Genomic DNA, 57,671 nt, shown 5'->3' on the forward strand with positions numbered 1-57,671 from the left:
TTTTGCTTAAATAGGGTCTAGCGTTAGCAACCTAACACTAGACTTTTTACTTGTAAAGAGAGGACTTCTTCTCTTCATTTTTTGAACTAGAAAAGGATTATTATGGGATTAAAATCTCTTGAAGACGTAACCTACTTCCGTCTTAATAATGAAATCAACCGTCCAGTTAACGGTCAAATCATGCTTCATAAAGATAAAGAAGCCTTGGATGCTTTCTTCAAAGAAAATGTTGGACCAAATACCATGGCCTTTGATTCAATAACGGATAAAATCAACTACCTTATTGAACACAACTATATCGAAACAGCCTTCATTCAGAAGTACCGTCCTGAATTTTTGGAAGAATTGGCCCAATTTATCAAAGATCAAAATTTCCAATTCAAGTCCTTCATGGCTGCCTATAAATTCTATAACCAATATGCTCTGAAAACAAATGATGGAGAATACTATCTCGAAAGCATGGAAGACCGCGTCTTCTTCAATGCTCTCTATTTTGCGGATGGAAATGAAGACATTGCCAAAGACATCGCAAATGAAATCATCCACCAACGCTACCAACCAGCTACTCCTTCTTTCTTGAATGCTGGACGTGCCCGCCGTGGGGAATTGGTCTCCTGTTTCTTGATCCAAGTAACCGATGACATGAATGCGATCGGACGCTCTATCAACTCTGCCCTTCAACTTTCACGTATCGGTGGTGGGGTTGGGATCTCCCTCAGCAACCTTCGTGAAGCTGGAGCACCGATCAAGGGCTATGAAGGAGCTGCCTCTGGGGTCGTTCCTGTTATGAAACTCTTTGAAGATAGCTTCTCTTACTCAAACCAATTGGGTCAACGCCAAGGAGCTGGGGTGGTTTACCTCAACGTCTTCCACCCAGACATCATCGCCTTCCTTTCTACTAAGAAAGAAAATGCCGATGAAAAAGTCCGGGTCAAAACCCTCTCACTTGGTGTCGTCGTACCTGACAAGTTCTATGAGTTGGCTCGTAAGAATGAAGAAATGTATCTCTTCAGCCCATACTCTGTAGAACGTGAATACGGAGTGCCATTTAACTACATCGACATCACTGAAAAATACGATGAGTTGGTCGCTAATCCAAACATCCGCAAGACAAAAATCAAGGCGCGTGATTTGGAAACTGAAATTTCTAAATTGCAACAGGAATCTGGTTACCCTTATGTAGTCAACATCGATACTGCTAACCGCGCAAACCCTGTCGATGGAAAGATCATCATGAGTAACTTGTGTTCAGAGATCCTCCAGGTTCAAGAGCCAAGCTTGATCAACGATGCCCAAGAATTCATTAAAATGGGGACTGACGTCTCCTGTAACCTTGGTTCAACCAACGTGGTTAATATGATGACTTCCCCTGACTTTGGTCGTTCGATTCGTGCTATGGTTCGTGCCTTGACCTTCGTCACAGATAGTTCTCATATCGTCGCTGTTCCTACTATCGACCACGGAAATAGCCAAGCGCATACCTTTGGTCTTGGTGCTATGGGACTTCACAGCTATCTTGCCCAACAATTGATTGAATACGGATCACCTGAGTCTGTTGAGTTTACGAGCATCTACTTCATGCTCATGAACTACTGGACTCTCGTGGAATCAAACAACATCGCGCGTGAACGGGGAGTTACCTTCCACAACTTCGAAAAATCAGACTACGCCAACGGTTGCTACTTCGATAAGTACACAAGTGGAGAATTTGTACCAAAATCTGATCGTGTGAAAGAACTCTTTAAAGATATCTTCATCCCAAGTGCAGAGGATTGGGCGGAACTGCGTGCTAAAGTTCAAGCAGATGGTCTTTACCACCAAAACCGCTTGGCTGTCGCACCAAATGGATCTATCAGCTACATCAATGATGTCTCTGCTTCTATCCACCCAATCACACAACGGATTGAAGAGCGCCAAGAGAAGAAAATCGGGAAGATCTACTACCCTGCTGCCGGTTTGTCAACAGAAACCATTCCTTACTACACTTCTGCCTACGACATGGATATGCGCAAAGTCATCGATGTCTATGCTGCGGCAACTGAGCACGTAGACCAAGGACTTTCACTCACTCTCTTCATGCGCAGTGACATTCCAAAAGGACTTTACGAATGGAAAACTGAAAACAAACAAACCACTCGTGACTTGTCTATCCTTCGCAACTACGCCTTTAACAAGGGAATCAAGTCTATCTACTACGTCCGTACCTTTACAGATGATGGTGGGGAAGTCGGTGCTAACCAATGTGAAAGCTGTGTCATCTAAGACAGCCCCAAGGTTCGCCCTTAAAAGTCGGTTCGCCGACTTTTTGTGCGTATTCTATCCATTTATGGTAGAATAGTAACGATTGAATGAATAGAAAAAGAAAGTGATGCAAATGGAAACATACTACAAAGCCATTAACTGGAATGCTATCGAAGATGTCATCGATAAATCGACCTGGGAAAAACTGACTGAGCAATTCTGGTTGGATACGCGTATCCCTTTGTCAAACGACCTAGATGACTGGAGAAAGTTGTCTAATAAAGAAAAAGACCTCGTTGGTAAAGTCTTTGGTGGATTGACCCTGTTAGATACCATGCAGTCTGAAACGGGTGTGCAAGCTCTTCGTGCGGATATCCGGACTCCCCACGAAGAAGCTGTCTTTAACAACATCCAATTTATGGAATCTGTCCATGCTAAATCCTACTCTTCCATCTTTTCTACCTTGAATACCAAGTCAGAAATCGAAGAGATTTTCGAATGGACCAATACCAATCCTTATCTTCAAAAGAAGGCAGAGATCATCAATGAAATCTACCTCAATGGAACCCCTCTTGAAAAGAAAGTCGCCAGCGTCTTCCTTGAAACCTTCCTCTTCTACTCTGGTTTCTTCACACCACTCTACTATCTTGGAAACAACAAGTTGGCTAATGTGGCTGAAATCATTAAGTTGATCATTCGGGACGAATCTGTTCACGGAACCTATATCGGCTACAAGTTCCAACTTGGATTTAACGAATTACCAGAAGACGAGCAGGAAAAACTCAAAGAATGGATGTATGACCTGCTCTACACCCTCTATGAAAACGAAGAAGGCTACACAGAGAGCCTCTATGATGGTGTGGGCTGGACAGATGAAGTTAAAACCTTCCTTCGTTACAACGCCAATAAAGCCCTCATGAACTTGGGACAAGATCCACTCTTCCCAGACTCAGCGGATGACGTCAACCCAATCGTTATGAACGGAATCTCAACCGGTACATCCAACCACGACTTCTTCTCTCAAGTCGGAAATGGTTATCTTCTCGGTGAAGTAGAAGCCATGCAAGATGACGATTATAACTATGGTCTATAAGACAAAAACCTTTCCAGACGGAAAGGTTTTTTTGTTGCAATCTTTTTCTGATTGGAGCTACTTCTTTTTTGAAAAAAGAGGTCGGACAACCATCCAACCTCTTCTCTTTATTACAATTTACCTGATACGGCTTCCAACAATTCTTGGATTTTCGCTTGGTTGCTTCCTCCTGCCATGGCCATGTCTGGTTTACCACCACCACGTCCATCGACGATTGGAGCCAATTCTTTAATGACATTACCTGCATGGACCTCTTTTGTCTTGCTGGCTACAAGGACATTGACCTTGTCACCGATTGCTGCGACAAGAACAAGCACATCAGAGTAGTCTTTTTGTTTCCAGTTATCTGCGAAGGTACGAAGGGCACCTGCATCTGATACAGAAACTTGGCTTGCGATAAAGCTGTGACCATTTGCTTCTTGAACATGTTTGAAGACATCACCTGCTGCTGCAGCCGCTGCTTTTTCCTTCAATTCTGCATTTTCTTTTTGCAATTGACGAAGTTGCTCTTGAAGGCCTTCCACCTTGTGAGGGACTTCTTTGAGTTGAGGAGCTTTCAAGGTTGCTGCGACTGCTTTTAGGGCATCTTCTTGTTCACGGTAAGCTTCGAAGGCTTCTTTACCAGTCACTGCCAAGATACGACGAGTTCCTGATCCAATTCCTTCTTCTTTAACAATCTTAAAGAGACCGATTTCAGAAGTATTGCCAACGTGGGTACCACCACAAAGCTCGACTGAGTAATCACCGATGGTCACAACACGGACTTCTTTACCGTATTTCTCACCAAAGAGGGCCATTGCTCCCATTTCTTTAGCTGTGTCAATATCTGTCTCAACTGTTTCCACAGCGATGGCTTCCCAGATCTTCTCATTGACTTCTTGCTCAATAGCACGCAATTCTTCAGGAGTTACCGCTTGGAAATGAGTGAAGTCAAAACGAAGAAATTCTACTTCATTAAGTGAACCTGCTTGAGTTGCATGGTGACCAAGGATATTGTGAAGAGCCGCATGAAGCAAGTGAGTGGCTGTGTGGTTCTTCATGACACGATGACGACGATTGCTATCGATGGCCAAAGTGTATTCTTGGTTCAAAGCAAGTGGCGCAAGAACTTCAACAGTATGAAGTGGTTGTCCGTTTGGTGCTTTCTGTACATCTGTTACTGTCGCTACGACGTTTCCTGCAGCATCCAAGATTTGACCGTGGTCAGCAACCTGTCCACCCATTTCAGCGTAGAAAGGTGTTTCTGCAAAGATCAGAGAGGCAGTCCCTTCAGATACGCCTTCTACTTCTGCATTGTCAGCTACGATAGCCACCAACTTAGAAGGCAATTGGCTAGCGTTGTAGTTGAAGACACTTTCTACAGTGATGTTTTGAAGGGTTTCATTTTGCATCCCCATGGATCCGCCTTTGACAGCTGACGCACGCGCACGTTCTTGTTGTTCCTTCATAGCTGCTTCAAAACCGTCACGGTCGACTGTCATACCTGCTTCTTCAGCGATTTCTTCCGTCAACTCTACTGGGAATCCATAAGTATCGTAGAGTTTGAAGACATCTTGACCAGCGATAACCGTTTGACCCTTTTCTTTCAAGTCTGCTACGATACCTTGAGCAAAGTGTTGACCTGAGTGAAGGGTACGAGCGAATGATTCTTCCTCGCTCTTGACGATTTTTTCGATAAAGTCACGTTTTTCAAGCACTTCTGGGTAGTAGCTTTCCATGATTTTACCAACAGTTGGAACCAGTTTGTAAAGGAAAGGCTCATTGATACCCAATTTTTGACCATGCATAGAGGCACGACGGAGGAGACGACGAAGGACATAACCACGACCTTCATTTCCAGGTAGCGCACCATCACCGATGGCAAATGAAAGCGAACGGATATGGTCTGCAATCACCTTGAAGCTCATGTTGTCGCCATCTTGGTCGTAGACCTTACCAGACAATTTCTCAACTTCACGAATGATTGGCATGAAGAGGTCTGTTTCAAAGTTTGTCTTCGCCCCTTGGATCACCGCCACCAAACGCTCTAAACCAGCACCCGTATCAATATTCTTGTGAGGCAATTCCTTGTACTCGCTTCGAGGTACCGCAGGGTCCGCGTTAAATTGTGACAAGACAATGTTCCAGATTTCGATGTAACGGTCGTTTTCGATATCTTCTGCAAGCAGACGAAGACCGATATTTTCTGGGTCAAAGGCTTCCCCGCGGTCGAAGAAGATTTCTGTATCAGGTCCAGAAGGTCCCGCACCGATTTCCCAGAAGTTGTCTTCAATTGGGATCAAATGACTTGGATCTACTCCCACTTCAATCCAGCGATTGTATGAATCTGTGTCATCTGGATAGTAAGTCATGTAAAGTTTGTCTTTCGGGAAGTCAAACCATTCAGGACTTGTCAAGAGTTCATAAGCCCAAGTAATGGCTTCATCACGGAAGTAATCCCCGATGGAGAAGTTCCCCAACATTTCAAACATGGTGTGGTGACGAGCCGTCTTCCCTACGTTTTCGATATCGTTGGTACGGATAGCCTTTTGCGCATTGGTAATCCGTGGGTTTTCAGGGATGATGGTTCCGTCAAAATATTTCTTAAGGGTTGCAACCCCTGAGTTAATCCACAATAGGGTTGGATCGTTTACTGGAACCAAACTTACTGATGGTTCTACTGAGTGACCTTTGGTCGCCCAGAAATCAAGCCACATTTGGCGGACTTGTGCACTAGATAATTGTTTCATATTTTTCTCCTAATTCTTATTTAATTAATTGGCGCCAGTTTCCAACATTTCGACGTAATCGATGGCGACACAAAGCGAGATAACTAAATCCGCATACTCGTCCTCATAGACCGATACTTGATAGGTCGAGGTGAGATGAAAGAGTTCTTTGCTAATCTCAGCGACGATTTGATCCCGATCATCGAATAGTTTAAAATCTAGATCCCAGATATTTCCTTGTACCCGAAGGTCCAAATCTTCAATATCATATTTGTCTCTAAAAACCGTCAACCTTTTATGGATAAAAAAGCGATCCCCTTTTTTCAACTCAACCACAAACTTTGGAAGAAGACTGACTGGTTTTTTAGTGATCTGACTGACTACTTCTCCATTCTTATCATAGATGGTAAAAGTCTTAGGAATCTTAAGAAAAGATCCCTCAACCTGGTACTCAACATTTCCCAACTCATCTTTGATATCGAACCGCTCGCCACCCAATCGAAATTTTTGTTTCACTTGATAGGTTCGCATCTTTTGATCTCCTTTAAAAAGCTCCAGACAACTGCCCATATACAAAAGACAAGCCACTAAACGAAGGGCGAAAAACCGCGGTACCACCTTCATTCAATGAACTTGTCATTCTTCATTTTGTATGCAATTGTCTCAGCCGAGTAGCAAAATCATTTCTCTTCCATGGCTCGCACCCCCGCCACTTCTCTGACTCCGATATACAATGATTTATTCTCAACTATTTCATTATACAAGTTCCATAGGGAACCGTCAACTATTTTTTAGATGATGAGCTACTACCACTTGTTTCAACACCAATATTTTGTAAATATTGGTTAAAGGTTGATTTAAATGCATCATCTTTAACCTTGATATTGGCATTGGTCATCGCTTTGGCAATGATACTTCGGATGTAGTTGGTATCTTGCTTACGACCTTCGACAATGATCTCTTTCAGACGTTTTTCGTAGGTCTTCCAATCAGAAGCTTTTTCTGTCTTCTTATTTAATTTGACAATATAGTAGCTAGCAGAATAGTTTTGACCTGCTGAAACTGTAATCACGTCTGAAATCCCATTTTCATCCAACTTAAAGGTAGCTTCTTTGACTTGAGATGGGATATCTGTTGTTCCGGAATCGAACGTCACTTCGCCACCCTTGTCTTTTGTAGCGGTATCTGTTGAATTTTCTTTTGCGATTTGAGCAAAGTCTGCACCTTCCGCTTTAGCTGCTTCCAATACTTCTTTTGCTTTATCTTCAGAATCCAACTTGATAATTTGTGCAGTTACTTCCGGAGTGTAAGATTCAAAAGCTGTCTTATAGTCTGACTCTTTGATATCTTTCTTAGCAGCTTGGTTGACTGCATATTCTAACAACATATTGCTGCGGATTTGCTTCTTAGCTGTTTCTTCCGTCAATCCTTGTTGTGCCAAGTAAGCATCGAATTGGTTACCCAATTGTTTCTTTTGTTTATCCAATTCTTTTTCAACATCTTTATCAGAAACTTTTGAGCCATATTCTTTTTCAAAGACCTTATTGATGGTCATTTGGAAAAGAACTTGTTGAGCTCCTTGGTTGCTCTTGATTTCATCATAAAAATCAGAAACTGTGATCGTGTCCCCTTTCATGGTCACGACATCTTTGTTTGTGCCATTGGCACATGCTGCTAGTGTTACGACTGATAGCAAGGTCACAGCACCTGCTACAAGTTTTTTCTTCATGAAATTTCTCCGTTCCTTTTTAAACTTCTTCTATTTTACCACAAATTAGAGAGAATACCTTAAAATTGCCTAAAATGAGCTAGGATCTGGCAAGGTTACCGTCTCTGCATTTTTACGAATCATCAAAATACCATCTCCAAGTGGCACCAAACTAGCGGTCAAATCTGGATGATTGAGAGTCGCATTAAAGAGATTTTGAAGCCCCCGGTAAATGGTTCGTTGCCCACGACGCACTTCCATGATGTCTTTGGCAACATCTCCCCCTTGGAAAATATCATCCAGTACCACAATTCCTCCAACTTCTAAGAGTTCGAGGATCCGTGGCAAAAAGACAATGTATTTAGACTTGGCTGAGTCCATAAAGACAAAGTCATAGGTCTCTGTTAAATCCTGTAAGACATCTACAGCATCTCCTTCAAGCAAGGTGATTTGCTTTCTCTGATCGTATTTAGCCAGATTTTCCTTAGCAAAACCAATCATTTCTTCATTTCGATCAATAGTGGTAATTTGTGCATTGGGAGCATGTTCAGCCATTAAGAGAGCTGAAAAACCAATTGCTGTCCCAATTTCAAGGATTTTCTTTGGTTGTAAAGCTTGCAAGAGTAGTCTAAAGTATGCTACCGTTTCATGCGGGATGATGGGAATATTTTCCTTGCGGGCGAATGCTTCTAATTCCTTCAGGGCACCAGCTACCGGCTTTTGACGGGTCCGCATAAAGTCAACGATCTCGTCTTTAACGACTGGCCGACGCATATTGTGGTTGGCATTTTTACTATAAGACTCTACCATTTTATGCGAGTCCTAATTTTTCTACTAGGGCTTCAAATTCATTCAAACGACGTTCAAAGACTGCAAAGGCTGCGTCCAAATAGTCTTCTTTTTCCATATCCACACCTGCTTTGCGGATGACATTTAGTGGATAATCAGAGTTTCCAGCCTTCAAGTAGTCGATATATTTGTCACGATCTTCTTGGGTTCCATGAACGATTTTTTCAGCTAGAGCTGAAGCTGCTGCAAAACCTGTTGAATATTGGAAAACGTAGTAGTTATAGTAGAAGTGAGGAATACGAGCCCATTCATATTGGATTTCAGGGTTGTCTTCTTTTGAAAGACCGTAGTATTTCTCATTGAGTTCTGCATAGAGGTTGTTCAAGAATTCACTAGTCAAAACGGTACCTTCTTGGTCTGCTTTATGGATAGCATGCTCAAATTCGGCAAACTGAGTTTGACGGAAGACGGTTCCACGGAAGCCATCCAAGAAGTGATTCAAAATAGCAAAACGAGTTGCATCGTCTTCTACTTCTTCTAGGAGACGTTCTGTCAAGATATTTTCATTGGTTGTAGAGGCAATTTCAGCAAGGAAAATAGAGTAGTCTCCATAGACATACGGCTGGGTTTCACGGGTGTAGCTAGAATGCATACTGTGACCAGTTTCATGTACCAAGGTGAAGAGGTTATCCAATGTATCTTGCCAGTTCAACAACATAAAGGCATTGGTATCATAAGAACCACCTGAATAGGCACCTGAGCGTTTTCCTTGGTTGACATGCACGTCGATCCACCGTTCGCTAAAGGCACGTTTCACACGAGAAAGATAATCCTCACCCAAAACAGCCAAGACTTCTTCTGCTTTGGCCAATGATTCTTCATAAGTAAACTTGTAGTCTGTATCGGATAATGGCGTATACATATCGTACATCTTCAAGTCTGAGATTCCTAGAATTTTTGAGCGCAATTGCACATAACGTTGCAAGAGTGGCAAGTGTTTGTTCACAGCTGCTACCAAGCTATCATAAACACTTTCTGGTACAAAGTTATCAGAAAGGGCTGCTTCACGGGCAGATGAGAATTTGCGAACTTTGGCATTGAAGTTGTGAACTTTTACATTGGTCTGCAAGGTTTTTGCATAGGTATGTTGGTACTGTTCATAGACCTTGTAGAGACCTTCATAAGCTTCTTTACGAACGGCACGATCTTTTGACTCTACCAAAGAAATATAGTTCCCATGTGTTAATTGAACTTCTTCACCCTTGTCATCATGCACAGTTGGAAAGACAATATCTGCATTGTCCAAAATTTCAAATGTTTCCCCACCAGCAGCAAAGATCTCACCAGCTCCTGCAAGTAATTCTTCCTCTTTTTGGGACAAGACATGTTCTTTTTTCTCTAGCAAACGATCAAAATAATGACCATATTGTTCCAAGGCTGGAACCTCACTCACAAAAGCCTTGTACTGCTCATCTGTAATGGCCATGAATTCAGGCTCATAGAAGGCAAAGGTTTCACCCAACAAGCTATAAAGCGACATCCCTTTTGATTGGTACTCTTGGTATTTAGCCACTCGTGTGTCTTGGTCATTTTTCATATGAGCATAGACGTAGACCTTTTCTAAACGACGGCTCAATTCCAAATATGCATTGGTTGTCTCCAAAAGCGTTTGCGCTGAATCCAACAAATGGCCAGCATAGTGGCTAGCTGCTTTAATATCTGCAGCTAAGCTAGCTGCTTCTTCTTCCCAAGCTTGATCTGTCGCAAAAATTGTCGACAAATCCCATTGGTATTTTTCATCAATTTCATTACGTTGTTTTACCATTTCGATTAATCCTCCAATGGTACTATTTTAGCATATTTCAAAAACTGTTTCCATTATTGCGCCATACGTTCTCAAACGTTTAAAAAACGCGTATTTTAGAAAATTATCGTTTTCGTCATTTTTCAATAATTGAAAAAAGTCGTATTCAAAATCGTATTCATTGCCCGCACAATCTAGAGAACGAGCCCGAGGGCTTTTTTTATTTTGTCCGTTATAATAGACAATCTAAAAAAATTGCCGTTATAACAGACAAAATGGAAAATTTATTTTATTTCTAATTCTTCCGCAAAATCATATAATTTTTCAGCTGTAAGCAAGGCCATTTTATCCATACTAGTTTTTCCTTTTCTAAGGTCAGATACTGTAGACCAAGGGACGTCTGCACCTTTAGCAATTGCGGTTGTACTTATTTCGCTATTTAATAACTTTTCTATTTGTTCTCTCATTTAACCACTCTCTTTACTTCCGTCTGCCTTTTAAAATCATAAGAAATACAAAAAATACGATTATGAAAATTGGTAAATATTTCATTCTTTTGCTCGATATGATATAATCATGGTAGGTCTAAGGGGCTTTCGCCCCAGCCTACCAGAGCCTTACTTGAACCGCTTTGCTTTGCGTGGCTTGCGTTCTTTTGGCTCTTTTTTTATTGCTATGATAACACTTGCGATCCCTGTTAATAAGGTTCCAGTTGCTACCATTAGTTCAGCAATCTCTGATAAAAATGAACATTTCGGGAGGATTTCTATCTTAGAAAGTTAGCTTTTCTGCTGAGCATAAAAACGTGGGGGATAAAGGATCTGAACAGGTTGGATCCCTTGCGACTGATAATAGGTCATAAACTGCTGGTAGTAATCTTCTACATCCTCTTCAATTTGAAGCAAGTTCTGTGAAAGGATAGGACGACAAAGAGGATAAAAGAAATCCAGCCCCAATTCCATTAGATGGTGTCCCTGCAAATAGAGTTCTTCTTGAAGTCTCATCCACTTTGGGTGACGGTAAAAGAGCTGCTGCTGCACATAGGTTAAAAATGTGCGATCCAGCACGACCGCCATTTGCTGCATGGGTTGCGAAAGATAAGGGGTACGCAAAACTTCAAGTAAGGACTTTTGACCAAAAGGGAAAATTTCTGTTTGATAATGCAATCGCCCTCGTAAATCCTCATGGATGAGGTATTGCAAACGTAGCTCTTTCTTTGAAAGATCCAATTCCCAAAGATGAAACCCACGATTCTGACTAAAATATAGAAAACCAGCCTGTAGTTTGGTCAGTCTTTCCTTGAGCCATAACTTTTTACCAAGTAACCAATAGACCTGATAACCATGGGATCGATAAGCATCACTTCTCTCCTTCAAACGCTCCAAAGATAAAGAGCTACACTGTACTTCCAAAGCTAACTTCTTATCTACTACTAAGAGATCTGCAATTTGTTGAAAATCTGCTAAATAACTTTCGACTTCTGTTCTAGATTCCTTAGAGGCCCAGTTATAAAGACTAGCTTTTAATTCCAGGTGTTCCAAACTCTCCGCTTCGTGATGGTAGGGACAATGCTGTAACTCTACATGGGCAAAATGAGCCCGTAGCACCGTGCCATTTTTAAGACGCACTGGACTGTTACAAGCTAAGCAATAGAAGGGTCCTTTACTGACGTCTGGGATCTCCTCCAGACAATTCCACCGCTTTTGATTCTTATCCATGGCAATAAACATAGCCCCACCTCCTCATCTATATCATTCGAAAAAAAAATAAGAAAAAGGCTGGAAATTTCCAACCTTTTCTTGCTATTATTCGTCAGAATCTGAATCATCACTGTCATCATCTGCAACAGGAGATTTACTCAATTCTTTCTGCATATCTTTCATTTCTTTACGAGTACTTTCCAACTCTTCTCGAGCATCTTTCAAGCTTTCGATCAAAGCTTCACGATCTTCTTTAGGAACAACAGTGCTATCTGAACCGATGCTTTCCAATCCTTCATTAAAGATATCTTTTTGGTTTTCCAATCCTTGCTTCAAGGCACTAATCGTTGCATCGTATTGCTCTTTTGCAGAACCCGTCACAGAAGCACCTGCTTCTTCAGTAATAGATACAGATTGATCCATTAATTTTGCAAACAACTTTTTGAAGTCTCCAACTGTTTTTGCTTTACTGATTTCAGCATCTGTTAAGAGACTAGAAGATGAAGTATCTTCTGAATCTGTTGAAGTATCCTTACTTTTTGAAGTGTTGGCAGATTTGCTCGTCACTTTAGTAGTTGATTGACTATTTGAAGTTTCCTTCTTTGTTTCTTGCTTATTTGAACAAGCAGCTAGGGAAACAATCGTCAAAAGAGCAGCTGTCGATAAGATCATTTTTTTCATAAAATGGTCTCCTTTATTTTTATTTTACCTCATTCTATCATCGAATACTTTGATTGTCAAATTAATTACTAGTTCTTGATAATATCAAAAAAATTGGACAGAACACGATGAAATCAGTATTTCTGTCCAATTCCTCTGTAGCTAGTCGTACAATTCTAGCAAATAAATTATTCTACATTGCCACCAAAAAGGCTGTGAGATCTTCCTTGGGGCATTTTTAAAGCAAAGGTCATTACAAAAACGATTCCTACTACTCCTGCTAAAAAGAGGCTCATAAGTTGATAGCCGCCGTATTCAATAAAGTGTGCAGCCAGTGGTTGTAATAGAATCGTACCTAGGTAGCGTGCCCCCTGTACAATAGCCATAGCAAGAACCAAGTCTTTCCCCTTCACCTGTTGGGCAATAAACCGTAAGGAAACCATAACCAAAACCATGCCTGTCGTATGCTTGGCTAAGAGTGTCAGGAGCACTTTTAAGAAGACAGAACTTGGAAGAGCATAGACGGCATATTGAGCGAAAATAATCCCGATTGGAAGAGCGATCAAAACCCGTAAAGGCCAGTGGTCCATGAATCGATCGGAGAAAAAGATCAAAGGAGCTTCTACTACAACTGAGATAGCCACAACCGTTGAGGCAATATGAACCGGTAGACCACTATCCATCAGCAACTCAGGAATATAGGTGTGACCGATATTACCAACCCCTGAAGCCAAGCCAATCAGAATAATAAAGAAGAGATAAGGACCGTTGTGAAGAAGAGGCCAAATAGAAACGGTCTCTTTTTCCTTCTCTATAACTGTCTCTTTTTCCTTCATTCGAACGGCACTCAGACAGAAAATACTTAGGACAATCGTGATTAAGACCGTATAATAGACTGCTTGGGGACTAAACTGATGATAGACCCAGCCGGCTATTTGTACTCCAACTGAGTAGCCAATCGTTCCCCAAACGCGAATCTTCCCAAAAGCGTAAGGACTTTGCGTTGCAAAAACTTCCATCATGGGAGCTGTTCCATTCAAACAGACTAGAACGATTCCATAAAAAACTGTCAGCCAAAAGAGATTGGGAGCCCAAAGAAAACCTAAGACTCCACCTATGATAATGCTCAGACTGAGGGTTGTCATTTTTACGATTCCAAATCGTTCATTGATATACCCAAAGAAGGGTTGGGCTACCATGGATAAGAAAAAGGCAACAGATACCAGGGTCGATACTTGGGTGGCACTATAGTGTTTCCCCATCAAATAGACAGAAATTAAGGTCGTAAAGAGGGAGGTAGACATAAAATAAAAACTATAGAGTAGCATATAAGCTGCATAAGAATTACGGAATTTTTTCATTTACATCCTTTCTAAAAGTATCCTAATGGAACAATGACAAAACCCAACCGACAATCAGTTAGGTTTTATTCTTAATCTTTATAATAGCGCTTTTGGGCGTCTCTTTTGCGTCGATCTCGACTTTGTTTTTCAATCGAGAGAATGATGACAAGAATGAGAATCGGAATCAAAATCAGGAAGTGATCTAGCGAAAGCCATTTACTTTGCTTGGCAGTCGTCTTTTTTCCACTTTCTGTTTCTTTGACAAGCTCTGGCTTGGCCCCTTCTTCCACCTTCATATCATCTCGGATTCCTTCAGACAGAGTATAGAGACCATTATCCACTGTCAAATCCCCATCTTTTACTGCAAGTGTGGGCTCTTTAGCTCCCTTTTTCACCGTTGCATAGAATGGTTTTTCGAGTGTATAGGTCTTGCCATCAATCTGCTGGACACCAGAATCCAATAATTTCTTATAGCCAAAATCTTTATAGGCTTTTTCGATCAAGGCATTCCCAAATGGGTGACGGTAGTATTCCCCATCTTGGTCTGCCCAATCTCCAACCCCCATGATCACAGCAATTAAGCGCTGATTGCCCCGTTTGATGGTCGCGATATAGTTGAAAGCTCCACGAGGACTTGATCCAGTTTTTAAACCATCCACACCTTTCAAAGCATACTTGGCTCCTGGCAATGAATAATTGTAGGTATCAAAGGTTTCCTCATACGGAGTTCCTTTTTTGACCGTGACTTGAGCTTGATTGGTATAGTTTAAAATATCTGGGTATTGATTGATAAAATGATAGACCAAAATCCCTAAATCACGCGCAGTTGTCTGGTTGGCCGCATCATTTGGATAATTGTTTACCTGATAATAGCCTTGCAAGGTGGAGATGGCCGCCCCACTCGGGTTATTCCAGACCGTATTGGTCATCCCCAATTCCTTAGCCTTGGCATTCATGCGCTCAATAAAAGCATCTGGATCATTGTTGGACATGAGATTGGCCAACATAAGGGTCGATACATTTGAGGATGGAACCACTGTCATGGTAATCAACTCAGGAATGGTATAGTCTACTCCAGCAACAATATTATTATTTGAGATCTCATAGATCTTACCGATCGCTTGATCTGAAGCGGTCGCCTTGATCACTGTATCTTTACTGATCTTGCCATTTGCCATATCTTCAAACAAGAGATAGAGCGTCATGAGCTTACTCATGCTGGCCGGATCTCTGACTTCATCGATATTGTCTTTCCAAAGAACATTTCCCGTATTGCCGTCAATAATGAGCGAAGAATGTGGACGGTTAATGGCTTGGACATTGTCATTTGGATACATCTTTTGCGCCATATCCACCAACTCATCCGCACTAGCTAGAATTGGCTGGCATAAGAGACTCAGAAGGAGGCAAATAGACATCAAATATTTTTTTATCATAAACTTTTCCTTTATAACAGACTAATCAGCTGGAGGTTGAAACAAGCTTCTAGCCCTCATGCTCTTTTCTCTTGTCTCCCAGTAGATGAAAAGAGCTAATCCCAGCAGATAATTACTTGTATTGTACCATACTTTGAAGCAGAAAAAAACCTATCTGGCCCGAATAAATCGGCGATAGGTCCTGTTTTTTATCGACTTAACAAGCTCAAAGCTTCCTTATCCGCAATAATGGTCACATTTGGATGGCCTTGAAGGGCACTAGCTGGCACTTTTTCTGTCCTTTCACCCTCTACCGTACCTTTGATCGCTTGGGCTTTCGATTCCCCATAGGCAAACAAGACAATTGATTTCGCAGCTAAGATATTGGCAATCCCCATCGAAATGGCTTGAGTTGGTACATCTTCGATCTTATCAAAGAAACGAGAATTGGCCTCAATGGTAGAGTCATCCAACTGAACTAAGTGGGTCTGACTATCAAAGGATGTTCCTGGCTCATTAAAACCGATATGCCCATTTCGTCCGATTCCCAATATTTGAAGGTCTACTGGATGGTCTTCGAGTATTTTGTTATAACGGATCACTTCTTGATCGGCAGATTCTTCTACACCAGATGGGAGATAGCTTTCTTTGAATGGTTTGGCATCAAAGAGATGTTTCTCCATGAAATACCGATAAGATTGAGGATCATCTCCTGTCAAGCCTACGTATTCATCTAAGTTCACACTGATTAGATTAGAAAGATCCAAATTACTTTCACGAATTTGTTTATAAAACTCAAGGGGACTGCTTCCAGTCGCAAGACCTAAGGTTTGCGCACCTTCCTGTAAAGTTTCTTTCAATATATCAAAGGCAACTTTTCCACCCTCAATTTGGTCCTTTACTTCAATAATTTTCATTGGATAGACCTCCTATTTCTCTATGCTTTTATTATATGGTATAGACCAATTTTTGTCAAGTGACACCGCTATCTTTTTCTGGCATTTTTTTCATTTTCAAGTCGATTCGTGATATAATGAAAGGTATGATTGTATCAATATTATTCATCATTTTTTTGATCGGACTCCTTGTCTTTCTCTTATCTTTCTTGATTCACCAAAGAAAGATTCTCAAGGTCCTGATCTTTTTGATGGGAACTGTCCTGATGCTTTTAGCTATCGGGACAACCATCTATCTACTCACAAATTTATTATAAAAGGAGCGCAAATGAATACCAACGACTTTGACTTTGATTTGCCTGAAGAACTGATTGCCCAAACCCCTCTTGAAAAACGAGATGCCTCTAAACTCTTGATCCTGGATCGAAAAACAGGGCAATTCCAAGATCGTCATTTTGATGCAATTTTGGATGAATTGGAGCCAGGAGATGCTCTTGTCATGAACAATACGCGCGTACTGCCTGCCCGTCTTCACGGCGTCAAGCCAGAAACAGGTGGTCACGTCGAATTCCTTCTCCTCAAAAATACCCAAGATGACTGTTGGGAAGTCTTAGCAAAGCCTGCTAAACGATTAAAAGTAGGGGCTTCAGTGAGCTTCGGAGATGGTCGATTGACTGCCACTGTCGAGGAAGAATTGGAACACGGAGGCCGTATCGTTCGCTTCCACTATCAAGGCATCTTTTTAGAAGTCTTGGAAAGTCTTGGCGAAATGCCACTCCCTCCCTATATTCACGAAAAGCTTGCTGACCGCGAACGCTACCAAACCGTTTATGCTAAAGAAAACGGTTCTGCTGCAGCCCCAACAGCAGGCCTACATTTCACCCAAGAATTGCTCCAAAAGATTGAAGCAAAGGGTGTTCATCTTGTTTACTTGACCCTTCATGTAGGGCTTGGTACCTTCCGTCCAGTATCAGTGGACAATCTCGAAGACCATGAGATGCACTCTGAATTTTACCAACTTTCAGAAGAGGCTGCTGCGACCCTTCGTCAAGTAAAAGCTGCAGGGAAACGCATCGTAGCTGTTGGAACAACTTCTATCCGGACGCTTGAAACGATCGGAAATAAATTTGCAGGTGATATCCAAGCCGATTCTGGCTGGACCAATATTTTCATTAAACCGGGTTATGAATGGAAAATAGTCGATGCCTTTTCGACCAACTTCCACCTTCCAAAATCAACTTTAGTCATGTTGGTTTCTGCCTTTGCTGGCCGTGAATTAACCTTAGAAGCATACCACCATGCTATTCAGGAACGGTACCGCTTCTTCAGCTTTGGGGATGCTATGTTCATCAAGTAAAGGAGTCTCTCATGAATAAAATTGAAAGCCGCCACCGCTTGATCCGCTCTATTATTTCTGAGCGTAGGATTCATACCCAACAAGAACTCCAAGAAGCCCTTGAAGCCAATGGGGTTCTCGTGACCCAATCCACCCTTTCACGGGATGTTAAATCCTTGAATCTAGTGAAAATTAACGAGGGGGATAGTTCCTACTATGCCATGAACACCATCGCTCCTTCCCGTTGGGAAAAGCGCCTGCGGATGTATATGGAAGATGCCTTAGTCATGTTGCGGCCCGTTCAAAACCAGGTCGTTGTAAAAACTCTTCCAGGGCTTGCCCAATCCTTTGGAGCTATCTTAGATGCACTGGAACTGGATCAAATTGTAGCTACTATCTGTGGGGACGATGTCTGCTTGGTCATCTGTGAAGACAACCAAGGAGCTTTGGATTGCTTTGAAAAATTAAAAGAATTCACCCCACCCTTCTTCTTTAGCAAATAAAAAGTTTGGAAACTTAGTTTCCAAACTTTTTATTTTGTCGCTAGGCGCTGAATGGCTTCTCGATAGATTTCCATCGCAGCGTAGAGATCGTCAATTTTTGCTCGTTCATTGGCCTGGTGCTCGGTCTGTTCTGCACCTGGGAAAAGAGCGCCGAAAGCTACACAGTTTTCCATAGTCCGCGCAAATGTCGCACCACCTGAAGACATGGCTGGTGTCCTATCCTCAGTTTCTTCCTGGTAAACGGCCATCAAAGAGCTGACTAAAGGACTATCTAGCGGTACATATAAAGGAGCCAAATAGTCAAATTCTTCATACTCTAACTGATAGCTAGCCGCAATTTCTTGCAGACGAGCCACTAAATTCTCCTTATCTGCTAGGACTGGAATTCGAATATCAATTCCGATTTCCGATTGCTCTTGATCGATCACAAGGGTCGCAAGATTGAAGGAAAGATCCCCACTTGGTTCATCTGTAATTTTTCCAAATAGGGCTTCTCCAGTTGCATCCTCACCAACAGCATCTGCAATAAAGAGCAAGGCTGGGTGGGGTTGGATGAGGGACAGACTTTCCGCTAAACCGACAATGGCATTCACTCCTTCGGCTGCATCTTTAGAGTGCTTGGAAACACCCATAACCGTTACCGAATCTTCTGTTTGGCTATACTGAACCCCACTTTGATCCAAAACAGGAAGTAATTCTTCTAAACGATGACCTGCATAGGTCGCTTTATCTGGAACAACATTGAGGGCCTGACCAGCCTGTAAAGGAAGATCATCCCAACCTGGGCCATGCAATTTCACTTGTAACAAGCCTTTTTCAGCATAGGTTAATGGGAAAGAAGAATCTGGCGCAAACCCAAGATCTGCTTGTTCTTCAATTTGATTGTAGCGGTTCATACAGCGCCACAAGGTTTCTTCATCCGTCCCAAAGATAAAGCGGATTCGTTTGGTAAACTGAATGCCATCATCCAGCAAACTCTTAACTGCATAGAGGGCAGCGAGTGACGGCCCCTTATCATCCTGCACACCACGACCTACTAAATAATCCCCGACAATGGTCGCTTCAAAGGGTGGCGTTTGCCAATCTTTTAGATCACCGGCTGGAACAACATCCAAGTGACAAAGAACGGCCAGGAGTTCTTCCCCCTGACCGATCTCTGCATATCCATAGTATCCTTCAGGATCTATATAGGTTTGAAAACCTAATTCTTGAGCAAGCTCTAAGGTTTTTTCTAGGACATCTTGGATAGCTTGTCCAAACGGTGTTCCATTTTCCCCTTCATTTAATACAGAAGGGTAAGAAATGATGGTTTGAAGAGAGTTTAAAAACTGCTCTTTTACATCGTCTTTTATTCTATTTTTCATGAAACACCTACTTTATTCTATTGCAAGAATGGAACCACAGTTCCTAGTAGAAGAAGGGCAATAGTAATCACAACAATCGCTACGACCAATTTACCCATGAATTTCCACCATGCACTCAAGTCAACACGTCCAAGAGCAAGAGCTCCCATTACGATACCTGAAGTTGGTGCGATCAAGTTCAAGACACCAGATGCAGATTGGTAAGCTGTGACAATCAAGCTACCTGGTACATTGACGAATTTACCAAGAGGTGCCATGATACCCATTGTTGCGCTGGCAAGACCAGATGATGATGGGATCAAGAATGACATTGGCAAGTAGAAAATGTAAGTCAAGACAATGAACAATTGAGATGAAAGACCTTTCAGTCCTTCTTCACCCCAGTGAAGAATTGTTGCAGTAATCATACCGTCGTTCATGATGACTTGGATACCACGTGCTACTGCTACGATAAGAGCAACACTCAAGAGGTCAGCTGCACCATTCATAAAGGATGAAATAATTTTATCTTCTTTCAAGCCATAAATGATACCAACAAGGATTCCCATGAAGGCAAAGAGCATAGCTGTTTGAGGGAAGTACCAAGTACCAAGAGCATCTGTATTACCGATCAATTGACCAAGGTAAGGAACTTTATGGAGAGATTCGTTAAAGCTGTCAAAGAATGTAATACCCAAATCTTTGAATGGGATAAATCCTGCAACCATGATGACGAACGTTGAAATGAAGACGAGCAAGACACGTTTTTGTTTCTTGTTCATTTGTGAAGGAATTTCTTCGCCACTTTCTACGTTGAAGTGTTTCAAATCTTCTTCACGAGTTGCATATGTAAGGGATGCTGTAGGATCTTTTTGAACCTTGTCTGCATAACGGTATACGTAATATGTGCTAAGTCCTGTCAAAACGATCCAGAAGATCACACGAAGTAAGAGACCAGAGGCACTTGAGATACCTGCAGTATCAGAAGCGATAACTGTCGCAAATGGGTTCAAGGTTGAGGCCAAACATCCGATTTGTGATCCTAAGAGGATAATGGCTACCCCTGTCAAGCTGTCAAAACCAACGGACATCATAACTGGTACAAGAAGTGGATAGAAGGCCATGGTTTCTTCACCCATACCATAAGTTGTCCCACCAAGGGCAAACAATGGCATCAAGATCAAGATCAACATTTTTTCGCGGCCTTTGTATTTGCGAACAATTGAAGCAATCCCTACATCAAGGGTACCTGTTTCGTTCACAACACCAAGGAAACCACCGACCATCAAGATAAAGAAGGCAACGTCAATCGCTGCACTGGTTGGTGCTTTACCAAGCATGGCATTGATTGGGGCCATCAAGACGTCCCAAATCCCTTGAGGATTTTGTTTCACAGCTTCATAACTACCTGCGATGATGGCACCACCATCGTCAACCTTGTATTGACCAGCTGGAATAATCCAAGTTAACACTGCCATAATGGCAATGATGATTAACAACACGGAAAAAGATGAAGGCATCTTAAATCCTTTTTTCTTTTTTTCACTCATTTGTCTTCCTCCTAACGCAACAAAGTGTGAGTGATATCTTACAAGGTTTCCCTTGTAAAACGCTTACCTATAGGTTTATTCTATCACAATAAGCTTTAAAATACTAGTTTTTTCCTAATCTTTCATTAGTCTTTTTGGATGATTGTTCCGCTTTCAGACTCAATCAAAGCACCAAGGTTTTCAAGTGAAGTGATGACTGCTTTTCCTTCTGGACGACCGTTTACAAAAGCGATGGCAGCTTCTACTTTAGGAAGCATGCTTCCTGGTGCAAATTGATCTTGTTTGATGTACTCTTCCAATTGAGCGACATTCACATGTTCCAATTTTTCTTGGTCTGGTTTGTTGTAGTTCACAAAGACATAGTCTACACCAGTCAAAACGATGAAGAGGTCTGCTTCTACTAATTCAGCCAAACGTTGAGATGCAAAGTCTTTATCGATAACGGCTTCAACACCAGTCAAGCTACCATTTGCTTCTTTCACAACTGGGATACCGCCACCTCCAGCAGCGACAACGACTTGACCGTCGTTCAACAAGGTACGGATAGTATTAATTTCTTTGATATCCACTGGTTTTGGTGAAGCCACAACTTTACGCCAGCCACGACCAGCATCTTCTTTGAAGGTTGCTCCAGATTTTTCAGCTTCTGCTTTCGCTTCTTCTTCTGAGTAGAATGGACCGATTGGTTTGCTGAGGTTAACGAAGGCTGGGTCGTTCTTATCCACTACGACTTGTGTTACAACTGAAGCCACGTCTTTTTCAATTCCTTCTTCAAGAAGAGCATTTTGAAGAGCATTTTGAAGCCAGTAGCCAATGCTTCCTTCGGTCATAGCAACTAATGAATCCAATGGGAAAGCTGGGTTCTTTTCAGAGTTTGCTGCCAAGTGTTGGAGCAAGAGGTTTCCTACTTGAGGACCATTTCCGTGAGTGATGATCAAGTCATCCCCATTTTTGATTAATTTTACTAAGTGTTTTGCTGTTTCTACAAGTGCTTCTTGTTGAGCTTTTGCAGAAGGATCAGATGAGAGAATGGCATTTCCTCCCAAAGCAACGACGATTTTTCTAGACATGTGTTTTCCCTTTCTATAAAAAATAGGGGCAGGACTAAAGCTAGCAGTCCAGCCCCTATAGCTGTTGGTATACGGTTATAAAGTCTTAAACTTTTGGAATGTACAAGTTACCAAGAGTTGCTGCCATCACCGCTTTGATAGTGTGCATACGGTTTTCAGCTTGGTCAAAGTGACGAGCATATTTGCTGCGGAACACTTCGTCAGTAACTTCCATTTCTTCTACGCCGAATTTTTCAGCAACATCTTTACCATAAACAGTGTTTGTGTCGTGGAAAGCTGGCAAGCAGTGCAAGAAGATCAAGTCTTCGTTATCAGCTTTCTTAACCAATTCCATGTTTACTTGGTAAGGTTTCAAAAGGGCAACGCGTTCTGCAAATTTGTCTTCTTCACCCATAGATACCCAAACGTCAGTGTAAAGTACATCTGCACCTTTCACAGCTTCGTCAGCATCTTCAGTGATCAAGATATGAGCACCACTTTCTTTTGCGAATCCTTCTGCCAATTCAACAATTTCTTGTTCTGGGAAGAGTTCTTTTGGTGAGAAGATGTGTACGTTCACACCAAGGATAGCACCTGTTACAAGAAGGCTGTTTGCAACGTTGTTACGTCCGTCACCACAGTACACAAGTGTCAAACCTTCAAGGCGTCCAAAGTTTTCTTGAACAGTCAAGTAGTCTGCAAGCATTTGTGTTGGGTGCCATTCATCAGTCAAACCATTCCATACTGGAACACCTGAGAATTCAGCCAATTCTTCAACCATACGTTGGCTGAAACCACGGAATTCAATACCGTCAAACATACGTCCAAGAACTTTAGCAGTATCTTCTGTAGATTCTTTTTTACCAAGTTGGATGTCGTTTGCACCAAGGTATTCTGGGTGAGCACCAAGGTCGATGGCTGCAGTAGTGAAGGCAGCACGAGTACGAGTTGAAGTTTTTTCAAACAAAAGCGCAATGTTTTTACCAGCTAGATAGTGGTGTTGGATGTTGCGTTTTTTAAGGTCTTTCAAGTGAGCTGAAAGTCCGATAAGGTATTCTAACTCTGCACGTGTAAAGTCTTTTTCTGCCAAGAAGCTACGTCCTTGGAACACTGAATTTGTCATTCTAATTGTCTCCTATTTTCTTTCTAGTATTGATGAGTAAGAAGGCAGAGCTGATACACTAAGACCAGCTCGCGATCTCCTACATTAGATTTCTTCACGTTCAAACGGCATTGACATACAACGAGGTCCACCACGACCGCGAACCAATTCACTTCCGCGGATCTTGATCAAACGAAGGCCGTATTCTTCTAATTTCTTGTTGGTAACAGTGTTACGGTCGTATACGACTACCACACCAGGTGCGATTGTAAGAGTATTTGATCCGTCATTCCATTGTTCACGCGCAGCAGCAACGATGTTGCCATCTCCACATGGAATCAATGTAACTTTTTCAACACCAAGGTTTTCAGCAAGCAATTCAGCCAAATCACCTTTTTCTTCAACGATCTTCAATTGTTCGTTTTCGTAAGTTACAGAGAAGACGCGAAGGTTACCTTGGATTTCTGGGTGGATTGTGAATTTATCGTAGTCCACCATTGTGAATACTGTATCCAAGTGCATGAATTTACGGTTGTTAGCAAATTCGAAGGCCAATACTTTTTTGAAGCCAACGTTCTTCTTGAAGATGTTTACCAACAATTTTTCGATTGATGCAGCATCTGTACGTTGTGAGATACCAACTGCCAATACATCTTTAGAAAGTACCAACTCATCTCCACCTTCGATACGAGTATCTTCTTCACGGTTGTAGACAAGTTCAACTTTTCCACCGTAAACTGGGTGGTATTTGAAGATGTATTTACCATACAAAGTTTCACGGTTACGTGTATCTGCGTACATGTGGTTCAATGATACTGCATTACCAATTGTCGCAAATGGGTCACGTGTGAAGTACAAGTTTGGCATTGGGTCGATAGCGAATGGATAGTCAGATTCAACAAGGTCTGTCAATCCTTTTGCTTCTTCAGGAATTTCTGGAAGTTCAGCTTTTTGTACCCCTGCCATTGTTTTTTCAACCAATTCTTGGTTGTCTTCAATGCTGTGAAGCAATTCACGGATCGCAACTTTTGTTTGGCGTCCACGAATGTTCGCTTCTTCAAGGTATTCTTCGATGAATTGATCGCGAATTTCTGGAGAAGTCAATGACTCAGCAGCTAGCTGTTCAAGATAAAGTACTTCGATACCTTCGTTACGAAGTGCTTCAGCAAATGCGTCGTGTTCTTTTTGAGCATCTTCCAAGAATGGAATATCATCAAAAAGAAGACGTTCAAGATAGTCAGGCATCAAGTTTTCCAACTCTTTACCTGGACGGTGCAAACAAACTTTTTTCAGTTTTCCAATTTCTGAGAAAACATGAATTGGGTGTGTAGACATCTATAGTCCTCCTTTTTCTTGCGGTTTAGTGTTACCTAATCCCGTTTACAGGTTTTATTTTATCACCAGTTGGTACCGTTTTCACAAAGGATTCTACTTTCCAAAAGCAAAAAATTTGGCATTTTTTTGAATGATTCTTATATTTTAGTTAATATGAAGCGTTTTCTTTGCATATTTTATCCTTAATATTATTTTTATGAATATATATTTTTTTGTAAAATTAAAAAAAGATCAACTATTAGTCGATCTCTTCAAAACTCTTTAAAAAGTAGCTGCTGTCTATAAATCTTAATTGCTTTCTCTCATACTGTATCTTTTGAGAATCCATTAATTTCTTTAAAACTTGATTAACCGTTTCTCGTGTTGTTGCAGCCAACTTGGCCATTTCCTTCATGCTGATTGGAAATGGGAGCTGATTCCCAAGGGCTTCATAATCCTTGCAAAGAATCGCTAACGATTGAATGACACGCTCACTGGCACTGGCTGTTACAACATTGCGCAGCCGTAACTCCTGAAATTTTAAAATAGAGGAGAGCTTTCTCGTAATAAAGAGCAACTGCTCCTTGCTCTCTTGGGCATACAATTCATAGAGATTAACAGGTATGACGAAACAACGCAAATCTGTTACTGCACTGGCTGTATAGTGATAGCGCTCATCCTGGAACATCCCACCATAAGGGAACATGGCCCCCTTCTTTATATAATCCATATAGGAGAATTGATCCGCTGAATCGAATTGCTCAATGCGAGCAAAGCCTTTTTCAAGAAGAAAAATACGATCTCGCTTATCTCCTGCAAAAAATAGAATTTGTCCTTTTGGGATATCCCTGGCATGAATTTCAACAGCTAATTTATCAAATAGCTCCACTGGTATCGCAGAAAAAGCTGGATGCGAGCGAAGCAACTGGTAATCATCCTTTGTAATCATGTCTATACTCCCTCTTATTTCTAATATTAGTATAACATACTTTTTGATAGATAGGTAGAAGAAGCCCACTGTTATCAGAAAACTAGTAAGAAATACCAAGTTAATTTACTCTTTTTTATATAAACTAAAAGAGGCTGGGACAAAAGTCCTAGCCTCTCAATTGTCTTTGGATTGTCGAGCAAGACGCAGTGGTTGAGTGGGCTCTATTACACTGATTTCATCAGCTTTTACAGCCCTACTCAACTGTGCGGAGGTGGGACGACGAAATCGAATTCTAACGAATGACCGATTTCTGTCCCACTCTCTCTCAATGATGTTATTCATTCATATTGACACGATGCCATTCATTGATGACATAGGCCAATTGACCTAGTTGATAGAGACCGTAACCACTGATCTCAGAACTTTCCGGAGTTGTTCCTCCGAGACCTGCAGTATAGATGGCAATCAAATAAGGAGTCGACTCATGGACAATAGCATCCACATTTAAAGCTTCAGCGACATAACCTGGTTTTTGCTGAATAACCAAATCCGGTAAGAACTTCTTATAGTACTCATCTGGGAAAGACTCCCCAATCAATTCTAGCAAATCTGCATATCTTTCTTGATGGTTCCATAGATATTCCAATACATGAATATAGTAGTCCGTTGTTGTTTTGTTATTTTCACTAAAAGTCTTCACTTCCGGTGAACGGGATTGACCATAGCGACTGAATAACTTACGTACTTGCTCCATACCACCCAAACGATCAGCTAAAGCATAAGCTGGGGTATTTTCTGAATAAACCAATGAATACCGCTGCATATCAGGGATAGACATGGCACCATCAAAGGCAGCTACATAATTGTCATGTTCCCCTACATATTCATAGTAGGTATTGGTGATGTCAAACCGATCCGTTAAATTAAGCTTGCCTTTTGCAACCTCATCTACCACTAGCATATTTAATGGTAACTTATAGGTACTCCCTGCCGTCATCGGTTGGAGATCATTCATGGCAAACTGCTCTCCTGTAATGGCATTGCGATAGGTGAAGGCGATTTGTGACGGGTCAATTCCGCTTTCTGCTAGGAAATCTTGAACAACCTCTACCAAACCTTTATTGGCATAATCATAAACCAGTCCAAATGCAGTCATCGTTTCCATATCTGCATCCACTACCGCTTGCTTAGCTTCTGGAGATTTGACACGCGGTTTCTTGGTCTGAGGAGTTGACTTTTCTATATCTGGTTTTTTTGTTTTCTTTGCTTTTTTTTCAATAGCTGATGCTGTTGGTTGCGTAAGATGCAAGTAGCCTAGTGCACTGGTTCCCCCTATACACAGAAGGATACCGATCGCAATCATGATCGAGCGTAGATTAAAATATTTTTTCATACGAGATTAATTATAAAAGATTCTATTGAAAATAACAAGAATTATCAGAAGGAGAAAACGGTTTCTTACTAAAAAATTTTTTCTTCTGCTAATAGGGTTTATTTCCTTTTAAAGGAGCCCATAATCAGCTTAGCGATCTCACGCGCAATAGTCCGGAATAAAGAACTAAGGAAGGAATCCTTTGCTTTTTCAAGACTCGATTTTCGAGGACGACCTGGGCTACCTTTTTGAGCTGCCTTTTCCGCTGCAGCCTGTTCTTTTGCGGCTTCTTTTCTTTCTTCTTCTTGGGCTTCCTTGTTTGCTTTCTCTGCTAATTTTTCATAAGCGGATTCTCGATCAATCGGCGTTGCATATTTCTGATGGAAAGGCGACGTTGTAATCAAGGCCAACTGCTCACTTTCATTTAAGAGATCAAAACTCGATTGAGGAGAGAGAATATAGGAACGTTCCACAACACTCGGTTGCCCCTTTTCATTTAAGAAAGAGACTAAAGCTTCCCCTGTCCCTAATTCTGTAATCACCGTTTCTGTATCAAAGTTTGGATTGGGACGAAAACTTTGGGCAGCTACCTTAATGGCCTTCATTTCTTTCGGAGTATAGGCCCGAAGAGCATGCTGAACCCGATTTCCAAGTTGTGCCAAAACAGACTCTGGCAGGTCTTGAGGATTTTGAGTAATAAAGTAAATCCCTACCCCCTTAGAACGAATCAAACGCACGACTTGCTCGACCTTCTCAAGAAAAAGCTTGCTAGCATCCTTAAAGAGGAGATGCGCCTCGTCAAAGAAGAAAACCAATTTAGGTTTTTCTGGATCACCGACCTCAGGAAGGGTTTCAAAGAGGCGTGATAACATCCAAATTAAAAAGGTCGAGTACAATTTTGGTGAATGAAAGAGCTTAGTAGCTGAAAGAATATTGATATAGCCACGACCAGAAGTATCTAGTTGCATGAAGTCACTTAAATCTAGAGCCGGCTCACCGAAAAACTGATCTGCTCCTTCTTCTTCCAGTACCAACAAACTTCTTTGAATGGCTCCAACAGACTGTTTGGTAATATTGCCGTACTGGGCAGAGTATTCCGAGCTGTGTTCATAGACTTCCTTTAACAGGCTCTGTAGATCTTTCAAATCAATCAAGGGCCAATTTTTCTCTTGAGCCAATTTAAAGACAATGGCTAGAATTCCTGTCTGGGTTTCATTCAAATCAAGTAGGCGAGAAAGCAACAAGGAACCCATCCCCTCAACTGTCGCACGAACTGGGTGACCTGCTTGACCAAAGACATCCCACAATCGAACAGGGAAAGCTTGTGGCTCAAAAGGATCTGTAATTCCTAAAAGTTTGTAGCGTTCTTCCAGCTTGGGAGTCCATTGACCTGCTTTTGCTAAGCCAGATAAATCTCCCTTGATATCTGCAAGAAAGACCGGAATGCCTTCCTTGCTTAATTTTTCCGTTAAGACTTTAAGGGTAACTGTTTTCCCTGTCCCTGTTGCTCCTGCAATCAAGCCATGACGATTCAACATCCGTAAATAGATAGGCGTTTCAACGGCTCCTTTGGTAATGGTAATACTAGTCATTTCGTTTCTCCCTGAATGTTTCAGTTTTCATTTTAACGGTCATCTTTTCCTTGCCTAGGCCCTTCAAACTGGGCTTCTGATAAGTAAGACACACTCCTATTAGTGTATCATTTTCCTGTCTAAACGCAAGAAATTATACTCCGATTTTCCGGATACAAACAAAAAAATCTATAAGAGCCAATTGTCGCTCTTATAGATTCCTTTATTTTATTATTTTGCTGCTGCAAACAAGTCATTAACTTTATTCCAGTTGATCACTGAGAAGAAAGCTTTAATGTAGTCAGGACGTACGTTACGGTATTTCACGTAGTAAGCATGTTCCCAAACATCCAAACCAAGGATTGGTGTTTTTCCTTCAGAGATTGGTGTATCTTGGTTTGCTGTTGAAGTGACTTCAAGTTTACCTTCTTTGTTGACAACCAACCATGCCCAGCCAGAACCAAAACGTGTCGTTGCTGCTGCTGTGAAGGCTGCTTTGAAGTCTTCAAATGAACCAAATGTGGCATCAATAGCTGCAGCAAGTTCTGCTGAAGGAGCTGTTTGTTCTGGAGTCATCAATTCCCAGAAAAGAGCGTGGTTCAAATGACCACCACCATTGTTGATCACAGCTTGGCGAATGTCAGCTGGAATGGATTCAACATTAGCTAACAAGCTTTCAAGGTCTTCTCCAATTTCAGGATGTTTTTCAAGAGCTGCATTCACATTGTTTACATATGTTTGATGGTGTTTATCATGGTGCAAATGCATGGTTTCTTCATCGATATAAGGTTCCAATGCATCATAAGCATATGGTAATTCTGGTAAAATGATAGCCATTTTATGGTCCTCTTTTCTTTATTACTGATTTGATGATAACGCAAACAGCTAAATTATTCAACTAATCTGCTTGCAATTTCATTCATGTTTAGACGCTATTTGCCACTTTCAACAGGGCCAAATCAAATAAGTAGTCTTTATCATACGTTCCACTTTTAATTGCATAATCCGTCTCGATGAAGGTCATCATGGCCTGCTTCAAAAAGGACAGGGAAAGCTTACGGCTATCCCGTAAGGCAAACTTCACCTGATATGGATTGACCTTGCGTCCTGACAACTCCGACAAGCTCGCTACGATTTGGTTTTCGGATTGGCCTTCTTCTGAAAATATTTTTACTTGAGAAAACATTCGGAATTGCCCCAACAGAATAGCGATCAATTTTATCTCATCTTCTCCTTGTAAGCGGAGATCCTTAACCAAATTCCGGGCTTGATCGATTTGGCGTTTGAGAATCATCTGTGTCAGATCAAAAATATTATCTTGCAAGGACTTTGGAACAACCTCCTCGATATCTTGGAGGGTAATCTGACCATCTTCTTTGTAAGCCTGCAATAGAGCGAGATTCTTCTGTAACTCTCCAAAATCATAGCCAGATTTTAAGAGCAGCTGGTCCAAGGAATCGCCCACAAAGTGTAAGCCCAATTCTTGCGCCTGACCAGAAAAATAACGCTTTAAATCTTGCTCTTTAGGAGTGGTCGCTTCAATGATTTGGGCATCCCGTTTTAGGAGTTTGACCAAGCGGCGCTTACTATCTAATTTTCCTTCTGCAAATATCACCAAACGGGTCGATTCAGAAGGATTTTCCAGATAATTTTCAAATTGCTTCAGATCTTCATCGGTTAAATTGCGTTTTTTGGCAGTGGTCAAATCCAATAAGTGATCCAAAATCACGATTTTTTCATCTGCAAAAAAGGGAAGACTGACCAAATCCAGCTCGACCTCAGCATAGGAGGCTTCCTTCATATCAAAATAAGAATAATTCAAATCTGAGGGATCATAGCCTATTTTTTTTAAAATGTCTTTTTTTAACCATTCAAATTGACCTACATCCTCACCCGTCAAAACAAGAATAGGAGGCAGAGTTTGAACCGTCAGATGTTTAGTGTCAATAATTGCTTGCATGAAACTCTCTTATCTTTATCAGTTTAGTGGATTTCGTGTTCAGCAGCCATTTTTTGTTCCAATGGTGGTTTTTCATCAGACAAATCAGGTGCTGCTACAAAATTAGGAATTTGCTCAAACGAGTTGCCGCCAAAGCTCCCCCCTGTCGCTGTGACCTGTGGTTCAGAAGCCACTCCCATAGGAGTTTCTACTGGTTGTGGGAAGGTGTTTTTCCCTGGAAGCATCATGAGAATCAAGAGAGAAATAACTGTAATTACCCAAAGAAATAGGAAAATATCTAGACCCGTCAACAAATAGAGCAGAACCGGACCAAGGTTCAAAAAGATCCAAGACCAATGGATTCCCGCATCCCGCAAGCGACGCACACAAATGGCTTGACTGGGTACCAAAATGAGGAAGTAAAAGAATGCTAAGAAAGCGAGCGCCCATAAACCTGTCTTAGAATGAACAGTTGAAAAATTGAGCGTTTCTTGAGCATTTTGATGGGATAAAGAGGCCACGATGTAAAAGACCCAAAGAGGCAACGAAATCAGGGAATTCCAGAAAAAAGCTAGCCAAAAATGGGACCGACTGGTCTTACTTGAAAAATCTGCATACTGTATCCAAAATTGCTTAAATGCGTTCATACGATTCTACCTTTACATTGATTTCACTTTCTATAATAGCAATTTTCAGCATAGAAAGCAAACCTCTCCTCGTCTCTAGCGGACCGTTTCTACCCTCCAATGGTCCCACCCAATCAAGCGAATTGCTCCCCTTTCATCGGTACGAAGATAAGAAATAGAGCGTTCCTCTAGACGATCGAGCAATTCTTTATGGGGATGTTGGTAGCGATTTTTCTTTCCAACAGAGATCAAGGCCAACTGAGGATGTAACTGATCTAAAAACACATCACTAGAGGAACCTTTAGATCCGTGGTGGCCTACTTTCAAGATATCCACTTGTAATTGTGGATCGTTTTTCAATAGTTTTTTCTCTCCGGCTTCTTCTAGATCACCTGTGAACAAAAATCGTTTCTGATAGAACTGTCCATAGAGGACAATCGAATCATCGTTTTTACCATCCCCCACTTCATCAGGGGATAAGACTTCTAAATGATCATCAAAAATAGGAAGTTGATCCCCTCTCTGGACTACTTTAATCGGACTATGAAGCAGTTTCAATTTCTCTCGAAATTGAGAATTGGTGAGACTGCCTGGACTGACATACACTTTTTTAACCGGGATTTGTTTGGCAACCTCCACCATATCGCCCATATGATCCTGGTCTGTATGAGTCAAGACCAGCGCATCGAGTTTTCCAACACCTCGACTCTTGAGATAAGGAATCAGGGTTTGATCCGCATTAGCAGACTGACTGCGCTCTTGCCACTTTTCTCCACTTTTAAAAGTGACGCGTCCTCCGACATCAATCAATATGGTTCTTCCTTTCCAATCGCGTAAAAAGATACTATCTCCTTGACCGATATCCACCATGGTAATCTCATTTTCTAAAGGGTGCTTGGTCCAACAAAAGATGAGTAGAATCATACCGATTAACAGAAAACGAAAGTTCTTTTTCTTTCGAAGATCATACAAGATCCCTAAAAGAAGGAATAGAGCAATCAGAGCTGGTCCCGTCGGCTGACCAAATACCAGAGGTAAAGACGTAAGCTTTGAAATCCAACGAATACACTCCTCTATGAGAAGAAAGAAACTGTTAAAAATTGTAAGGGGCTTTAGAATCGATAAGATAAATAGCACCGTTAAACCTGGAAGAAGGACAAGGTCAAATAAGAAAGAAAAGAGGAAGGTTAAAGGGAGTGACCAGGGTTGAAAGACGCTAAAGTAATAGGTCAAAAGGGGCAAAATCCCCAGGCTAATCCAGAAACTTTCCACTAGTAGCTTTTTAAGTCCTGAATAAGAACTGGTATCTACCAAGGTCAAAATAAAGGCGTAGGCACAACTCAAAACTCCTCCGGCTGTCAGGAGAAACTTGGGCACAAGTAGCATTAAGAGCATCAAGGTCATCGCCATATTCTCCATCCCTCGGATCCCCTTTTGAGAGAGGATCTTCTGCAAGAGACTGCGAACCACTGAAACTGAAAAACCGGTCAACCCAGCATAGACCAAAGAGATTGGAACCATCCAGATATCGACTGTTTCTTGCAAGATTCCTAGACGTAAGAGAGCTTTCCGGATCCCATTGATGAAAAAGCCGACCTGCATCCCAGATAAGGCGAATAAATGGATGATTCCTAAACTCGTGTAAAGCTGGTCCATCTCTTCAAAATCCGTATCTAAATAGCCAAAAAGAAGGCCGGTCATATACTGGTTCATTGGCTGCGGAAAGTGCTCTTTACTCCAAACAATGGCTTGGCGCCTCCATTGAGATAGGCTATCGAAAACATTCCAAGTCTGTATAGGAAGCGCGGATTGGATCGCTTCAATTTTTATTTGATAGTGAATCCCCTGTGTTTGCAAATAAGACCGGTAGTCAAATCCTCTAAAATTTCGCTGCCCTTCTGGTTCTTCTATAACACCTTTATATGTCAACTCCAGCAAGTGGGTTTGACTTTGCCACTGCTGTTTTTCTTTTTCTGATTTTATAGTGTAGAAGACTTGGTAGGTCTTTCCCTGATTTTTAGCACGAAAAGACAGGGCGTCCCCATTGATCTTGATGGTATCTGGAATCAGTCGTAAGTGGGATGGGGGCTGACTTTCTGCTTGTACTGGATGATCCTGTAGTCGCTGAAAGACAAAGAAGGCCGCAAAACAAAGGGTTGCTAAAGCAAGCCCTAGCAAACTTGAGCGATCCCCTTTATAGTGATGAAGCGCTAAAACTCCCACTACTACTAGACCGCTGATCGAAAGCCAAGATGGTTGATAGATACTAAAATACAGCCATAGGAGCAAAAGGGCGAGATGGACAAGAGAAAAAGGAAGGTCTTTAATCCACCGTGAAAGCATCTCTTAGTTTCTCCAGTGTTTTCTCTCCGATTCCTGAAACATTCTTCAGATCATCCACTGATCGAAAAGGACCATTTGCCTCGCGATAGGCGATAATGTCCTGGGCACGTTTCTGGCCAATGCCTGATACGGTCTGGAGCTCTGATTCAGTCGCTCGATTTAGATGGACCTTGCCTGTTTTTTCTGCTGGCGCTGACGAAGTTGCAGAACTTTCTGAACTTCCAAGCGCTGGAACATCCTCTCCTTCTTTAGCAACATAGATCACTGCTTCATCGGTGAGTTTTTGTGCCAAGTTGACCGATTGGCTATTGGCATCTGCTGTCATCCCGCCTGCCTTATAAATGGCATCGTGGACTCTGCTATTGGAGCGCAACTCATAGACACCTGGTTGTTTGACGGCTCCTTTGACATCGACCGTAATGATCTCAGGTGCATCAGACACAGAAGTCGCCGTCTTTTCTTCTTTGGAACTAGCGGTCTGCACCTTTTCTTTGCTCGAAGTTGAACTAGAAGACCGATAAAGATCTGGTATGGTGGATGCACTTGACTGAGGTCGATGAAAAAGAAAATACCCTCCAAGTAAGAGTCCGATAGCAGTAAGAGCTAAAAAGAGCTTATATTCTTTGATTTTTTCGATGATATCCTCCATAAGAAACCTCCTCTCACTTTTATTATTCGTAAAAATAAGTAAAAAAACTGAGAAAAACTCTCAGCTTTTTTACTTATTTTTCCGATGTTTGTCTGGATCCCATACAAAGCTTGCTAGGTAACTAAAGAGCAAGGTCAAGATGCCCACGACTAAGACAAGAGGAATCAAAAGGATTTTTAACAAACGAATCAAGATAAAAGGTTTTGTTGGGGTGTTGATCGCTTGTGCTTCCGCATCCAAGCGGTCAAACTCCTCTTGGATACGGCGGGCAACTTCTGCCACTCCTTCGTCATTCATCTTTTTAATATCCGAAATATCAATGGGATGTCCAAAGTTCATATCAATGCGTTCACCTGTCGCCAACCCTTTCAAGTCTCTTGGACCAGTATAAGTCACTGGCATGATACGGACCTTCGCCATTTTAGCAATGATGGCAACACCGCCTTTGACGTCTTGAGAATGACGGCTTCCACTTGGGAACATAATCAAAGAACGGTTGCTCTTTTTCAGCATATTGACAGGATACTTAATGGCTTCTGCTCCCGGATTTTCACGGTCGATCGGAAATGCCCCACACATGCGAATCCACCAGCCAAAAATACGATTGGTGAAGAGCTCTTTTTTTGCCATAAAGATAAACTGCTTTGGCTTGGTTGCAAAGGCCATATAGACCGGATCCCACCAAGTCCGGTGAGGGGATACCAAGATGTAGTTCTCTTCCCGATCTGGAATATTGTCCTTATGATGGTAATGGGCATTCCCATTTAAAACCCAAAGAATAAAGGCAACAAGGCCACGTAAATAGGTATAAAACATAGTTGTTCCTCAAATCCATTTCATTCGTCTCTCTACAAGATATTCCATCCTGTAAAAGGTTCTTTCTTATTATACCGTATCCTGATTTTGACCGCAAACCTTTTTTAGATAAAAATTGTCTCAGCGGACCGATTCTAGATAGTCTTTTTCTCAAAAAAATGATATCATATTGTCTATGGAAACTATTGATTTAAAGGGCTTGTCCCTCAGTGAAGTCCGCAAGAAAATGGATCGCGGACAAACCAATGATTTTACAACGAATACCAGTACCAGTACCTGGCAAATTATCAAGCGCAACGTCTTCACCTTGTTTAATACCTTAAACTTTGTGATTGCTGTGGCCTTGGCTGCTGTACAGGCCTGGAGCAATATGATCTTTTTTGCAGTCATTTGCTTCAATGCCATTACAGGGATCATGACCGAGATGCGCGCCAAGCGGATGATTGATAAGCTCAACCTCATGAGTCGTGAGCTAGTGACTGTCATTCGTGACGGGGAAAAAGATGCGATTCCACCAGAAAAGCTTGTTCTAGGTGATTTAATGCTCTTATCTTCGGGTGAGCAGATCCCTAGTGATGCCGAAGTCATGTCTGGTATTGCAGAAGCCAATGAGGCTATGCTGACTGGTGAGAGTGACCTGGTCTTAAAAGAAGTTGGTGATGAACTGCTTTCTGGTAGTTATATTGCCAGTGGTCAAGTCTATGCCCGTGTCAAGCGAGTTGGAGCAAACAACTATGCTAACAAACTGATGATGGAAGCTAAAACCCTGAAGCCTATCAATTCGCGTATTCTTTATAACTTAGCGAAAATTTCAAGCTTCACTGGTAAAATTATCATTCCATTTGGCCTTGCCCTCTTCTTTGAAGCACTGTTGATCAAGATGCTACCAATCAAGGATTCTGTCGTGAATTCTTCCACAGCTCTCTTGGGAATGTTGCCAAAAGGAATTGCCTTACTGACAGTTACGTCTCTTTTGACAGCGGTTATTAAGCTCGGCATGCGCAAGGTTCTTGTCCAAGAAATGTACTCAGTAGAAACCCTGGCGCGTGTGGATACCTTGTGTCTAGATAAGACCGGGACCATCACTCAAGGGAAGATGACAGTCGAAGCTCTCCATAGCTTATCGGATCATTTTTCTGAACAGACGATCCAGGTCATCCTCTCTGCTTACATGCAATATAGCGAGGACACCAATCCTACTGCTCAAGCTATTCGCAAGGCTTATGGGGAGTTGGAGCATGCTTATACTGCGGAAAACATTATTCCTTTCTCAAGTGATCGGAAATGGGGAGCCATGCACCTATCCAACCTTGGAACCGTCTTTCTCGGTGCTCCTGAAATGCTCCTTAAAGAAAATCCCGCTGCTGTCGTCGAAGCACAAGCTCGTGGATCGCGCGTGCTCGTCTTGGCCCACAGTTCAGAACTGATCAGCATGCAGGAATTGAAATTGCCTGAAAATCTTGAAGGGATTGCGGTTATTGAGATTACAGACCCCATTCGTGAAGGGGCTTCAGATACTCTTGAGTATTTGCGCTCTCAAGGAGTGGATCTCAAAATCATCTCTGGTGACAACCCTGTGACGGTCTCTTATATCGCTCAACAAGCTGGCTTCAAAAATTATGAGAACTTCATCGATTGTTCAAAAATTTCTGATGATCAATTAGTGGATCAAGCAGAAGAAACAGCTATCTTTGGACGCGTGTCTCCTCACCAGAAAAAACTACTTATCCAAACCTTGAAAGCTGCTGGTCGGACAACTGCTATGACAGGAGATGGGGTCAATGATATCCTTGCTCTTCGCGAAGCAGACTGCTCCATCGTAATGGCTGAAGGAGATCCTGCAACCCGTCAAATTGCAAATATTGTTCTTTTGAACTCTGACTTTAATGATGTTCCAGAAATTCTATTCGAAGGTCGTCGTGTGGTCAATAACATTGGACGAATCGCTCCGATTTTCTTCATCAAAACGATCTATTCCTTCCTCTTGGCTATTATCTGTATCGCTAGTGCCCTTTTCTTCAACGTCAATTATTTGCTGATTTTTCCATTCATCCCTATTCAAATCACCTTGATTGACCAATTCGTCGAAGGATTTCCACCATTTGTGTTGACTTTTGAACGCAATATCAAACCGGTTGAAAAACACTTCTTAAGACGTTCTCTTCTGTTAGCCTTACCAAGCGCCTTGATGGTCGTCTTTAGCGTCTTGTTCATTCGCCTTTGGGGAGCAAGCCATGGTTGGTCAGCAGCCGATATGTCTACTGTATCCTATTACTTACTTGGATCCATCGGTTTCCTATCCGTTATCCGGGCCTGTCTACCACTAAATATCTGGCGCGCCCTTCTCATTCTCTTTTCTGTTGTAGGATTTTATACATCTGCGGTCGTATTGAAAAACTTGATCGAGATTTCACTCCTTACAGCCACTACTTTCCCAGTATATCTGGCCTTGATGGCTGTCTTTACAGGAGTCTTTATCCTCAGCACGATTCTACAAAAATATGAATTTGACTAAAAAAGAGGCTGGGACAAAAGTCCTAGCCTCTCAATTGTCTTTGGATTGTCGAGAAAGACGCAGTGGTTGAGTGGGCTGTAAAAGCTGATTTCATCAGCTTTTACAGCCCTACTCAACTGTGCGGAGGTGGGACGACGAAATCGAATTCTAACGAATTAACGATTTCTGTCCCACTCTCTTTTTCTGTTCTGCCCACCTTTTCCCAAGCCTCTTTTCATGCTATAATAGAGCCATGACAGATATCGAATTAAAAGACGGCGAGCGCGTCAACCAACTCTTTTCAAGTGATGTAAAAATCATACAAAATCGGGAAGTTTTTAGTTACTCCGTGGATAGCGTCCTGCTATCGCGTTTTCCAAAATTACCCAAGCGAGGATTGATCGTAGATCTCTGCGCGGGAAATGGGGCTGTGGGACTCTTTGCGAGCACTCGGACAGAAGCTCAGATTATTGGTGTCGAAATTCAGGAACGTTTGGCGGATATGGCTACCCGCTCGATTGCCCTCAATGGCTTGAATCAGCAAATGTCCATGATCACCGATGACCTCAAGCATCTCCCCCAACATATCAAGGGGAGTAAGGTGGATATTATCCTCTGCAATCCTCCTTATTTCAAGGTGGATGAGCATTCCAATCTCAATGAGAGTGAACACTACCTCTTAGCCCGGCATGAAATTACCACCAATTTAGATGAGATTTGCCATGTGGCCCAGCGGGTTCTCAAATCAAATGGTCGCTTAGCGATGGTCCATCGTCCAGATCGCTTTTTAGATATCATCGAAACCATGAAGCGCTACAATCTTGCACCTAAGCGGATCCAGTTTGTCTATCCAAAAGTGACCAAAGAGGCGAATATGTTATTGATTGAGGCGATCAAGGATGGCTCACTGGATGGTTTAAAAATTCTACCTCCTCTCTTTATTCACAATGAAGATGGCAGCTATACAGACGAGATTCATGAGATCTACTATGGAAACTAAGGCTTACATGTATGTTTTAGAGTGTGCGGATGGCTCTCTCTACACTGGCTATACCACTGATGTCGAAAAACGCCTGAAGACTCACAATGCTGGAAAAGGAGCCAAATACACACGGGCTCGCCTTCCCGTTAAACTTCTTTACAAAGAATCCTATCCAGATAAACCCTCTGCGATGTCTGCCGAAGCTCTCTTTAAAAAGAAATCCCGCCAAGCAAAACTAAACTATATCAAAAAGAACCGTCGGACTCCATAGTCCAACGGTTTTTCATTTACAAAATGGTGATGCGGTATTGGTGACTCCGTGTCTCTTGAGGAGCCAACTGGATCACACCTTTTTTGTCTTCGAAGAAATCGTCCTCTTCTGCAGATGTAGAAATACCCGTCCAAGGCTCTAAGGCAATGAAAGGACCCTTGTTATTGGTAGACCAAAGGACTAGATTCTCAAAATCTGCAAAGTCAAATTTTAAACCTTTACCAGATTTTTTCGAGATAAGCTTCACAAATTTAGAGGCTAATTGATCTAAAATAATGGCGTCTTTTTCAAACAGTTCATGGCGCAAAGGTAGGCTACGCTTATGATCGAAAAATGGCGTCCGCTGCAGGCGATCGACCAAACCGGTTTCTGTAAACAAGAGAGGGACGCTACAAGTTTCTTCTTTTTCAAAAATCAACTCGTAGTCTTCATAGACTTCATCTGCTAAAAGGGGGCAATGAAAGGCTGGATGCCCTCCAATGAAATAAGGCATGACTTGATCTAACTCTAGATTTTGCACGCGATAGGTGATGGTGATCTCTTTCCCTTTCAATTCATAAGCGATTTCCACTCGAAAATGGTAGGGGTAATTTTGCAAGCTCTCGTCATTTGATGTGATTTCAAAGACAAGACGATTATCTGTTTGTTCTTTGAGTTCAAACTCTCTCTTGCGAATGAGACCGTGTCTTGGAAGCTGACCTGTCTTCACACCATCTTTTAGATGATACTGTACTTGGCCATTACGGACACTTCCACAAATCGGAAACAGAACGGGTGCTTGTCCTGACCAATACTCTGGATCCCCTTGCCAGAGATATTCAATACCTTCCTTGCTTCGGATAGAACTCAATTCTCCTCCAAAGGTCTTAAAGTGCACTTCTAGATCATTATTTTTTAATGCAATCACCATGCATGACACCTCTTTGTAATTAATATAGTTATTATATTCATTATAACCTTTTAGCTAAGATTGTCAATTTTTATCTTTATAGTTAAAAATTTTTAAAAAAATAAGAAAAAAACCTTGACAAAACTTAGAAATAATTGTAGACTTAATATGTTAACAGAAACATTCCGTTTTAGGAATCCGTTCTTTCTGTTTTCTGACTTTTTTAGGATGCTCCTTATCATGATACATTTTTTCTAAAAGAGTCAGATATCATTTAGGTCTCCTTATAAATATACAAGGGTTAACAGCTAGTTAACCCTTGTATTTTTGATTTTCATTAAAAAGACGGCCTATTGCTAGACCGTCTTTAGAATTTATTTATCCCCTTTATTGCGGATGACAAAGCCATTTTTCTTTTCGTTGGATGTACGATGAGGACGTTTGTTGCCTTTACCTTCGAAGTCTCGGCTGTTTTTATTGGACTTGCGTTTGAAATCACGGCGACCACCTTCACGGTCATCTCTGCGATTCCGATCTCGGCGTTGGTCTCCACGACGGCTATTTCCACGACCACCTTTGGACTTACCACCAAAGCCACCACCAGATGGTTTAAATGGTAATGGTTTTTCACGCGCAATTTCGACTTCTGGAAGACTGTCTGGATCTTGAACAGTCAAGCTCAAAATGTACATAGCCAATTCTTCAGGAGTAAATTCTGCTGCTAATTTACGAGCGTCTTTGCCAAATTTCTCAAAGTTGGTCCGGATGGTTTCATCCTCAAAGTCTTTCTCAATTTTCTTCAAGGCCACTTGTTTTTTCGCTTGGAAGGCTTCTGCTGCTGTTGCAGGTTTCATTCCCTTCATCCGCTTTTTAGTCAAGTTCTCAATGATTTGCAGGTAACCCATTTCATTTGGCGATACAAAGGTAATAGATTGCCCTGTTTTCCCAGCACGACCTGTCCGTCCGATCCGGTGAACATAGCTTTCTGGATCTTGTGGAATATCGTAGTTGTAGACATGGGTCACACCTGAAATGTCCAACCCACGTGCCGCAACGTCCGTTGCCACCAAAACGTCCAAGTTCCCATTTTTAAAGTCACGAAGGACACGAAGACGTTTGTTTTGATCCAAATCTCCGTGAATCCCTTCTGCTCGGAAACCACGGATCTTCAAGCCACGAGTCAATTCATCGACCCGACGTTTAGTCCGACCAAAGACAATGGCAAGTTCAGGCTGCTCAACATCCATCAATCGGGTCATAGTATCAAATTTTTCGCCTTCTTTGACACGAATATAGTATTGATCGACCAAATCGGTTGTCAATTCTTTGGCCGCAATCTTAACGTGTTCTGGCTCTTTCATAAACTGAACACCGATGCGTTTGATGGCTTCTGGCATCGTTGCTGAAAAGAGCAAGGTCTGGCGTGTTTCTGGAACACGGCTAATGATGGCTTCGATATCCTCCAAGAAGCCCATATTGAGCATTTCATCTGCTTCATCCAGGATCAAGGTTTCAATATGATCGAGTTTCAAGGCCTTGCGCTTGATCAAATCAAGCAAACGGCCAGGTGTTCCCACAACGATGTGAGCGCCTGACTTCAAAGCCTTGATTTGTTTTTCGATGCTCGATCCACCATAGACAGAGCGAACTTTGACACCCTTACTGCGTCCAAAGCGGAAGAGTTCTTCCTGACTTTGAACCGCCAATTCACGCGTTGGGGCAATGACAAGTGCTTGAATCACTGTGTTATCGACATCGATCTTCTCCAACGTTGGAAGACCGAAAGCGGCTGTTTTACCAGTCCCTGTTTGCGCCTGACCGATAACATCTTTTCCTTCAAGAGCCAACGGAATGGTTTGTTCCTGGATCGGGCTCGCTTCTACAAAGCCAGCTTTTTCAATTTCTGCTAATAATTCAGCAGATAAGTTAAATTCATTGAATTTCAATTCTTTCTTCTTTCTAAAAAGTGGTGCGAAGCCACTTTATCACACTTCTTTTCAATGCGAAAACGCACTGATTGCATAGGAAGTCTCCTTCCCGGTTACCTGTCGCAAGACTCATCTAAAGGAAAACCCAATCGTTTTTTATGGAATTCCCTTCGGCGAAAAATGTTTTCGCACTAGCGGATTTGGTTGATTAAAGTCGTTTTCCAAACGAAAAGACACCAAGATCCTCCTTGTGGTAGATTGACCAACATTCCTTTTCTAATTGTTCCATCTCACCAGCATTTCTCTCATACAAGTTTGCAACTTATCTAGTATAACACAATGGACGACCAAATGATAGTCAAAGGAGAATAATTTTATTTTTTAGGAAAAATTTTTAAAAACTTGAAAATAATCAAGAGGGCAGTTTCCCCTAGATTTAGCTGACTTTCTTCTGACATCGTTCAAGAATCCCTTTAAATAGGAGTATAAAAACTTCGGAAAAACTTTTTTTGGTAGTTCTTGCGTTTTTACAAATAAATATGTATAATACAGTTAGTATCTAAAATATTTCTGTATAAAGAAATAGGATCATTTTATCTGATTCAACGATTTATTCTAAGTTCTGATTTATTTAGAACCACTCAGTACTATTAAATCTACTCCTACTATTTCCAAGAAGATTTTGTACAGTCGATGAACTATTCACACTGCCCCTTCTTTGGAGAGGAGGGCAGGTGTCTAGATGGTTCCTATTTCTCAGATTATTCTAGATACGAAGAGGCTCGGATTTCTCCAAGCCTCTTTTTTTATCTTTTTTTCACAATCCACCGCATGACCTTTGCCAAAAGGAGCCATAATATAAAGCTACATACGGATACATAAATCCAAGCATTAGGATCCTCTGTCATAGGAAGAGGGATATTCATTCCAAAGAAACCGGTGATAACGGCTAAAACAGCCAACAAGGCTTCAAAGATGGTTAGGGTTGTCAAGTTGTCATTCAAGTTGTTGTTTAGGATATTGTTGTATGATCCAGACAACTGCTGCAAGACATTCGAAATCAACTCGGTCATTGAAACCAACTGACGCGCTTCGATCATGGCATCATCAAACTGCTCTTTTTCAACATCATTCATCCTGCGATAAATGGCATGCGCTTTGATATGTTCTAGCAACATCCGATTTTGCTTTGCTGCCGCGACCAGATACACCATACCGGTCTCAAGGTCAGAGAGGGCATAAAGATTCTTGGTCGTCGTTGTCTTTCGAAGCAAACGATTGAGTTCATCTTTATGCTTATCTAAGCGATCAATAATCGGATAATAAGCATTACTGATCATTTCAAGACCTGCAAAAAGCAACTTATAGATCGACAGCTCCTCATGGCTTTCCAAATAGCGAACCATTTGTTCAATGATATAGGCATTGACCTGGTTACTGATGGTCACGAGTCGCGTATCTTGAACGATAAAGGTCATAGGAATGGTTTCGTAGTATTCCTTGTCCTTTTCTAAATCCAATACATTGTAGATAAAGGTGATCGTACCGTTTTCTCGATTGTAATCCATATGGGCACGTTCGTTCTTATCCATCGCGTACTCAATGGTTTCTTTGTCAATCTCGTATTTTTTATAAAGATATGAGTTTTCAGCAATCATATCCGAGTCGATATTGATCCATTTCCGATCTTGACCCAATTGTTTATCGATAAACATTCCGTCTCCTTTCTCAACTGTTCTCTATCAAATTGATTTTTTTATTTAAAGACCGCACTGGCTAATGCTTGCTGAATTTCAATAACACTGTTGTCACTCTTAAATTGTAAAACTTCTGAAGGTTCCACTGCTGAAGATACCCAGATTTTTAATTCGGCATCCAAATCAAAATGACCGGAAGTTTCAACTGAAAATCGAGAGATAGAGCGATAAGGAAGGGATTTGTAGGAAGTTTTCTTCCCTGTTACTCCTTGTTTATCTACCAAGATCAAACGAAACTCAGTAAAGACGATTAAATCACGAATCAAGCTAAAAGCAAGCGTCACTTGCTCTCCCGGCACCAAGATATCTTCCAGATCTCTTTCTACTTTATCAACATTCTTTTGAGAGGCATTGCCCATCAAACCACTTAATAATCCCATTATTTCTCCTTTAAAAGCGAAAACGGATAGATTTTCGTTTTCTTATTCTATTGTTATGGATCGTTTTTGAATCGTTCCTTACCCCATCTTTTCTTCCAGCTCAACATCTGGATACTTATCCGCAAACCAGCGGAGGGCAAAGTCGTTTTCAAAGAGGAAGACAGGTTGGTCAAAGCGGTCCTTCGCCAAGATATTTCGGCTTGAAGACATGCGCTCATCTAAGTCTTCTGGTTTGATCCAGCGAACCGTCTTTTTGCCCATTGGGCTCATCACCACTTCGGCATTGTACTCATTTTCCATCCGGTGCTTAAAGACTTCAAACTGCAATTGACCAACGGCACCCAACATGTATTCACCTGTTTGGTAGTTGGTATAGAGCTGGATGGCCCCTTCTTGCACCAATTGCTCGATTCCCTTATGGAAGGACTTTTGCTTCATGACATTCTTGGCAGATACCTTCATGAAGATTTCAGGTGTAAAGGTTGGCAGTGGTTCAAATTCAAACTTGTTTTTGCCCACTGTCAAAGTATCTCCAACCTGATAAGTCCCGGTATCGTAAACCCCGATGATGTCTCCTGCTACAGCATTGCTGACATTTTCACGGCTTTCGGCCATAAATTGAGTCACGTTAGATAGCTTAGCGCCCTTACCAGTTCGAGGGAGATTAACACTCATCCCACGCTCAAATTCACCAGATACGATCCGCACAAAGGCAATCCTGTCACGATGACGAGGATCCATGTTGGCCTGAATCTTAAAGACAAATCCTGAGAAATCCTTGTCATAAGGATCGACCAGTTCTCCATCTGTCTTCTTGTGACCATGTGGTTCCGGAGCAAACTTGAGGAAGGTTTCCAAGAAAGTCTGTACTCCAAAGTTCGTCAAAGCTGATCCGAAGAAAACTGGTGTCAATTCACCTGCAAGGATGGCTTCTTCTGAGAATTCATTTCCAGCCTCTTGCAAGAGTTCGATATCGTCTTTGACTTGCTCGTAGAAAGGGTTGTTGGCAAAAAGCTTGTCTCCGTCTTCTAGACTAGCAAAACGCTCGTCTCCTTTATAGAGTTCCAAACGTTGGTTATAAAGGTCATAGAGTCCCTCAAAGGCTTTCCCCATCCCAATCGGCCAGTTCATTGGGTAACTGGCGATTCCCAAGATTTCTTCCAATTCTTGTAAGAGGTCCAGTGGCTCACGACCGTCACGGTCCAGCTTATTCATAAAGGTAAAGACGGGAATGCCACGGTGTTTCACAACCTCAAACAATTTCTTGGTTTGGGCCTCAATCCCCTTGGCAGAGTCCACCACCATGACGGCAGCGTCCACCGCCATCAAAGTCCGATAAGTATCTTCAGAGAAGTCCTCGTGCCCTGGGGTATCCAGGATATTGACGCGTTTGCCATCATAGTCAAACTGCATAACAGATGAGGTTACCGAAATTCCACGTTGTTTTTCGATATCCATCCAGTCAGACTTGGCAAAGTTTCCTGTTTTCTTTCCTTTCACCGTACCGGCTTCCCGAATCTCTCCCCCAAAGTAGAGCAACTGCTCTGTAATCGTCGTTTTACCAGCATCCGGGTGGGAGATGATGGCAAAGGTACGGCGTTTTTTAATTTCGTCAGTTATTGTCATTCTTTCATCCTCAGTTATTTTTTTAAAAGCATATTTTTTAGTAAGTAGGATCCTTCTACATTGGTTCTCTCCTTTTACCTTAACTAACCTATTATAGCGGAAATAGAGCCTTTTTTCAATCATCAGTGTATTTACAAATTAAAAAGCCTGAGTGAGAACTGTATTTGTTCTACATCCCAGACTTCATTAAGAAACAAGTGCTATTAGAAGGCACCAAATCCTCCACCACCGCCACCATCAGAAAAGCCACCGCCGTCAAAGCCGCCACTGCCATCTGAGGAGTTAGTAGAGAAGCTTGAAACGCTATAAGAATCATCTGCATAACTCATCAAGGTAGAGCCGTCTAGGAAGGAATTTGAAGAGGTCGTTAGCCAAACAACAGTGTCCCAGTTTTCGTATGGCAAGGAAATCTGATGATTTTTGAGTACCTGACTCACTTTTTTAGCTTGACCATACATAGTTGCATAGACTAGGATACGATTCCATAGAACAACACTGTCCAGTTCCGCCTGATTGAAATTTGGAATACTTTCGATCATATTTCGAAAGGCCATCCATTGGAATTGTGCATCCAAGTTCTCTAAGGATTGGAGATGTTCTTCGCGAATTTTCACAACAATATAAAATGGGATAAATAACAAAACCAAAAGTAAAATGATCCAAAAATAGAAGGAAGATAGGTGTGAACCAAATCCAAAAGATAAGAAACACATGCTCACAAATAAGATCAGTAAGAGCCAAAAATGTAGGGCACAGCCTGTTTTTGAAAAAGCTTCTTCTTTCTCAGATAAATCTCTAAAATAAGAAGGTAGTCCTAATTTTGCAATTTCCTTTTCTACACCTTTTGACAATTGCTGGGCATCCTTTTTTAAAAGGGATTGAACGTCATTTCCGACCTTTCGAATACGGTCTCGTTGTGTGTCTGATGTTGCAGCTTGAAAATCTTTTTTTAGGGCTACTTTGTCAATTTTATACTTTGAGAATACCTCACTGATATTGATTTCAGATTCTTGATCAAAAATCATATCAATAAATTGTAATTCAAAATCAGCCAAGCCTTCATAATGGAGACAAGTCAAGGTTTCCCCATTTTCATCTCTAGTCAAACGAAGATTTCCTCGATCAATGAGATCCAATATAGTTGCTTGGATGAGATGATTGAATTTTAATGATCCTTTCTCTCTAGATATCACCATCTGTTCAAAATCAAGTTGATACAGTGCCTTGGCTAGAACAAAAGGTGGTAAATTCTGTGGTGGTTCGTATAATCGTACTCCTTTTGCAATCCGACGAGTTCTGGTACTGATAAAATATCGAATCCATGGAATGAAAGCGAGGAAAAATAAAAGAAACGATACAATTGGAACAACCTTGAGTAAAAGTGTCCGATAAAGGAACGTTTTTTGTTCAATGGATTTCTCTTTTTTTAGAAATTTATCTTTTCTATTTTCTTTTTGAATATAACTCGATTGGGACTGACGCAAGGTATCCGTCATGGGCCAATAAGCATGCAGTTCAAGCTTACCATTTTTAGGAAAATCTTTTGCCCAAATATGATAACCCGTTTCAGTCCGTTCGACTTGGGCTGGTGGATTAAGGTAACCAGTATGGGCATACAGTTTTCCCTGCTTAGCATCCAAGCCATCCACATAAAAATCTAATTTCGCAACTTTCTCATCTCCATCTGATATAGGAAACCAATTCAGTTCTGCAATATCGTTATAGAAAGTCAAGAGATGATCAATCTTCCATTTTACTTTGATCCTGACCGTTCCACCGACGATACGTGCATTGTATATTTTTAATTGACGGCCATCTTCCAGGTCTGTTTCCTCTACACGAATCTCTCGTTTTTCACCATCTACATAGGCTTCCACCTGAGGGTTTTCATGGATTTTGAATCCTTTGGGAAGGGGATCTACACTCCCTAAAGTTACATACTGCCCATTGTAGCCTGTCTGAAACTGATAGGTAATTTCTTGTGTAAATGTTGCTTGACTATCTTCCTGCAAGTGGAGGTGACCCACATAGGATTCAATCCTGTAGCGAACTTCATCATCTGCATGTACCATCGTTATGGTACAAAACATACTCCAAACGAGGGCGATCAGTAGCAAGAATCGCTTCATACATTTCTCCTTTTAAAAAAAGGATTGAGACAGTAATGTCCCAACCCTTACACTTGTTATTTTCTCACTGTCACCCGCTCACTTCTGCGATTGAAGATCTGATTAAAGAGTAACAAGGCAAGGGCTAAAATGCTGGATACAACTAGATAGTTGAGCCAGATCTTATCCCCTCTCATAATCGGAGGTCGGGCCATGAGTCCATAATTCCCTCCAGTGATTTGGTTGATACCGACTAGAAATAAATCTAGGACAAAGGTATAGAGAACAATCTCTCGATTTTTTAAGAGGCTCGAATCATAGCATCTCAAGAGATAGATCAAGGAATTAATCAAGAGACAATAATGCCCGAGGAGGAAGGAAAAGCTCGTAATATGAGGGAAGTTATATGGGTCAAAGACCGGATATCCCAAGGCAAAGATCGCTCCACTCACTCCCATCAAGGCAAAGAACTGCTTACTCTTCCATCGGTCTGGCAAGAACAAGACCGCAAACATAGCCAAGCGACAGTGATAAAAAGGCAGGCTATTGGACCAAGGAATGTGATAGGTAAAATACCAAAGATACAAGCAAATTAGCTGGAAGCCCTGCAAGTATTGAAACAATTTCCGAAATTGCTCATTCTGATAATAGCGAAGTGACACCATAATCGCTGTCACAATTAACAAGACCATCACACTATACCAAAGTGCTGAAATAGCTGGTGGTGCTGTAGATTCTGTAGTGAAAAAATGATGCATAAAATCTCCTTATTTAAACAGATTTAGGTATTCTTCTTTTCTTACTGTACTGAACGATCGTATTGATGAAAATCAGTGTCCCCGTCATGAGAACTGTCACGATCAAATAGTTGAGCACAAGGCCGTGGTCACCTATCACAGGAGGGCGACGCATAAAGCCGTAGTTTCCACCCGTTGCGAGATTCGCAAGCTGAATAATGGCATTGACCCCAAACGTCATCTGACAGATTTTCCAAACATCCCCTTCTTCCACCTGGTAGGATTGAACCAGATAGATCAAACAGTTGGCCAGGAGAGCCCAGTGACCAAAGACATTGTTGATCGAAGATACGTGAGGAAAAGGATAGGGATAAAAAACAGGATGAATCAAGGCCATAATGGAGCCAAAGACTCCCACGAGGGCAAAATATTGTTTGAAGCTCCCCTTGGGAGCCAAAAGAATAATCCACATGGCCATGCGGCTATGATAGAAGGGAAGACTCTCTGAAAGAGGCAAGTGAGCAGCTAGATACCAAGAGTTGATGATGAGCAACTGAATCAATTGCCCCCAATACCAAAAGTTTTGATAGCCTTTGGAAGAAGCAAATCGAATCGACAGAAGACCCACCACTACCAATGAGGTCGGCAAAAAGAAATACCAAGCCCCCAATTGAGGAGGGGCTGTTGGTTGACTGGTAAAAAATAAATCCCAAAGAGTCATGATTTCCTAACCTCAGCTAAGCTATTTTCTATTCTGAACGCGAAACGACAGTCTCTTCAACCATCTTGTATTTGTACTTATACCGTTGGTTGACCAAGCAAATTCCAGCTACCATCACAAAGCTAACCAAAAGGTAGTTCAAGAGTGCACCGTGGTCCCCAATAATTGGTGGACGCCGTAAGAAGCCGTAATCCCCTTTCGTCAAAAGGTTGACCAAGAAAATCAAGGCATTCATGCCAAAGGTGATCTTGAAAATTCTCAAGCCATCTTGTTTTTCAGATTGATAATGATCCTGTAGGTAAATCAAACTATTGGCAAGCAAGGCCCAGTGGCTAAAAATTAGATTCAGAACTGTGATATGAGGGAAAGGGAAGGGATCAAAGGCTGGATACACCAAGGCCGCAATCGATCCTAGAACTCCCAAGAGAGCAAAATATTGCTTGATATAGGTCCCTCTAGGTGCAAAAAGAATCACCAACATGGCCAAGCGGCAATGATAGAAAGGCAAATTATCCGTCAAAGGCATGTGGGCGAGAATATACCAAGCATTAATGGTCAAAACTTGGATCAACTGCGCCCAATACCAAAAGCGTTGGTAGATTTTGGACTGTGCATATCTGATGGAAAAGTAACCAACCACCAACAAAGAAGCTGGCAGAATGAAATACCAGAGCCCAAATTCAGGCGGGGCTGATTTTTGGTTCGTAAACAATAAATCCCAAAGTGTCATTTTCATATTCCTTTAGTTTATTTAAGCCTATCTTTGGAGAGAATTTCCTTCTCTTTTTGCTAGGCCTTTTCCAATTCCTCTACCAATTTGGCTAAATTCATGGAATTGCTTCCCTTGATAAGGATTTGGTCCTGCTCTTTTAAGCTTTCCTTGACTTGTTTGACCATGTCCTCAAACTGGTCTTCTTCAGCGGTCTTTTTGAAATAGTAGACATGTCCGAGTGGAAACATCTGACTCGCTAACTGAGCCAAGCCCGCAATGTCCTGGCCATAGAAAATCACCGTATCCAAGACATCCGGCGAGAGACTGAGAATCATTTGGTTGTGCAGATCAATGGATTGCTCCCCTAGTTCTTTCATATCTGCAAGAACTGCCAACTTCCGGCCATTTGGATTGGCAGGAATGGTTGAGAAGGTTTCTAAAATCAGGCGCATGGCAGTTGGGTTGGCATTGTAGACATCGGATAAGATATCTGCTCCGTTACTGGCCTTTTTCCATTCCGTGCGGTTGCGCGTCAATTGCAAGGTAGCAAAACTATCACGAATCGCCGCTTCGCTCACTTCTTCTTGCAGGGCAACATAAGCTGCAATCATGGCATTAGTCGCATTGTATTTGCCTGTTACAGGCAGGTCAATAGCATCTGATAAGAAGTTCGCTTCAAAAGTCAGGCTATCCTTGCGTTCCTCCAACTTGGTAATGCTGATGTCAGCTCCTTCACCAAAGCGCACAAGCTCTTGTTGGTTGGGTAAAAAATCCTCTACAATCGGATCGGCCGGTACTAGAAGCAAGCCACCAGTTGGCATGCCATCCGCAATTTGCAATTTCCCTTTAGCGATTTCTTTGCGATCTTTGAAAAACTCCAGGTGAGCTTCCCCAATGAGGGTCACGATTGCTGCCTTTGGATGGGCAATTTCTGAGAGGAGATGAATATCTCCCAGATGGTCCTGTCCCATTTCAAGGACAAGCTTCTCTGTTCCTTCTGGCATATGGAGAACCGTGTAAGGAAGGCCAATCTCGTTATTGTAGTTCCCTTGTGTTTTATAGGTTTTATAAGTAGTAGATAATAACTGAGCTAACATATCTTTGGTCGTTGTCTTACCGTTTGAACCGGTGACCGCCAAGACATCTACTTGACTCTTCTCCAAAACATATTGGGCTAATTTTTGAAAGGCCCCTAGAACATCATCTACCAACAAATACGGGTGGCCTTCTACTTCTTTTTCAGACAAGGTCGCTACAGCGCCATTTTCAAAAGCAGTCTCAATAAAATCGTGCCCATCACGCGCTCCCTTTAAGGGAACAAAAAGGTCTCCAGGCCCAATCAAACGGCTGTCAAATTCAGGTTTGACGAGGGCCACATCTTCAAATTGGCTGATATCATTTTTTGCATGTACTAGATGAGCAACTTCATGTAATGTGAGATTCATATCCGACTCCTCAGTTCTCCGTAGCGTCTTCCCCAAAGGTCTAAACGCTCGTTTCAAATTCTTCTCATTATACCATATTCTAGACCACAAAAAAAGCCACCAAACGGTGGCCTCTTTCTTACAACAAATGTGCTTCGTGTTTTTGGAAAACTTCTTTTCCAAGCTCTACTAACTTGGTGATCAAATCTGTATAGTTGAGACCCATATTGTCCCAAAGCAAGGGATACATAGACCATTGGGTAAAGCCTGGCATAGTATTGAGCTCATTTAAGAAGATCTCTCCTTTATCAGTATAGAAGAAATCACAGCGAGCTAAGCCCAAACCACCGATCGCACGAAAGGCTTTTTCTGCGTTGGTCCGCATGGTTTTCACAACCTCAGGGTCCAATTGAGCTGGAATGGCCATGGTAATTTTGTTGTCGATGTATTTGGCATCATAATCATAGAAGGCAACATCTTTGACAACTTCACCTGGCAAGGTACTTTTCACATCATAGTTTCCAAGGAGCCCAACTTCGATCTCACGCGCATTGACCCCTTGTTCTACCAAGACACGGCTATCGTATTTGAAGGCCAATTCGAGAGCAGTCCGAAGTTCTGTTTGGTTTTCAGATTTTGAAATCCCAACACTAGATCCCATATTGGACGGTTTGGTAAAGACTGGATAAGAGAGAGTAGCTTCAATTGCAGCAATTTTCTCCTCCAAGTCATCGCCTTCCACTACAGCTACATAAGGAACTTGTGGAATCCCTGCAGATTCCAAAACCCGCTTGGTCGTGATCTTGTCCATCGCGACACTAGAAGCCAAGATGCCACAGCCAACATAAGGCATTTTCAAGACTTCTAAGAAGCCTTGGATGGAACCATCTTCACCCATTGGTCCATGAAGAACTGGAAAGACCACTGCTCCTTCCTTGTAAATCGCTGATGGTGCGACTTTTTTAGACCAGTCCACTGTATCGTTGGTCATCAATTTCTCATCATCCGCTGGCTTCTCTTCAAAAGCTTGCGTCTGGATGAAATCTCCTGACTGCGTAATAAAATAGGTTTGAACCGAAAATGCTTGGTAATCAATCGCGCGCATCACGCTTTCTGCTGAAAGAACAGATACTTCACGTTCTGCGCTACGTCCACCATACAACAGGATTAAGTCTTGTTTACTCATAGTTTCTCCCTAATTGTTCCCTTGATTTCTTACTTGATAGTATACCATAATGATAGCCCTTTCGAAAGAACTTCTCTTATAATTCTGTCCGATTTTCAATCGCACGAAGAAGGGTCACTTCGTCCGCATACTCGATATCGGCTCCAACTGCTAGACCTCGTGCCAAACGGGTCACTTTGATGCCTGCTGGTTTGAGCACGCGTGAGATATACATGGAAGTTGCCTCTCCGTCTGCCGTCGCATTGGTCGCAACAATCACCTCAGTAACTGTTCCATCCATCAAGCGACTGAGCAAACTCTTGAGATTGATATCATCGGGTCCCACGCCATTCATGGGTGAGATCAAGCCATGCAAGACATGATAACGACCGTGGTATTCCTGGATATTTTCCATAGCAGAGACATCCCGGCTATCTTCAACAACGAGAATGAGGGATGGATCCCGCGTTTCATCTCGACAAATCTCGCAGGTTTCTTCATCAGTCAAATTGCCACAAATACTGCAATACCCTAGCTCACGCTTGGCATTCAGTAAGTTCTTGGCAAATTCATTAACATCATCATCTGACATGCCAATAGTGTAAAAAGCAAGACGGGTCGCTGTTTTGATCCCAATTCCTGGCAACTTCGAATAGCTGTCAATTAATTTTGCAATAGGTGCTGGATAAAGCATAGTTTCCTTTCTAATTCATGGGGTGTTTCTGATTGTATAAGTTAATAATGTCACGCGTAATGGAATGACTGACCGTCGCTTGCAGATTGGTATTGTGCGGAAAGACCACCGCTACTGCAATCTTCGGATTATTCGATGGGGCATATGCCACCACATTGGTATTAATGGCTTGTTTGCCTCCATCGACAGTGGTTTCAGCTGTACCAGTCTTTGCACTGATGGGCACACTGGCCCCTTGACCAAGGGTTTTCCCTGTCGTCAACCCACTCGTACCATTCGCAACCTGGTAGAATCCTTGTTTGATCAAGGCCATGTCCTCCTCTGAGATATGGACCTGATTGAGCTCCTTGGTTTCGATCGCTTTTTTCAACTGACCGAGGCCACCTTGGTCATTATTATCATAGATGCCTTCGACGACATGAGGACTCACCCGCTTCCCATCATTTGCAACGGTTGCCGCATACTGAGCCAATTGCATAGGGGTGTAGTTGTCAAACTGGCCAAAGGCATTGGTCAAATAATTACCGACTGTATACTCTTTCGGGATAAAACCGGTCGATTCATTGGGAAGGTCAATCCCCGTTGACGTTCCAAGACCGTACTCTGCAAAAGTAGAACGAAGTTTTTTCATAGCAGGGTCCACTTGATCTACTTGTAAGGTCATATTTGGAGTGTAGGGTTGCCCCATCATCTTAAGAGCAATTTGAACCATGTAGGTATTGGAAGAATATTCCAAAGCTTCTACTGCATTGATGGAGCGACTGCCATATTGGGTAAACCAAGAGTTAATCGGCGTTGATCCTGCAAAAACAATGGGCTGATCGGTCAGTACCTGATTGCCAGAAATGGCACCATTTTCCCATCCTGAAGTCAAGGTTGCTCCTTTAACGACCGATCCTGGGACAAAGACATTGGTGACTGTTCCCAGAGCATCGGTTGACAAGTCCTGGCTACCAGCCTGGTGCTTAATGCCTGCCATGGCAAGAACTTTCCCTGTATCAGGCTCAAGGACTACAGCATAGACACCTTCGGAGTATGTCGCATTTCCAGCTTGCAACTCTGCGTTAAAGGCAGATCGAAGAATATCTTCCACCCCTTTTTGGAAATCCAAGTCAATCGAGAGCTTGAGATTTTCCCCCTTAGCTCCTTTTGAAATGTCTACCACTTTCTCCATGTTGCCATTTTTATCCAGGAGAATTTCTTTTTCACTACGTTTTCCTTGAAGGACCTCCTCGTATTCCTTTTCGAGATAAGAGGTTCCGACCCGGTCATTCAGAGCGTAGCCTTTTTTGACATAGTCCTCGACTTCTTCTGCCGGAAGCCCTGCCTGCTCAGTCGAAACCGTTCCGATGATAGAGGCTAAAGGAGTATCCAAAACCTTGCGATCCCAGCTAGTCGTAATCGCAATTCCTGGAAGATCTTGACTGTCTGCAGCAATGGTCGCGATTTGCTCAGCTCCTAGTGCTTGTGTCGTAATGATTCCGGTGGCAAAATTCTCCACAGCATTCATCTGACTATAGAGATAGATAATCTTTTTCTCATCTTCTGTGTAACCAAGTTTAGAGGGATCGACACTCTCTACAGCTGCTTGGTAAATCTTAGCTTCTGGTAGACGGTTGCCATCTGTATCAAATTTCTTTTTCTCGGGTAAGTGACCTACAACCTCTTGGTAGACTTTGGTATTGGCTAGATAGTAATCCACTTCTTGCCGTTCGGTCACTTGAGGATTTTCTACATCGACATACTGCAAGAGTTTTCCAGCTGTCTCTCGCATTTCTTGGGCCGTCATTTTGCGATCCCGCGTAAAGGTCAAGACTTGTTTGCCAACATTTTCCACCAAGGGCTTACCAGAAGCATCATAGATTTGCCCTCGCACACTCCCTTGTTTGACCGTCTTTTTGGTAGCTTTTGCCAATTTATCCGTATAGTAGGCTTGGTGAGAGATCTGCATATAGCCAAGTCGGGCAATCAGAACCAAAAAAAGAAGGCAAATCAAACTAAACAGCAGGTAGAGTCTGCGTGTTATCGAATGATTCTCAAACTTCCGTATTTTCTTCTTCATGAAATGTTCTATCCTTCTTTTCTAATCAACACTTACTTTCCATTTTACTATTTTTCCAAGAGTATCTCAAGAAAAGGAAGGGACCTTTCCTGGAATTTTATGAAGAAAAAAGATTGGACATGCTCGCCCAATCTTTTTTTCTAATAAGTCACAACATTGATTTTTCCTTTGTCATACTCAGCAATGAAAATATCCAAAACGTTGTCATAGCCTTCTTTTTCCAATTCAGCTAGCAACCACTCTTCACTTTTCCCAATTGTTTCCAAAATTTCAAGCTGAACCACACCATCCGTAATGATTGGGTATTTAGGATTTTCATCCCCCGCACGGACAACGATCATTTGACCGTTTTGTTCAATGACAGCTCGTTTCACTCCCTTTAATTGGAAAATTCCTTGTGAACGCAATTTCAAGGCAACGTCTGAAGCAGAAAGTCCCTTGGATCGACAAGCTTCCGGATCAAGCTTCCCATTTTTGATAATGACAGTTGGTTTGCCATCGATCAAGTGCTTCATAAAACGGACATTGGTATTGAGCCATTTTAAGAGTAAGATCAAAATAGTCCACATCAAGAGAATCACAATGTATTGAAGAATAGTAATGGAGCTATTGTAGATGACCCCACCAATAATTCCCCCAAGAACAAAGTTCTGTATCTGGTCTACTGCAGAACTTGGTGCTAAGTTTCCTTTCCCGGTCACATTGATTACAAATACCAAGGAAATCAAGCCGATAGCTAATTTAATCAAAATGGCTAAAAAATCTACTGTCATTTGTTCACCTCCACAAGTTCCACGTCTGTTTTATACAGATCCATCTTTTCTAATAGGTAGCTATCTGGGTCAGAGCCTGCGATAGCTCGGTAATAAACCTCTCCAACCTTCAGGATCGCCCCATCTGTGGCTGCTGAAGTATTGACATAGACATCTTCTTTTTTGACATCCAACTCCTTTGAGATGACCTCAATAAAATGGAGTGAGAGTTGGAACTGATCATTATTACTTTGGCTATTTTGGAAATTGCTGATACTGATCAAGACCACTGCCACCAGAGTTAAAATGGAGATAATAGATAATTCGCGGAATTTGCTATCGTGCTTCTCCCGATAGGCTTTCACCGCAAAAAAACCAGTCAGAAGAACAAGCAAGCCAGATATCCCAATGGTCACCCAGTTTTGCTGGCTGATCTGACCCAACACATAGTTATAAGAGTAAAATTTCATAAACAACTCCCTTTTTCCAAATGAATTCAAGCTATTATAATAGATTTCACAAGAGATTTCAAGGCATTGTGATCAGAAAATCATTAAAATTTTGTTATAATAAAACTATCAATTATGTCAAGAAAAGGAAACACAATGAAACTCATTTCATGGAATATCGACTCGCTTAATGCTGCATTGACCAGTGATTCAGCACGCGCTAAACTCTCTCAAGAAGTCCTTCAAACCTTAGTCGCTGAGGATGCAGATATCATTGCCATTCAAGAAACCAAGTTATCCGCTAAAGGACCTACTAAAAAACACCTCGAAATTCTTGAGGAACTCTTCCCTGGCTACGAAAATACCTGGCGCTCTTCTCAAGAGCCAGCTCGCAAAGGCTATGCTGGAACCATGTTCCTCTATAAAAAAGAACTCTCCCCTATTGTGACTTTCCCAGAGATCGGTGCTCCTTCGACCATGGACTTGGAAGGCCGGATCATTACCCTGGAATTTGATGGCTTCTTTGTAACACAAGTCTATACTCCTAATGCCGGTGATGGCCTCAAACGCCTAGCAGAACGCCAAGTATGGGATGTCAAATATGCTGAATATTTGGCTAACCTAGACAAAGAAAAACCTGTCCTTGCTACTGGAGACTACAACGTGGCCCACAAGGAAATCGACCTTGCTAATCCAGCCAGCAACCGTCGTTCACCAGGTTTCACAGACGAAGAACGTGCAGGATTTACCAACCTTCTAGCAGCAGGCTTTACAGATACCTTCCGTCACCTTCACGGCGATGTCCCTGAGCGCTATACCTGGTGGGCACAGCGCAGTAAAACCTCAAAAATCAACAATACAGGCTGGAGAATCGACTATTGGTTAACCTCAAACCGCATTGCAGATAAGGTTACCAAGTCAGACATGATTGACTCAGGCGCACGCCAAGACCACACCCCCATTGTCTTGGAGATTGAATTATAAGGATTTTTTTATGAACTACAATGCAGTCATTCCCGAGTTTATGGTTTCAAATATAGAACAGTCCCGTTCCTTCTACTGTGATTTACTGGGTTTCACCATCGAATACCAGCGTCTAGAAGAAAAATTTCTCTTCCTGTCTCTTGAAGATTGCCAGCTCATGCTTGAGGAGGGAACAAAGGATGAATTAGCTGAACTAACCTACCCATTTGGTCGTGGAGTCAATATCTCCTTTGGTATAGAGGATGTCCCTAGGCTCTATCAGAAATTGTTAGAAGCCAACTATCCTATTCATCGCCCATTGACCAAAAGAAAATTTCGTGTTGACGACCATTATATCTATCCTCATGAATTTGCAGTTTTAGATCCAGATGGCTATTTTTTAAGATTTAGCGAATAGAATGATCATCACCCATCTATGAGCTATACCCAAAAATCTATTTTTTTGAGTCCAGTTCAATAGCGGGTGATTGATTTATCTTTCATCTTAAAGAATGAGACAAACTAACATTCGAGACCTAAAAAAACCGGAGCCCTCAGATGAAGGCTCCGACTTTTTTTATCCTCATTGATGGAACAATGATTGTTTTTTTATTTTTTCTTCTCAATATGATCTTTGAGATCTTCTTGAGCTTTTTTATTGGATTCTGCTTTTTTCTTCAACCATTCTTCTTTGGCCTTGTTAAAGTCTTTTGCAGTGACAACATCTTTGGACATTTCAAGGTATTTGTAGAAGGT

The 57,671-nt window shown here is 41.9% G+C and carries 50 protein-coding genes (1 of these 50 only partly in view); 9 read left to right on the top strand and 41 right to left on the bottom strand.

Annotation, left to right across the window (positions count from 1 at the left end):
• Nucleotides 1-102 precede the first annotated feature (102 nt).
• Together nrdE and nrdF are read left to right on the top strand one after the other, a co-directional pair.
• A complete protein-coding gene (gene nrdE / locus QM968_RS02915) occupies nt 103-2,262 on the top strand; it encodes a class 1b ribonucleoside-diphosphate reductase subunit alpha (RefSeq protein WP_414382109.1) in 2,160 nt (719 codons plus the stop codon).
• 112 nt (nt 2,263-2,374) lie between these two features.
• Nucleotides 2,375-3,334: a class 1b ribonucleoside-diphosphate reductase subunit beta gene (gene nrdF, locus QM968_RS02920; RefSeq protein ID WP_009732545.1), complete on the top strand. Its 960-nt coding sequence runs from the start codon at nt 2,375-2,377 to the stop codon at nt 3,332-3,334.
• A gap of 110 nt (nt 3,335-3,444) precedes the next feature.
• Here nrdF and alaS read toward each other — a convergent pair whose 3' ends face one another.
• The 11 genes from alaS to QM968_RS02975 all read right to left on the bottom strand — a co-directional run bounded on the left by alaS (nt 3,445) and on the right by QM968_RS02975 (nt 16,378).
• Nucleotides 3,445-6,063 carry an alanine--tRNA ligase gene (gene alaS, locus QM968_RS02925; RefSeq protein WP_414382111.1) on the bottom strand — a complete coding sequence of 873 codons (2,619 nt, stop codon included), beginning with the start codon at nt 6,061-6,063 and terminating at the stop codon, nt 3,445-3,447.
• A 24-nt stretch (nt 6,064-6,087) separates the two neighbouring features.
• Nucleotides 6,088-6,573, bottom strand: a complete 486-nt coding sequence (locus QM968_RS02930; protein ID WP_414382114.1) for an LURP-one-related/scramblase family protein — start codon at nt 6,571-6,573, stop codon at nt 6,088-6,090.
• A gap of 253 nt (nt 6,574-6,826) precedes the next feature.
• The gene (gene prsA, locus QM968_RS02935) at nt 6,827-7,771 is read right to left on the bottom strand and encodes a peptidylprolyl isomerase PrsA (RefSeq protein WP_414382117.1); all 945 of its coding nucleotides are present in this window, start codon (nt 7,769-7,771) and stop codon (nt 6,827-6,829) included.
• A gap of 69 nt (nt 7,772-7,840) precedes the next feature.
• Nucleotides 7,841-8,560 carry an O-methyltransferase gene (locus QM968_RS02940; protein ID WP_009732541.1) on the bottom strand — a complete coding sequence of 240 codons (720 nt, stop codon included), beginning with the start codon at nt 8,558-8,560 and terminating at the stop codon, nt 7,841-7,843.
• A 1-nt stretch (nt 8,561) separates the two neighbouring features.
• Entirely contained in the window at nt 8,562-10,364 is a 1,803-nt protein-coding gene (gene pepF, locus QM968_RS02945) for an oligoendopeptidase F (RefSeq protein ID WP_009732540.1), read from the bottom strand.
• 263 nt (nt 10,365-10,627) lie between these two features.
• A complete protein-coding gene (locus QM968_RS02950) occupies nt 10,628-10,810 on the bottom strand; it encodes a hypothetical protein (protein WP_009732539.1) in 183 nt (60 codons plus the stop codon).
• 312 nt (nt 10,811-11,122) lie between these two features.
• Nucleotides 11,123-12,073 (bottom strand): competence protein CoiA family protein, encoded by a 951-nt coding sequence (locus QM968_RS02955; protein ID WP_009732538.1) that lies wholly within the window; start codon nt 12,071-12,073, stop codon nt 11,123-11,125.
• A gap of 75 nt (nt 12,074-12,148) precedes the next feature.
• The gene (locus QM968_RS02960) at nt 12,149-12,724 is read right to left on the bottom strand and encodes a hypothetical protein (protein ID WP_009732537.1); all 576 of its coding nucleotides are present in this window, start codon (nt 12,722-12,724) and stop codon (nt 12,149-12,151) included.
• Nucleotides 12,725-12,891: 167 nt separating this feature from the next.
• Nucleotides 12,892-14,064, bottom strand: coding sequence for an MFS transporter (locus tag QM968_RS02965; RefSeq protein WP_414382122.1), 1,173 nt, complete (start codon nt 14,062-14,064; stop codon nt 12,892-12,894).
• A 71-nt stretch (nt 14,065-14,135) separates the two neighbouring features.
• On the bottom strand, nt 14,136-15,482 hold the full coding sequence (locus QM968_RS02970) for a DUF1958 domain-containing protein (RefSeq protein WP_414382125.1): 1,347 nt from the start codon (nt 15,480-15,482) through the stop codon (nt 14,136-14,138).
• A gap of 188 nt (nt 15,483-15,670) precedes the next feature.
• Nucleotides 15,671-16,378: a glucosamine-6-phosphate deaminase gene (locus QM968_RS02975; RefSeq protein WP_009732534.1), complete on the bottom strand. Its 708-nt coding sequence runs from the start codon at nt 16,376-16,378 to the stop codon at nt 15,671-15,673.
• A 307-nt stretch (nt 16,379-16,685) separates the two neighbouring features.
• On the opposite strand from QM968_RS02975, the gene queA reads away from it, so the two are divergent.
• Nucleotides 16,686-17,714: a tRNA preQ1(34) S-adenosylmethionine ribosyltransferase-isomerase QueA gene (queA, locus tag QM968_RS02980; RefSeq protein WP_414382128.1), complete on the top strand. Its 1,029-nt coding sequence runs from the start codon at nt 16,686-16,688 to the stop codon at nt 17,712-17,714.
• Nucleotides 17,715-17,725: 11 nt separating this feature from the next.
• Entirely contained in the window at nt 17,726-18,196 is a 471-nt protein-coding gene (locus QM968_RS02985; RefSeq protein ID WP_009732532.1) for an arginine repressor, read from the top strand.
• Nucleotides 18,197-18,225: 29 nt separating this feature from the next.
• On the opposite strand, the gene QM968_RS02990 is transcribed toward QM968_RS02985, so the two are convergent.
• The 14 genes from QM968_RS02990 to QM968_RS03055 all read right to left on the bottom strand — a co-directional run bounded on the left by QM968_RS02990 (nt 18,226) and on the right by QM968_RS03055 (nt 34,801).
• Nucleotides 18,226-19,560, bottom strand: a complete 1,335-nt coding sequence (locus tag QM968_RS02990; RefSeq protein WP_414382130.1) for a dipeptidase — start codon at nt 19,558-19,560, stop codon at nt 18,226-18,228.
• A 17-nt stretch (nt 19,561-19,577) separates the two neighbouring features.
• The gene (locus QM968_RS02995; protein WP_414382133.1) at nt 19,578-21,089 is read right to left on the bottom strand and encodes a YfcC family protein; all 1,512 of its coding nucleotides are present in this window, start codon (nt 21,087-21,089) and stop codon (nt 19,578-19,580) included.
• Nucleotides 21,090-21,214: 125 nt separating this feature from the next.
• Nucleotides 21,215-22,159 (bottom strand): carbamate kinase, encoded by a 945-nt coding sequence (arcC, locus tag QM968_RS03000; RefSeq protein WP_009732529.1) that lies wholly within the window; start codon nt 22,157-22,159, stop codon nt 21,215-21,217.
• Nucleotides 22,160-22,244: 85 nt separating this feature from the next.
• Nucleotides 22,245-23,261 carry an ornithine carbamoyltransferase gene (gene argF / locus QM968_RS03005; RefSeq protein WP_049472137.1) on the bottom strand — a complete coding sequence of 339 codons (1,017 nt, stop codon included), beginning with the start codon at nt 23,259-23,261 and terminating at the stop codon, nt 22,245-22,247.
• Nucleotides 23,262-23,345: 84 nt separating this feature from the next.
• Nucleotides 23,346-24,575, bottom strand: a complete 1,230-nt coding sequence (arcA, locus tag QM968_RS03010) for an arginine deiminase (RefSeq protein WP_009732527.1) — start codon at nt 24,573-24,575, stop codon at nt 23,346-23,348.
• Between the two features lie 238 nt (nt 24,576-24,813).
• On the bottom strand, nt 24,814-25,503 hold the full coding sequence (locus tag QM968_RS03015) for a Crp/Fnr family transcriptional regulator (protein WP_009732526.1): 690 nt from the start codon (nt 25,501-25,503) through the stop codon (nt 24,814-24,816).
• A gap of 316 nt (nt 25,504-25,819) precedes the next feature.
• Entirely contained in the window at nt 25,820-26,878 is a 1,059-nt protein-coding gene (locus QM968_RS03020; RefSeq protein ID WP_414325191.1) for a serine hydrolase, read from the bottom strand.
• Between the two features lie 98 nt (nt 26,879-26,976).
• A complete protein-coding gene (locus QM968_RS03025) occupies nt 26,977-28,449 on the bottom strand; it encodes a helicase HerA-like domain-containing protein (RefSeq protein ID WP_414382135.1) in 1,473 nt (490 codons plus the stop codon).
• Nucleotides 28,450-28,659: 210 nt separating this feature from the next.
• Complete coding sequence (gene sodA / locus QM968_RS03030; protein WP_061455362.1) at nt 28,660-29,265, bottom strand: superoxide dismutase SodA; 606 nt, start codon at nt 29,263-29,265, stop codon at nt 28,660-28,662.
• Nucleotides 29,266-29,353: 88 nt separating this feature from the next.
• On the bottom strand, nt 29,354-30,388 hold the full coding sequence (gene holA / locus QM968_RS03035; protein WP_414382138.1) for a DNA polymerase III subunit delta: 1,035 nt from the start codon (nt 30,386-30,388) through the stop codon (nt 29,354-29,356).
• Nucleotides 30,389-30,411: 23 nt separating this feature from the next.
• Nucleotides 30,412-31,014: a DUF805 domain-containing protein gene (locus tag QM968_RS03040; RefSeq protein WP_155168919.1), complete on the bottom strand. Its 603-nt coding sequence runs from the start codon at nt 31,012-31,014 to the stop codon at nt 30,412-30,414.
• A gap of 75 nt (nt 31,015-31,089) precedes the next feature.
• Nucleotides 31,090-33,336 (bottom strand): DNA internalization-related competence protein ComEC/Rec2, encoded by a 2,247-nt coding sequence (locus QM968_RS03045; protein WP_151191472.1) that lies wholly within the window; start codon nt 33,334-33,336, stop codon nt 31,090-31,092.
• On the bottom strand, nt 33,317-33,985 hold the full coding sequence (locus tag QM968_RS03050) for a helix-hairpin-helix domain-containing protein (RefSeq protein WP_223344775.1): 669 nt from the start codon (nt 33,983-33,985) through the stop codon (nt 33,317-33,319). The genes QM968_RS03045 and QM968_RS03050 overlap by 20 nt, the downstream gene beginning before the upstream one ends.
• Before the next feature lie 69 nt (nt 33,986-34,054).
• On the bottom strand, nt 34,055-34,801 hold the full coding sequence (locus QM968_RS03055) for a lysophospholipid acyltransferase family protein (protein WP_003006324.1): 747 nt from the start codon (nt 34,799-34,801) through the stop codon (nt 34,055-34,057).
• 175 nt (nt 34,802-34,976) lie between these two features.
• On the opposite strand from QM968_RS03055, the gene QM968_RS03060 reads away from it, so the two are divergent.
• From QM968_RS03060 to QM968_RS03070, 3 genes are all read left to right on the top strand, one after another.
• The gene (locus QM968_RS03060) at nt 34,977-37,316 is read left to right on the top strand and encodes a cation-translocating P-type ATPase (RefSeq protein ID WP_414382143.1); all 2,340 of its coding nucleotides are present in this window, start codon (nt 34,977-34,979) and stop codon (nt 37,314-37,316) included.
• 232 nt (nt 37,317-37,548) lie between these two features.
• The gene (locus tag QM968_RS03065; RefSeq protein WP_021152863.1) at nt 37,549-38,295 is read left to right on the top strand and encodes a tRNA1(Val) (adenine(37)-N6)-methyltransferase; all 747 of its coding nucleotides are present in this window, start codon (nt 37,549-37,551) and stop codon (nt 38,293-38,295) included.
• Nucleotides 38,285-38,548: a GIY-YIG nuclease family protein gene (locus QM968_RS03070; RefSeq protein WP_049472126.1), complete on the top strand. Its 264-nt coding sequence runs from the start codon at nt 38,285-38,287 to the stop codon at nt 38,546-38,548. The genes QM968_RS03065 and QM968_RS03070 overlap by 11 nt, the downstream gene beginning before the upstream one ends.
• Nucleotides 38,549-38,564: 16 nt before the next feature.
• On the opposite strand, the gene QM968_RS03075 is transcribed toward QM968_RS03070, so the two are convergent.
• The 15 genes from QM968_RS03075 to QM968_RS03145 all read right to left on the bottom strand — a co-directional run bounded on the left by QM968_RS03075 (nt 38,565) and on the right by QM968_RS03145 (nt 55,973).
• A complete protein-coding gene (locus QM968_RS03075) occupies nt 38,565-39,458 on the bottom strand; it encodes an aldose 1-epimerase family protein (protein WP_414382145.1) in 894 nt (297 codons plus the stop codon).
• Between the two features lie 353 nt (nt 39,459-39,811).
• Entirely contained in the window at nt 39,812-41,383 is a 1,572-nt protein-coding gene (locus QM968_RS03080; RefSeq protein ID WP_414382148.1) for a DEAD/DEAH box helicase, read from the bottom strand.
• A 788-nt stretch (nt 41,384-42,171) separates the two neighbouring features.
• Nucleotides 42,172-43,080 carry a magnesium transporter CorA family protein gene (locus QM968_RS03085; RefSeq protein ID WP_009732512.1) on the bottom strand — a complete coding sequence of 303 codons (909 nt, stop codon included), beginning with the start codon at nt 43,078-43,080 and terminating at the stop codon, nt 42,172-42,174.
• A gap of 41 nt (nt 43,081-43,121) precedes the next feature.
• On the bottom strand, nt 43,122-43,502 hold the full coding sequence (locus tag QM968_RS03090; protein ID WP_003015210.1) for a PH domain-containing protein: 381 nt from the start codon (nt 43,500-43,502) through the stop codon (nt 43,122-43,124).
• A gap of 78 nt (nt 43,503-43,580) precedes the next feature.
• Nucleotides 43,581-45,128 carry a peptide chain release factor 3 gene (locus QM968_RS03095; protein ID WP_414382150.1) on the bottom strand — a complete coding sequence of 516 codons (1,548 nt, stop codon included), beginning with the start codon at nt 45,126-45,128 and terminating at the stop codon, nt 43,581-43,583.
• Between the two features lie 203 nt (nt 45,129-45,331).
• Nucleotides 45,332-47,257: a DUF2207 family protein gene (locus QM968_RS03100; RefSeq protein ID WP_414382153.1), complete on the bottom strand. Its 1,926-nt coding sequence runs from the start codon at nt 47,255-47,257 to the stop codon at nt 45,332-45,334.
• A gap of 56 nt (nt 47,258-47,313) precedes the next feature.
• Nucleotides 47,314-47,994, bottom strand: a complete 681-nt coding sequence (locus tag QM968_RS03105) for a TIGR02206 family membrane protein (RefSeq protein ID WP_414382155.1) — start codon at nt 47,992-47,994, stop codon at nt 47,314-47,316.
• 13 nt (nt 47,995-48,007) lie between these two features.
• Nucleotides 48,008-48,694: a TIGR02206 family membrane protein gene (locus QM968_RS03110; RefSeq protein WP_414382157.1), complete on the bottom strand. Its 687-nt coding sequence runs from the start codon at nt 48,692-48,694 to the stop codon at nt 48,008-48,010.
• A 28-nt stretch (nt 48,695-48,722) separates the two neighbouring features.
• The gene (locus QM968_RS03115) at nt 48,723-49,424 is read right to left on the bottom strand and encodes a YwaF family protein (protein ID WP_009732507.1); all 702 of its coding nucleotides are present in this window, start codon (nt 49,422-49,424) and stop codon (nt 48,723-48,725) included.
• Between the two features lie 59 nt (nt 49,425-49,483).
• The gene (locus QM968_RS03120; RefSeq protein ID WP_414325168.1) at nt 49,484-50,851 is read right to left on the bottom strand and encodes a UDP-N-acetylmuramoyl-tripeptide--D-alanyl-D-alanine ligase; all 1,368 of its coding nucleotides are present in this window, start codon (nt 50,849-50,851) and stop codon (nt 49,484-49,486) included.
• 118 nt (nt 50,852-50,969) lie between these two features.
• The gene (locus QM968_RS03125; RefSeq protein WP_414326149.1) at nt 50,970-52,016 is read right to left on the bottom strand and encodes a D-alanine--D-alanine ligase; all 1,047 of its coding nucleotides are present in this window, start codon (nt 52,014-52,016) and stop codon (nt 50,970-50,972) included.
• Between the two features lie 76 nt (nt 52,017-52,092).
• Complete coding sequence (gene recR, locus QM968_RS03130; protein WP_021152853.1) at nt 52,093-52,689, bottom strand: recombination mediator RecR; 597 nt, start codon at nt 52,687-52,689, stop codon at nt 52,093-52,095.
• A 10-nt stretch (nt 52,690-52,699) separates the two neighbouring features.
• Complete coding sequence (pbp2b, locus tag QM968_RS03135) at nt 52,700-54,751, bottom strand: penicillin-binding protein PBP2B (RefSeq protein ID WP_414382160.1); 2,052 nt, start codon at nt 54,749-54,751, stop codon at nt 52,700-52,702.
• A gap of 140 nt (nt 54,752-54,891) precedes the next feature.
• Nucleotides 54,892-55,524, bottom strand: a complete 633-nt coding sequence (locus tag QM968_RS03140) for a DUF421 domain-containing protein (protein ID WP_049515494.1) — start codon at nt 55,522-55,524, stop codon at nt 54,892-54,894.
• Nucleotides 55,521-55,973, bottom strand: a complete 453-nt coding sequence (locus QM968_RS03145; protein ID WP_414382163.1) for a DUF3290 family protein — start codon at nt 55,971-55,973, stop codon at nt 55,521-55,523. The genes QM968_RS03140 and QM968_RS03145 overlap by 4 nt, the downstream gene beginning before the upstream one ends.
• Before the next feature lie 135 nt (nt 55,974-56,108).
• Between QM968_RS03145 and QM968_RS03150 the strand changes: the two genes are divergently transcribed.
• The gene (locus tag QM968_RS03150; RefSeq protein WP_414325163.1) at nt 56,109-56,936 is read left to right on the top strand and encodes an exodeoxyribonuclease III; all 828 of its coding nucleotides are present in this window, start codon (nt 56,109-56,111) and stop codon (nt 56,934-56,936) included.
• A gap of 10 nt (nt 56,937-56,946) precedes the next feature.
• Complete coding sequence (locus tag QM968_RS03155) at nt 56,947-57,333, top strand: bleomycin resistance protein (RefSeq protein ID WP_003014423.1); 387 nt, start codon at nt 56,947-56,949, stop codon at nt 57,331-57,333.
• A gap of 191 nt (nt 57,334-57,524) precedes the next feature.
• On the opposite strand, the gene QM968_RS03160 is transcribed toward QM968_RS03155, so the two are convergent.
• Nucleotides 57,525-57,671 carry the final stretch of a peptide ABC transporter substrate-binding protein gene (locus tag QM968_RS03160; protein ID WP_414382166.1) on the bottom strand. It continues 1,821 nt past the right edge of the window, so only the last 147 of its 1,968 coding nucleotides appear in the window; its start codon lies off the right edge, out of view; it ends in the stop codon at nt 57,525-57,527.

This window comes from Streptococcus sp. OMI870 (genome assembly GCF_047460295.1).
Classification (GTDB): domain Bacteria; phylum Bacillota; class Bacilli; order Lactobacillales; family Streptococcaceae; genus Streptococcus.

What these genes read in the sequence shown, in the direction of transcription:
- nrdE (WP_414382109.1), top strand. Translation starts at nt 103, where the DNA reads ATGGGATTAAAATCTCTTGAAGACGTAACCTACTTCCGTCTTAATAAT.
- nrdF (WP_009732545.1), top strand. Translation starts at nt 2,375, where the DNA reads ATGGAAACATACTACAAAGCCATTAACTGGAATGCTATCGAAGATGTC.
- alaS (WP_414382111.1), bottom strand. Translation starts at nt 6,063, where the DNA reads ATGAAACAATTATCTAGTGCACAAGTCCGCCAAATGTGGCTTGATTTC.
- QM968_RS02930 (WP_414382114.1), bottom strand. Translation starts at nt 6,573, where the DNA reads ATGCGAACCTATCAAGTGAAACAAAAATTTCGATTGGGTGGCGAGCGG.
- prsA (WP_414382117.1), bottom strand. Translation starts at nt 7,771, where the DNA reads ATGAAGAAAAAACTTGTAGCAGGTGCTGTGACCTTGCTATCAGTCGTA.
- QM968_RS02940 (WP_009732541.1), bottom strand. Translation starts at nt 8,560, where the DNA reads ATGGTAGAGTCTTATAGTAAAAATGCCAACCACAATATGCGTCGGCCA.
- pepF (WP_009732540.1), bottom strand. Translation starts at nt 10,364, where the DNA reads ATGGTAAAACAACGTAATGAAATTGATGAAAAATACCAATGGGATTTG.
- QM968_RS02950 (WP_009732539.1), bottom strand. Translation starts at nt 10,810, where the DNA reads ATGAGAGAACAAATAGAAAAGTTATTAAATAGCGAAATAAGTACAACC.
- QM968_RS02955 (WP_009732538.1), bottom strand. Translation starts at nt 12,073, where the DNA reads ATGTTTATTGCCATGGATAAGAATCAAAAGCGGTGGAATTGTCTGGAG.
- QM968_RS02960 (WP_009732537.1), bottom strand. Translation starts at nt 12,724, where the DNA reads ATGAAAAAAATGATCTTATCGACAGCTGCTCTTTTGACGATTGTTTCC.
- QM968_RS02965 (WP_414382122.1), bottom strand. Translation starts at nt 14,064, where the DNA reads ATGAAAAAATTCCGTAATTCTTATGCAGCTTATATGCTACTCTATAGT.
- QM968_RS02970 (WP_414382125.1), bottom strand. Translation starts at nt 15,482, where the DNA reads ATGATAAAAAAATATTTGATGTCTATTTGCCTCCTTCTGAGTCTCTTA.
- QM968_RS02975 (WP_009732534.1), bottom strand. Translation starts at nt 16,378, where the DNA reads ATGAAAATTATTGAAGTAAAGGACCAAATTGAGGGTGGAAAAGTTGCC.
- queA (WP_414382128.1), top strand. Translation starts at nt 16,686, where the DNA reads ATGAATACCAACGACTTTGACTTTGATTTGCCTGAAGAACTGATTGCC.
- QM968_RS02985 (WP_009732532.1), top strand. Translation starts at nt 17,726, where the DNA reads ATGAATAAAATTGAAAGCCGCCACCGCTTGATCCGCTCTATTATTTCT.
- QM968_RS02990 (WP_414382130.1), bottom strand. Translation starts at nt 19,560, where the DNA reads ATGAAAAATAGAATAAAAGACGATGTAAAAGAGCAGTTTTTAAACTCT.
- QM968_RS02995 (WP_414382133.1), bottom strand. Translation starts at nt 21,089, where the DNA reads ATGAGTGAAAAAAAGAAAAAAGGATTTAAGATGCCTTCATCTTTTTCC.
- arcC (WP_009732529.1), bottom strand. Translation starts at nt 22,159, where the DNA reads ATGTCTAGAAAAATCGTCGTTGCTTTGGGAGGAAATGCCATTCTCTCA.
- argF (WP_049472137.1), bottom strand. Translation starts at nt 23,261, where the DNA reads ATGACAAATTCAGTGTTCCAAGGACGTAGCTTCTTGGCAGAAAAAGAC.
- arcA (WP_009732527.1), bottom strand. Translation starts at nt 24,575, where the DNA reads ATGTCTACACACCCAATTCATGTTTTCTCAGAAATTGGAAAACTGAAA.
- QM968_RS03015 (WP_009732526.1), bottom strand. Translation starts at nt 25,503, where the DNA reads ATGATTACAAAGGATGATTACCAGTTGCTTCGCTCGCATCCAGCTTTT.
- QM968_RS03020 (WP_414325191.1), bottom strand. Translation starts at nt 26,878, where the DNA reads ATGAAAAAATATTTTAATCTACGCTCGATCATGATTGCGATCGGTATC.
- QM968_RS03025 (WP_414382135.1), bottom strand. Translation starts at nt 28,449, where the DNA reads ATGACTAGTATTACCATTACCAAAGGAGCCGTTGAAACGCCTATCTAT.
- sodA (WP_061455362.1), bottom strand. Translation starts at nt 29,265, where the DNA reads ATGGCTATCATTTTACCAGAATTACCATATGCTTATGATGCATTGGAA.
- holA (WP_414382138.1), bottom strand. Translation starts at nt 30,388, where the DNA reads ATGCAAGCAATTATTGACACTAAACATCTGACGGTTCAAACTCTGCCT.
- QM968_RS03040 (WP_155168919.1), bottom strand. Translation starts at nt 31,014, where the DNA reads ATGAACGCATTTAAGCAATTTTGGATACAGTATGCAGATTTTTCAAGT.
- QM968_RS03045 (WP_151191472.1), bottom strand. Translation starts at nt 33,336, where the DNA reads ATGCTTTCACGGTGGATTAAAGACCTTCCTTTTTCTCTTGTCCATCTC.
- QM968_RS03050 (WP_223344775.1), bottom strand. Translation starts at nt 33,985, where the DNA reads ATGGAGGATATCATCGAAAAAATCAAAGAATATAAGCTCTTTTTAGCT.
- QM968_RS03055 (WP_003006324.1), bottom strand. Translation starts at nt 34,801, where the DNA reads ATGTTTTATACCTATTTACGTGGCCTTGTTGCCTTTATTCTTTGGGTT.
- QM968_RS03060 (WP_414382143.1), top strand. Translation starts at nt 34,977, where the DNA reads ATGGAAACTATTGATTTAAAGGGCTTGTCCCTCAGTGAAGTCCGCAAG.
- QM968_RS03065 (WP_021152863.1), top strand. Translation starts at nt 37,549, where the DNA reads ATGACAGATATCGAATTAAAAGACGGCGAGCGCGTCAACCAACTCTTT.
- QM968_RS03070 (WP_049472126.1), top strand. Translation starts at nt 38,285, where the DNA reads ATGGAAACTAAGGCTTACATGTATGTTTTAGAGTGTGCGGATGGCTCT.
- QM968_RS03075 (WP_414382145.1), bottom strand. Translation starts at nt 39,458, where the DNA reads ATGGTGATTGCATTAAAAAATAATGATCTAGAAGTGCACTTTAAGACC.
- QM968_RS03085 (WP_009732512.1), bottom strand. Translation starts at nt 43,080, where the DNA reads ATGTTTATCGATAAACAATTGGGTCAAGATCGGAAATGGATCAATATC.
- QM968_RS03090 (WP_003015210.1), bottom strand. Translation starts at nt 43,502, where the DNA reads ATGGGATTATTAAGTGGTTTGATGGGCAATGCCTCTCAAAAGAATGTT.
- QM968_RS03095 (WP_414382150.1), bottom strand. Translation starts at nt 45,128, where the DNA reads ATGACAATAACTGACGAAATTAAAAAACGCCGTACCTTTGCCATCATC.
- QM968_RS03100 (WP_414382153.1), bottom strand. Translation starts at nt 47,257, where the DNA reads ATGAAGCGATTCTTGCTACTGATCGCCCTCGTTTGGAGTATGTTTTGT.
- QM968_RS03105 (WP_414382155.1), bottom strand. Translation starts at nt 47,994, where the DNA reads ATGCATCATTTTTTCACTACAGAATCTACAGCACCACCAGCTATTTCA.
- QM968_RS03110 (WP_414382157.1), bottom strand. Translation starts at nt 48,694, where the DNA reads ATGACTCTTTGGGATTTATTTTTTACCAGTCAACCAACAGCCCCTCCT.
- QM968_RS03115 (WP_009732507.1), bottom strand. Translation starts at nt 49,424, where the DNA reads ATGACACTTTGGGATTTATTGTTTACGAACCAAAAATCAGCCCCGCCT.
- QM968_RS03120 (WP_414325168.1), bottom strand. Translation starts at nt 50,851, where the DNA reads ATGAATCTCACATTACATGAAGTTGCTCATCTAGTACATGCAAAAAAT.
- QM968_RS03125 (WP_414326149.1), bottom strand. Translation starts at nt 52,016, where the DNA reads ATGAGTAAACAAGACTTAATCCTGTTGTATGGTGGACGTAGCGCAGAA.
- recR (WP_021152853.1), bottom strand. Translation starts at nt 52,689, where the DNA reads ATGCTTTATCCAGCACCTATTGCAAAATTAATTGACAGCTATTCGAAG.
- pbp2b (WP_414382160.1), bottom strand. Translation starts at nt 54,751, where the DNA reads ATGAAGAAGAAAATACGGAAGTTTGAGAATCATTCGATAACACGCAGA.
- QM968_RS03140 (WP_049515494.1), bottom strand. Translation starts at nt 55,524, where the DNA reads ATGACAGTAGATTTTTTAGCCATTTTGATTAAATTAGCTATCGGCTTG.
- QM968_RS03145 (WP_414382163.1), bottom strand. Translation starts at nt 55,973, where the DNA reads ATGAAATTTTACTCTTATAACTATGTGTTGGGTCAGATCAGCCAGCAA.
- QM968_RS03150 (WP_414325163.1), top strand. Translation starts at nt 56,109, where the DNA reads ATGAAACTCATTTCATGGAATATCGACTCGCTTAATGCTGCATTGACC.
- QM968_RS03155 (WP_003014423.1), top strand. Translation starts at nt 56,947, where the DNA reads ATGAACTACAATGCAGTCATTCCCGAGTTTATGGTTTCAAATATAGAA.